The 57,671-nt window shown below is 67.7% G+C and carries 2 protein-coding genes (1 of these 2 running past the window's edge); both read right to left on the reverse strand.

Going from position 1 to position 57,671, the window contains the following annotated elements; genetic code table 11:
* Positions 1-4,317, reverse strand: a 4,317-nt coding sequence (locus tag F8D48_RS04675) for a hypothetical protein (RefSeq protein WP_151430137.1), incomplete at its 3' end; no start/stop codon positions are given.
* Between the two features lie 227 nt (positions 4,318-4,544).
* On the reverse strand, positions 4,545-57,671 hold the 3' portion of the coding sequence (locus tag F8D48_RS11595) for an SdrD B-like domain-containing protein (protein ID WP_170272725.1). 20,793 nt of this gene lie beyond the right edge of the window; only the last 53,127 of its 73,920 coding nucleotides appear in the window; its start codon lies beyond the right edge, outside the window — the gene reads right to left on this strand; the stop codon is at positions 4,545-4,547.

Raw genomic sequence — 57,671 nt, forward strand, 5'->3', positions numbered from 1 at the left:
GGGCTCCATGCCCTCGGGCAGGGTGGCCTTGATGACGGCGTCGGCGAGCTTGGAGTCCGGCGCGGCGTTGGTGGAGGTGACGGTCACCTGCAGGGTGTCGCCCACCATGAAGCGGTCGCCGTCGTGCTCCTCGGTGTGCTCCTTCAGCTCCACCTTCACGGTGGTCTGGATGTCGGCCGCGGGCGGGTCCTTGGGCAGCACGGGGGTGGGGCCCACGGTGCCCGGGTTCGCCGGCTGCGGGTTGTCCGGGTTGTCGGGGTCCGGCTCGGCGTCGTCGCCGACGATGACGATGTCCTCGGGCTCGAGCGGCTTCACGTCCGGGGTCTCGCCGGGCTTCACGTCGCCCTCGGGCTTGCCAAACTCGCCGCCGCCCGCGGGCTTGTTCACGATCTCGGGCAGCTTGCCGTCCTCGGGGCGGTCGCCCAGGCCCTCGTTCTCCCCCACCGTGGCCTGGAAGCGCACCGAGGTGGACTGGCCGCCGTAGACCGAGCCGATGCCCTTGGTGAGCGTGGAGGTGCCGTCGTCGAACTCGTAGCCGTCGGCGCCGCCGCGGTCCACAGCCTTCCAGCCCAGGCTAGGGTCGTCCCAGTCGAAGCCGTCGTAGAAGGCTGCCGTGCCGAGGGAGGTGCTCTTGTCGGTGCGCGTGGCGTAGTTCGGAGCTATCTCCACCGACTTCGCGTCGAAAGAGAGCTTCGCGTCGATCATGTCCTTCAGCTCGGCGGCCTGCCAGGCGGAACCAGGCGTCAGGTTCAGGCCCGTGACCGTGTACTCCAGCACGTCGCCGGGGCGCGGCGGGGTGCTCGCGCGACCGTCCGTCGCCCGGGCGGCGAAGGCGGCGGCGTCCCCGCTGGCCACAGCAGCCAGGCCGCGGGCCGCGAGGGCCATGGCCGGCTCTCCCTCGGCCTCCTTAAGGGCCGTGAGGTTGCGCCAGGTGAGGCGGATCTGGATCTGGGGCCGGATGGAGGGGTCGGGGGTCACGTTCACCGTGAGGATGTACTTGATGCCGGTATAGAGGGCGTTGGCCTTCTGCTCCACGGTGATGACCGAGGTGCCGCAGCTGTTAATCTGCACCTGGAGCTTACCGTCCTCGCCGATGAGCGGCGCGCCGTCCTCGCCGCGCACCAGATCGGCCACGGCGTTGTTGGACACGGCGTAGGTGGGCTTCACCGACGAGCTGGACTCAAGAGCCAGGGCGAAGAAGTCCTCCAGGTCGGGGTTGTCGGTGTCGTGAAAGTCGGCATAGCTGGCCGTGATGGTCTTGCGGATGACGGTCATCTTGCCCGTGGGGTCGTCCGGGTCGGTGCCGCCGGGACCCGGATCGGGCGTCTCCGATTCCTCGATATCCACCGGGCCGTCGGGCTTCACGTCGCCCGTGGGAGGCACCGGCACGATGAAGGCGTCGTCCTCGCCGGCGTTCTCCGGGTTCTTGTCCACGCCCTCGATATAGTTCTTGTCGGCGATGTACTCGAGGTTCACCTTGTGCTCCTCGCCGTTGCCGGCCGATTCCAGCAAATCGAGCAGGCCGTCGCGGTTGGCCGGATCCAGGTAGTAGGTCACCACCGTGGCATGGCGCGTCTCGGGCTTGCCGTCGGCCCCCTTCACCGATATGTCCTTCTCCTCAATGGTGGAGTGGGCCGACCTCCCGATCTCCTCGGCCGTGAGCTTGATGGGGTCGCCCACTTTCTTACCGTCGATGCGCACCTGGAAGCTGCCCGTGGGCGCCGCGCAGGTGAGCGCCGTGGTGTTGGCCGAGCGGATGTTGAAGGTGAGCTTCAGGCGGTTGCCCGCGATGCCGCTGGCAGTCTGGTCCTTGACGATGGGCTGCCAGGTTCCCGAGTCCACGTCGAGGTGGCCCCACTCCACGCCCTCAATCTCCAGCACTGCGGGCACCGGCGTAATCTTCGCCCAAGCAGTGATGCGGTGGCCCCAGTAGTTGCTCTCGAACGTGGCGTCGGTGGCGTATTCCTTTGACACCAGCTGCACGCGGAAGGTGCCGGTATCGGCCGGCATGGCGGTACCGGTCACGACCGAGCTTCCCGGCAGGGGGCTTCCGTCCACGGCGTCGTAGGGTTGATAGGAGGTGGTCACGTGCTTCATGTCGGTGAGCGTGTACTTGTTGCCCTGTTCGGACACGAACTCGATGGGCTTGTCGGGCGTAATGGTCAGGGGCTCGAAGGAGAGCCCGTCGTACTCCTTCACAAGGCCCGAGAAGTACTTCTGCTGCTCCGCGCTTAGTTTCTCGACCTGGATGTCGATGTAGCGCTTCAGGGTGGAGCCCTGGTCGCCGCCCACCTCCTCGACGTACATGGGCTCGATATCGTGCTCTTCGCCGTTCTTGTCGCGGTAGGACATGGTCACGGTCACCTTCTTGCCCGTGGCGCTCTCGGGCAGCCACAGGTACAGCTTGCCCTTGTCCAGGTACGACGGCGCGCCGTACTCCTGCTCGATGTTGTCGATCTCCAGCTTCCACTTGGTCACGGGCACCGTCTTGTCGGCATCGGTGGCGCCCTTGTCGAACTCGCTCGACAGGTCGATGGTGAGCATCTGCACCTTGTCGGTGTCGGGCAGGCCGTCAACGCCGTTGTCAGCCTTGTACTGCTCCACGTCATCCCAGTTCTCGATGCCCTGCGTGTTGAACGCCGTATCGCCGATGCCCTGGAAGGCGGGCTTGCCGTTCGACTTCTTCTGCACCATGACCGAGCCGCCGGTGACAATAGTGTAGCCGAACGAGGCGCCCAGGGCGGCGCGGGGCGGATCGGCGCTGTTGATGTCATAAGTATTGGTGAGCAGCGTGCCGCCGGTGACGCGCACGATATGGTTGCGGTTGGAAGAGGGCCCATGGGCGCAGCTCTGGCCGAAGGCATTGCCGTGCTGACCGCTGTTGGCGGAGATGAAACCGCCGTTCACGGTGATATCGCCCGCCACGGTAAAGTAGTTGGTGTCCTTGGCAGAGCCGAGGTAGTGCACTCCCTGGGGACATGTTATATGAGCGGCCTTGCAGCAGAACCACTCTACGCTGTCGGGCCGGGCATCGAAGCTGTAACCGCCCGAGGCCGCCTCGCCCGTGGGAATGTTGATGGCATCGGCCTTGGGAGTGCCACCGCGGTGATCGGCGGTATAGTAACCCAGGCCCGAGCCAATGCCGGCGCCGCAGGAGCCGGCCGTCGCCGTCACGTTGCCGCCGTTGAAGACCATCACGGTGCCCGATCCGGAAGAGCCGCCGCCGATACCGGCGCCGTTGGAGAGGGCCCAGCGATCCTTGTTCCAGGGCAGCACCTGGGACGTGATGATACCGCCGTTGAAGACGAGGGTGCCGGCGTTCTCGTTGGCCGCCGATCCGATACCGGCGGAATGGCCGCCGCCGGTCACGTTGAGCCTGCAATCGGGCGCCTCCATCTCCGCCAGCGAATCGCCGGCCTTCAAGCGGGTCACGCCATCGTAGAGAGTAACGTCCTCGGGCACCATGCCCCCCTTGGGCGTGACGATGTCGGCCAGATTGAACTTGGAACCGCCGGCGCGCACATTCGTGAGGGCGTCGTCGATGACGAGGATGGAGCCCCAGCCGCAGCGAATGCCGGGAGAGCCGGTGGCGGTGGCGTTGTTGCAGACCAGCGTGTTCGTCGTACCTGCGCCAATGGTCAGGTAGAGCATGGTCTTGTTCGTGATCTGGTTGGCGTTGGTGACCTTCTTGCCGTCCTTGTCCTCATCGGAGTTGGTGACGAGATTGATGGGGGCCAGAGACGAGTTGATGTTCACGCCGGCCAGGGTGAGGTCGGCCTTCACACCGGCATTGATCTCGATATTGTGGCCCGTGGCAGCCGCCGTGCTCACGGTGAGCGGCGTGGATGTGAGGATATGCAGCGTGGTGCCCTCGAAGAAGTAGTCGCCGTCGCCGGCCGTCTGGCTCGTGGCGGCCTTGCCGCCCACGACGGTGAAGCCGCCCGCAGTCTGCCCCTCCCGCGGAGCGGGAACCTCGGCGCCGAGGGCGCGGGGCACCAGATTGCCGAGGGCGGCGGCCACGGAGGTCGCAGCGGCCCCCTCTTCAGCCGTGGGCGCGGCCTCGGCGGCAGTCGGGTCGGCGGCTGCGGCGTTCTCGCCGCCCGTCTCGGCGGCCGTGGCCCCGGGCGCGGGGGCGCCCGCATCGACGAGGGGCCCATCGAATGCCCCCTCGCCGGAGCTGCTTTCAGAACTTAGGGGGGGGGTAGCGGTATTTTCCCCGTCGGCGTAGGCGGCGCCGGCCGGGACCATCAGGCCCCAGGCGAGCACAGCGGCCAATGCGCTGCGGAGGAACCGATGCTGCTGCTTCATGGCGGTCATCTCCTGGCTCTCTTATCGCGGGCGCCGGCACGGCCCCTTCGCCGTTCCGTTGCGCTTCCGTTACCAAGCTGTAGATAACAGCGCATTATATACCCTTCTTGTCCCCGATGCCAAGATGCGCCCCCCGCCAGTGGCGAGGGGCGCTTGTCATCCCTTCTGACCGGGGCCCTCCGGAGAGGGCCCCTCCTTCCATCAGAGCCCTTAGGGACGTCTCTCTCGGTCTCTTCTTACTCCTCCTCCCCTTCCTCTTCCTCGTCTTCCTCCTTGCGGCGGCTGATGAGGACGAGCAGCAGGGCCGCGGCGCCCAGCAGGGTGAGGCCGAACAGCCAGGGCATGAGCTCGTCGCCGGTCTGGGGCAGCTTCAGGTAGAACAGGTTCGTGCCCCACGGGGTGGTGACCACGACGGTGTTCCAGTCGTCATCGCTGCCGGTCATGCCAAGGTCCACGGAGCGATCCGTCTCGGGCGTCCAGTCGTAGGGCGCCAGCAGGTTGAACTTGTGGCCGTAGGCGTTGGGGGTGGTGCGCACCTCGGTGAAGGAGCCGAGCACCGCCATGGCCGGGGTGATGCCCACCTTGCCCGTGCCGAGCACCGAGCCGGCGGCCTCGCCCCAGTCGGAGTCGTTGTTATCGTCGCTGCCCACCTCGATGGGCACGAACTCCTTGCCGTCGGGCATGGTGGCACGCACCCGGTAGATATAGGGCGTGTTGGCGCCGTCGACCATGGGCAGCCCCTCGAAGCGGTAGGCGCCCTCGGCGTTGGTCTCCTGAGAGGCCACCTCGGTCCAGCCGTCGCCGCCCTCCACGGTCTGGCCCTTGATGGCAGCCAGGGCCGTGGGCTTGTAGGAGGCGCCGTTGAAGCCGACCGCCGCCGTATCTCCCAGGGTCTTGCGCTCCAGGTACACCGTCAGACCGGGCACCGGCTCGGCGGTCTCGTCCTGCAGACCGTCGGCCTCCGGATCGTCGAAGGCAATGCCGGCGATGGTGGCCAGGGCGTAGGGCACCAGGCCCGTGTCGTTGAAGTCGGAATCGACGCCCATGGAGATGACCCAGGTGGTGCCGTTCGGGCCGGCCAGGTAGGCTGCGCCGTTGCCGACCAGATCGGAGCGATCCGACGGGGAGGCCAGCACGATGAGGCCGCCGTGGGGATCGGCCGGATCGAGGAGCTTGGTGTCCTCGTTCAGGTCGGAGTCGGTCTCGTGGGAGCCCTTGTTCATATGGGTCACGCCGAAGCCGGCCGGCAGATCGTCCACGGTCACCTCGAAGCCGTAGAGCACGTAGGTTTCCTCGCCGTCCACCATGCGCTTGCCGGCCACGTCCAGGTCATCGAAGATCCAGCGGCCATCGGCGTCCGAGGTCACCGTCTGGCTGAAGGTCTCGTCCAGCTGCCAGCCGTCGGCGGAGTACCAGTAGCGCTTCAGGCTCACGGGCACGCCCGCGATCCGCCCGGTCTCACCGGCATCCTGGATGCCGTCGTAGTTGTCGTCGCGCCACACCACGCCGGCGATATGGGCCTGGGCGATGCGGAACAGGCCGTAGCCGTGGTGCAGCGAGCTGAACCAGTTGATGTCGGACCACATGTTGTCGCCCTCGAGCTCCATGCGGCGGGCCTGGTAGGCCTCGTACAGGTCGTGGTCGCCCGTGCCGTCGTAGACCGGCGCGTTGGCCGTGCCGTCGGCAGCGGTGGCGTCGGTGGTCTCCCGGCCGTCGGAGCCCAGGTACACCGGCTTGCCGCCGAGCATCTTCTGCTTGCCGAAGATGGCCTCGTGGTAGTCGGGGTGCGTCTCGTGCAGCTCGTCCAGGTCGGCCAGCAGGGCCTTCTCGATCCAGGCCAGCACCTCGTTCTTCAGGCTGTCGGTCACGGTAATGCGGGCCACCGGCCTATCGCCCTGGTAGAGCGTGGTGAGGAAGGCGGCCTCGGTGGCTGCGCGCACCGTGCAGTCGGCATGGGTGCAGCCGGCCTCGGTGCAGAAGCCGTCGCCGTCCTTCTCATGCAGGCACGCAGAGCAGGTGTCGCACAGGCCGTCGCCGTCGGTGTCGGCCACGGCGCGGTCGTCGTGGTTCGCCAGGCAGTCGCCGCACAGATCGCAGCGGTTGTCCAGATCGCCGTCCACGTGCTCGCACTCGGTGCCAGCCGGAGCCGGGCAGCAGTCGCTGGCATGGTCGCAGCCCGGCTCGGTGCACAGGCCGCCATCCTTGACGTGGACGCACTCCTTGCAGGCATCGCAGAAGCCGTCGCCGTTGCCGTCCTCGTGATCGCAGTTCTCCGGATCGCGGTTGACCTGAGAATCGAAGGTGGCGTAGGCGCCCTGGGTCTTGGAGGATTCGGACTCCGTCGCATCGGCCAGGGTGGTCAGCACGATGAGGCCCTCGCTGGCGGCGTCGGCCGGGTCGATGGGCAGGGTGTAGTCGCCCTTGTGGCCGGCGGCGTCGGGGATGTTCGGGCGCAGGGAGCCGAACTCCTCATCGAAGTCGGAGTTGATGGTGTCATCCAGCTCGTCATCGACGTGCTGCAGGGTGGGCGCGTAGGCCTCGGGCTCGGGATAGCTCACCACTTCGGCCCTGTAGGCGAACAGCACCTTGAACTCGGCGGTGTTCTCACCGGAGCGGTGGGTGCCGGTGCCGTAGGCCATGAACTCCCAGCGGCCGTTCTCGTCGGTGGTGGCGAAGCCGGAGCCGGGCACGTACTTGAAGTACTGGTCGTTGCCGTCCTTGTCCTCGCTCACCCACTGCTCGCGCACCTCGTCGGCCGGGGCCACGGCCAGGGCCTCCTCCTCGGTCAGCGGCAGATAGGTGTGCTCGCCCAGGCCGTCCTTGGACAGATCGTGGACGCCCGTGAGCTCGGCCAGGTCGGCCTGGGAGAAGCTGTAGTCGCGGCGCCAGACGCCCTTCTCCCCTTCCGGCGTGGCCTCGCCGATCTTATCGATGCAGGCGTCGAAGGCCTCGCGGATGACCCGCCTGTTGTCGGGCCCCTCGGTGTAGCTGTTGAGGGAAGTGCCCTGGGTGGCCTCGAACACGTTGAGCTTGTTCAGGGCCGCGCGGTACACCGCCTCGCGGTCGGCAGCCGTGGCGTTATCCAGGTCGGCGCCGATGGCGCCGAGCCAGTCGATCATGGCCTGGGCCGCGGCCGCGGGATCGGCCACCGCGTCGTCCTCGTCCTCCACGTAGGCCGGGGCCATGGCCTCGATGGCCTTGTACTCGTCCTTCGTGAGGCCGGAGTTCTTGTAGCTGCCGTCGCCAGCGGCGTTCTCCCAGTAGCCCATGCCGGCATCGTCGTACCAGTAGCGCACGAGGCGGATCACGGCGCCCTCGATGCCCGCCTCGCCCTCGGTCATGAGGCCGTCGGAGTTCTCGTCGTTCCACACGTCGCCGTCGATGAGCACCGGCAGGCGCTTGGTCAGGCCGGCGTCGAAGGCGCGCTTGTAGTACATGCGGTTCGCGAGGTCGTAGTCGTTCTCCATGTAGGTGATGGCATAGGCGCTGGCCAGCAGGCTGCCGTTCATATCGGCATCCTCGTCCACCTGCTCGGCCACCACGGCGTACACCTCGTTGGCCTTGTCGGCATCGTTCACGTTGTCGGTGAGCGACGACTCGAAGGAGGTGAGGTCGGAGTTGTTGCCCGTGCCGGCACCGTCCACGTGGAAGCGGCTGGCCACGTACTCGCCAGAGTCGTCCACCACCTTGATGGCGTAACCGGTCAGGTACGGGGTGGCCATGGTGAAGTTCGGGTCGGCATCGGCCAGGACCTGCATACGGTCGTCGTAGGCAGCCTTCAGCTCGGCGTCAGCCTGGATGAGCTTCATCTGCTCGCCGGACAGGGACTTGATGTCCTCGGCCGACAGCGACGCGATCATCTTCACCGACACCGGGCGGGCGTGCAGCACCTTCAGGTCGGAGGTGGACAGCGCCGTGCCGTTGGCGTTGGGCACACCGTAGGGCTGGTAAACCTTGGTCATGTCGGCCGGCTTGGAGGCGGTGACCACATCGCCGTCCACGAGCACGTAACCGGGCAGGTTGTTGAACTCGTAGATGCCCTCCGCGTTGGTGAGGGTCCACAGCTGGTGGGCCTCGATGACCACGCCGCCGCAGTCGTCGCACTTGCCGTCGCCCTTGCCGTCGGCGCCATCGGCATCGCGGTGGGCCGCCGCGGCGTCCACCACGGCCCCGCAGCCGGCGCAGGTGGCCGTATGGGTGTTATTCAGGTTGTCCTTGTAGGCGAGGCCCTTGCCCACATGGTCGCAGGCCGGGGTCGTGGCCAGGGAGGCCTTGCAGATATCGCAGACCTGGTCGGCGTCATCGTCCACGTGGGGCGCATCGTCGGCGAGCACCGTGTTGCAGCTGCCGCACGTCACATCATGGGTGCCGTCGCCGTTGTCGGTGGCCACCGCGCCGTTGTGCAGGCACGCACCGCAGGCGTCGCAGCAATCGTCGCCGTCGCCGTCGGAGCAAGCAACGTTGGCCTCGGTATAGGTGCAGGCCGGGTTATCGCAGGTCACCGTATGGGTGCCATCGTTGTTGGCGGTCACGGTGCGGTTGTCGTGGGTGCAGCTCGGGTCGCCGGGGTCGGTCACCTGGGTGTTGCCGTCACCCTCGCCGTCGGCCAGGGCCGCCGCACTCACGGGCACCGCCGCGGGCGCCACGCGCCGGGCCGCGGGCTCGCCGGCCTCTCCGCCGGCCTCGGGGTCGGTAGGCTCGCCCGGGTTCTCCGGGTCGGTAGGCTCGCCGCCCTCGCCCTCGTCGGGTTCGTCGGCGCCGTCCTGGTACTGGTAACCGCCGGCCAGGTTGGTGTTCTCCACCCACACGCCGGAGTCGCGCAGCACGCGGACATGGGCCTTGCGCAGGGCATCGTAGTCGTAGGTACGGCCGGAGCGCACCAGGTACACCTTGCCGTCGGCACCCACGACGATGTTGCCGCCCTTGCCGTCCACCAGGCGCAGGTCGCCGTCCTCGTTCTCGTAGAAGACGTTGCCGTCCTCGTCCTCCAGCAGCTGGTGGCCGCGGTCGTACTCGGGCACGAAGTAGTACTGGGTGAGGATGACGCGCAAGTTCTCCACGCCCTCCTCGGTTTTGTCGCTGTCCTCGGTGTCGAAGCGGTCGTCGGAGGTGTCGGAGTCGTTCACGCCGTCGTAGTCCTCGTCGTACCAGGCCTGGCCCACCAAGCTGGAGCGGTCCGGCGGCACGAAGCCGGCGTTCATGGAGGCCTGGTTCTGGCCCGCGGCGAAGTCGTAGCCGTTCTCGCCCGCGACCGTTTCCTTAACGGGGTTGCCGTCGGCGTCGTAGACCGGCTTGCCGTTCTCGTCGGTCTTCACGCGCTCCTCGGACCAGGGGAAGACGGCCTTCTGGGCCGCCAGGCTGGCATCGTCGGAGGCGCCGGCCAGCACGATGCGCCAGTCGGCGGCGTTCTTGGCGATCTCGCCCTCCACCGTGGTGCAGGTGCCCGCAGGCAGGGTGCAGGCGCCGTCGCTGTGGGCCCCATCGGCGGTCTGGATGTTCGGCTCGTCGAGGAACACCGGGTAGTTGTTGTTCTCGTAGTGCTTCCACACCTCGGCCAGGCCATCAGGGTTGCCGGCGTCCTTGTCCTCGGCGGTCACCATGGGCTGCACCCGGGAGTTCACGACATCGTGGGCCGTGGTCTGGGCCTCGAAGGTGGTCACGAGCAGCGAGCCCATGCCGTCGTCGGCCTTCACACCGTTCACCTCCACGGTGTAGGACGCGAGGGTGTACTCGTACTTCTTCGCCGCGGCGTTCCACTGGCGGTAGGCCGTGGGCAGCTTGTCGAAGAGGTAGTAGCCGGTCACGGCCTTGCCGCCGAGCTTGCCCTCGGAGACGAGGGTCGGATGGGTGCCGGTCAGCACGGCCACCTTGCCGCCGCCCAGGTTCTTCGAGCCCGGGATGGTCTGAGTGAGGTTGGCGGTCTCGCCGGGCTTCAGGGTGTTCTTGCCCGGGGTGGTCACGTCGGCGGCCTTCACGTTGGTGTCGTTGCCGAAGTCGGCGTTCTGCACCCAGGTGCCGTCGGCGGCCAGCAGCCACTGCTTCAGGATGACCTGCTTGCTGTTGTAGCCGTACTCGATGAAGTCCTCGGTGACCTCCTTGCCGTCCTTGGTGAGCGTCTTGCGCACCTCGGTGTTGTAGTTGTACAGGCCGTCGTAGTCGGCATCCTCCCAGACGAAGCCGTCGATGGCGTAGGTGGGCGGGATGATGATGCCGCCGTCGTTGTGGTCGCGGCTGGCGCCCATCATGAGGTCGTAGGCCACCAGGTCGCCCTTGCGCATCGGCTCGGCCACCACGGGGTTGCCCTCGCCGTCGGTCACCACGTCGCCGTTCTCGTCGCGCTCGTAGTTGGGCGTCTGGTCGGCGTTGTGGGAGGCCGGGGCGTACACGATGTTGGAGCCGTGGGAGGTCAGGCCGTCGGGGGTCTGGCCGTCGGCGTTCACGGTCTCCAGCAGCACGATCATCTCGCTGCCATCGGTGTCCACCAGGTAGTTGTCCTCGGACAGGTCGGAGTCGTGACGGTAGTCCACGGGCGCCTCGGCGGTGCCGCGCACCTGGTACTTGGCCTTGAAGTCGGCCGCATCCGCCACGGAATCCTCGGTGACGCGCACCTGGTAGCCGTAGACGACCCACTGGGTGGTGCCGCCCACGGTGCGCAGGCCCGCGGTCTCCAGGTTCTCGAAGCTGTAGGTGCCGTTGCGGTACAGGTCGTTGCCCACCAGCTCCTCGTTGAAATCGAGGGTGAGCGCGGTCTTGTCCGTATCCTCCTCCACGAGCACCTTGCCGGTCACGGCCTTGGCCTCGCTGGTGCCGTCGGGCGCCCAGGCCGTGGTGTCGAGCACCCAGTCGGTGCCGTTGAACCAGTAGCGCTCCAGGGCCACGGCGTAGCCGTTGATCGGAGCCTCGTCGGTGCGGGCGCCGGTCTCCTCGTCCACGAAGGTGTCCTGGATGCCGTTGTTGTTGGCGTCGTTCCACAGGATGCCGCGGATGGACTGGCGCGTGGGATGGGTGGCGCCCACGTAACCGCCGGCCAGCGGGATGCTGTAGCGATCCCACACCTCGTGCTCGAGACCGCCCTCATCGGTCCAGCTGTCCACGAGCACGCGCTCGGTGTCCACGGTCAGCCAGTCGTAGGCCGCCGTGCCGGCCGTGCCGGCCAGCAGCTGGGACAGGGGCACCCGCGCGTAGTCGGCCGGGTCGGCCAGCTTGGTCTTGCCCTCGCCGTCGCTCACGCCTTCGCTGGCCAGCACGATGCGGCCGCCGTTATCGTTGCCACCGAGGTTGCCCTGGGCGGTGCGGGTGCCGGCGATCACGGTGCCGTCCTCGGCCACAACCTCGGCCCGGTCGGTCACCACGCGGCCCGCGCCGCCGGTCAGGGGCGCTACGCCGGTGCGGTCGAGGTTCTCAGCATCGGAATCCACCGTGACGTCCTCGCCCACATGGTAGCGGGTGAGCAGCCAGTTCTCGCCGTCGGCCGCATCGGAGCCGCCGGCGCCGAGGCCGTCGAACTCCACCTGGTAGCCGGCGAGCGCGTAGGTGTCGCCTGCCAGGGCCACGGTGCGGTCGGCGGCGATCTTCAGGGCAGAGGCCTCGGCACCGACGCCCACGATGGCGCTCGGCAGCTTGTCGAAGCCGTAGGTGCCCGCGTCCAGATCGGTCTTCACCGTCTTGCCGTCGCGGTCGTAGCCCACCGGGCCGGTGGTCACGGTGCGGACGCCGCTGTTGTTGGGGGTCAGAGTCTGCTGCCAGGAGGTGGTGCCGGTGTCGGCATCGGTCACCGACTCCCACTTCACCTCGGCACCGAAGCCGGTCACCTGGGCCCAGGTCTGGGCATTGCGGTCGTAGGCCCACTGGGTCAGGGCCACGGTGCGCCCGGGCAGGCCGGCCTCGTAGACCGTCTTGCCGTTCTCGGCCCAATGGTCGCGAATGCCGTTGTAGGAGCGCTCGCGCTCGGCACGGTCGAGCAGCAGATCGCCGGACCAGGTGTCCTGATAGGAGTCGTCCCACATAATGCCGTTGATGGAGGCGGTCGGCACGGCGATGAGGCCGCCGTCGCCGCCCTGGGCCGACTGCACGTTCATATCGGTGTCGTAGGTGACGCCCTTGTAGGTCTTCTGGGTCTTGTCGTTGGTGGACGTGGAGTGCTTCTCGCGGGCGATGATGACCATGCCGTCGGCGCGGGTGGGGGTGCTGCCGTCGTCGGCCTTGTCGGCCACGCGGTTCACGAGCGTGAACTGGCCGCCGTCGATGTTGGTGCCGCCCATGTTGCGGAACAGGTCGGAGTCGGCCGTGTAGTCCTCGGCCGCTTCCACTCCGTCGTCGCCGTTGGCATGGGCGCGGGTCAGCGTGTAGCCGGCCGGCACCGATTCCACCTCCACGGTGTAGCCGCACAGGTAGTCGGTGTCGGTGCTCTCATCGGGCTTGCTGAAGCGCGTGGGCACCTCCTCGCTCTTGTAGGTGCCGAGCGGCAGATCCTGGATGATGGTGGTGCCGTCCACGTCGTAGACGGGCTTGCCGTTGGAGGTGGTGCAGGTGGTGGCCGGCACGTCCACGTGGGTCACGCCGTCGGCCGCCAGGGTATAGGTGCGCTTCCAGGTGCCGTCGGTCCCACCGCTCTTGTCGGCGGTGTCGAGGTACCACTGGATGATGCGGATGCGCACGCCGGCGATGCCTTTCTCTCCCTCGTCCTGGACGCCGTTGTAGTTGGCGTCGTCCCAGATGCGGCCGGTGATGGGCGCCGCGGGGGGCATGATGTAGCCGCCGTTGATGCGGGTCTCGTTCTTGCCGAAGGTCAGATCGAAGGACACGTCGGTGGCGCCGGCGTCTCCCTCGTGGTTCTTGCCCGAGGCCGCCAGGGGGTACTGGGTACCGCTCACGCGGGCGCCGGCGGCGTCGGCCGTCGTCGAGCCGGCCAGCACCAGCATGGAGTCCAGGGTATGGATGTCGCCGTCGGAGCTGTACGCGTCGCTGCGCACGAGCGGGAAGGTGTCCAGGCCGAAGCGGTACTCGCGGGGCAGCCCGGCGTTCACGTTGGACTGGCCCTTGGAGTTCCACAGGTCGTGGTCGGCGTCATCCACGCTGGTATCGTGCGTGGTAGACATCTCGTACTTGCCCGGGGTGAACGACAGGTTGCCGCGGATGGCCACGGTGTAGCCGGCCAGGTACTCCTTGCCGTCCACGAACACGCGCACCGGCAGGTCGTCGAACTCGTAGTAGCCGTCGTTGGCCTTGCCGAAGTCGGCAGCGGCCTTGGTCGTGGTGGTGGCGAAGTAGAAGCCGGTCTGGTCGCGGTCGGTGTCGTAGGCGCGCACCGGGAACCAGTGGTTGTCGCCGTTGAAGCTGTCGGCGGTGTTCACCCGGGTGGGATCGTAGTACCACTGGCGCAGGTACATGGTGGTGCCCACGCGACCCTCCTCGGCCGCCTCCAGAGTCAGGTCCTCGCTCGGGTCGTCGGGGTCGGGGTAGGTGCCAGGCGTGCGGGAGTACCAGCCGTCCTTGTAGGCGTTGTCGCGCCACACGTAGCCGCCGATGGCGCGGTAGGCCGGGGCCACCTCGCCCACATCGCCGGCCTCCTCGGTGGCCACGGGGCGGGTCCACTGGTAGGTAGCCGCGCCCGCAGTGTCCATGGCGCTTCCCGCCGGGATGGCGGCGAAGGCGGCCGGGATGCCCTGGGTGGTGTCGGCCTGGACGGTGCCCAGGATGACCTGGCCGTCGTTGGCGCGCAGGGTCTTGTCGGCGTAGCGCTCGATGACCGGGAAGCTGTGGTAGTAGGCCCGGGCCGGCTCGGCGGCGGCCAGGCCGATCTCGTCGGCATTAGCGGCCGGGCCGGTGGTGCCGTCGTCGGTGGCGTTGGAGTCCACCGTGAGGTCGGTGCCCTCGTTCACCGCGGTGATGTGCCACGGGTCGGCCAGCGTGCCGTCGGACTTCAGGTAGTTCTTCGCGGCGGCCAGCTCCACACGGTAGGCGGCCAGGAAGTACTCGTCGGTGCCGGTGGCGTCGTTGTAGACCACCACGGCCGTAGGCAGGTTGTCGAAGACGTACTCGCCGTCGGCCACGGGAACCTGCGTGCCGTCGGCGGCGGTCTTGGTCGCGGCGCCCTGGGCGTAGGTGCGCACGGCCACCACGGCGTCCTTGCCGCGGCCGTCGGCGCGATTCTCGCCGCCGGTCACCACGGGCACGCGCTCGAAGTGGCCCGGATCGGTGAGGTCGGCCGGATCCTTCACGAACTTCAGCTCGGTGGTCACCCAGTCGGAGCCGAACCCGATGTTCTGCACCCAGGCGCCCTGGGCCCCGGCGGGGGCGGCCTCGTCGGTGGAGGTGGTGCCGTCGGCGGCCACCCACTCCACGATGCCGGCGGCCTCGCCGGTGGCGATCTGATCGAAGATGGGGCTCGTCGCGGGCACGTAGTACCACTGGGTGGCCAGCACCACTTCGCCGGCCAGGCCCTTCTCGTCGGCATCGCGGACGCCATTGGGAGCCGTGTTGTCGTCGGCATCGGTGTCGTTCCACACGATACCGGTGATCTGGGAGGTGGGCACGCGGAACAGGCCGGTGTTCACCGACGCGCGGGCGGCCACCTGATGGGCCGTATCGTAGTCCACCCCGCCCATGGAGGCGCGGTAGGGCGTGTTCGCGGGCACGGAGCCGTCGGCGAGGGTGGAGGCGTCGGCCGTCAGGATGAAGCCGGTGTCCTTGGCAAAGCCGCCGTCGGGCTGCTCGCCGGCCGCCGCAAACTGCGGGTAGGCCGTGACGATGGGCGTGTCGTAGCCGTCCACCTCGGCCGAGCGTCGTACGTCGCGCTTGGCGTCGGAGTCGGTGTCGGAGGAGCCCACGCCGCTGTGGTACACGGTGAGCACGTGGCCGGCCGGCACCTCGGGCACCGTCACGCGGTAGGAGGCCAGGGCCAGCACGTCGTCGGTGGCGGCCGGGTCACCGGCGGCCAAGGGGTTGCCCTCGGCGTCGAACTGCACGTAGGGCAGCAGCCCCTCGGTGGAGCCGGCCGCGCCGTCCTCGTCGTGGAAGCGGTAGGCGCCGTTGGCGTCGGTGTCCATGGCATAGAAGCCGGTGCGGCCCGTGACCGTACCCGTGACCTCGTCGACGACCTCCTCGCCGAAGGCGGGGTTCTTGATCCAGGCGCCCACTACGGCGTCGGCGTCGTCGCGCACCAGCTCGATGCCGTGGATGTCGTTCACGTCCACGTCCTCGTAGGTCTTGGCGGCCCGCAGCACCTGGCCCTTGTTGTTGGTCACGGCGGCGGCCTGGAAGCGCGACACCACCTTGCCGTCCACGGTGACGTTCACGAGCGAGCCGTCCAGGTAGAACCACTGGGCCAGGCGCACCTCGGTGTCGGCCAGGGCGGCATCGCCATCGGTGCCGATCTCCTGCACGCCGTCGAAGTCGGCGTCGTACCACAGGGTGCCGGCCACCTCGGTGGTGCCGAAGTAACCGTAGCCGCCGGAGAGCTTCTCCTCGCTGCGGCCCGTGGCCATGTCGAAGGACACCTTCACGCCGTCACGCACCTGGTCGATCTTGTAGTTGTCGTCCTGGGTGTAGGTGGTGGTGTTGCCGGCCAGCACGATCATGCCGTCCAGGGTGGAGTTCGAGGTGTTGTTGTGCAGGGCCACGTCGTCGTTGTCGAACATCTGCGGCGCCTGGCCGGTGAGGTTCTGCCAGCCGAGCGGGTAGTTGGCGTTGCCGTAGGTGTCGATGGAGGCCGCGCCGTCGGTGTAGGTCACCGTGCCGCCCACGTTCTCCAGCAGCTGGGTGCCGATGACCTGGGCCGTGGACTCGTGCTCGTCTTCGGCCAGGGCATCACCCCGCTCCTCGATGCGGGTCACGGGCACATTCAGGGTCTCGCTGGTGGCCACGGCGTCGCCACCGGCCACCTCCACGGTGTAGCCGGCCAGGTACTCGGTACCGTTCACGGCCACGTACACGGGCAGGTTGTCGAAGGAGTAGAAGCCGTCGTAGTGGCCCTCGTCGGTGCCGGGGGCATCGGCGGCCACGGTGCGGGTGAAGCACTCCACCGTACCGGCGGCCGCAGCGGCCGCGGCGCGGAGACCGGCGGCCACGAAGGCGGCCAGGGCGCCATCGGCCCCGTCGCCGCCGGTCGGGGGCACCGGGGCGTCGACGTTGGTGAAGTCGGCCACCTGAACCCACTGGCCGCCCGTGCCGTTGCCGTCGGCGTCGACGGCGGTGCCGGGCACGAAGTACCACTGCTTCAGGATGACCTTCTTGCCCACCAGGCCGCGCTCGGTGTAGTCGGTGCCGCCCACGGTGAAGCGGTCGGACGCACCGGCGACGTCGTAGATGCCGTTGTAGTTGGCATCGTGGAACAGATAGCCGGAGATATGGTGCTTCGGCACGTCCATGACGCCGGCGTCGTTAAAGGCGCGGTCGGCGCCCTTGGCGCGGTCGTAGCGCAGGGTGGCGCCGTCGCCGGCTGCGGCGGGCGCACGGCCGTAGCGGTCGGCGGTGTTCTGGTTCGGGTTGCCGGAGGCGGTGGCCACGGCCACGTTGGCCCCCTGGGAGGCCACGGTCACGGCCGCAGCCCCGCCGTTGGTGGGGTTGCCCTCGATGTCGGCCAGGGTGCCGTGGACGTAGCCGTCGGTCTCCTCGGTGTTCAGGAGCACCGTGTACTCGTCGGCGCCCATGACGTAGCCGTCGGAGTAGATGAGGTCGGAGTCCACCGTATAGTCGCTGCCCTCGTGGATGTTGGCGGCCAAGAGGCGGCGGGCCCGGAACTCCTCGTCGGTGACGCGCACCTTGTAGCCGTAGATGACGACCTCGTCCACGCCATCGCCGTTCACGTCGCGCACGTCCGAGCTCTTCAAGTTCTTGAACTCGTAGGTGCCGTCCACACCGGCCACGGTGGCAGTGTCTCCGTTGGCGTAGGGGGCGGCGGTGTAGCTGTAGGTGCCGTCGGCCTCGCGCGTCCAGCCCAGGGCCACGGCCGGCTTCATGGGCGAGGTCTTCGCCTGCACGGTGTCGTTGTAGTCGGCCGGGTAGGCGGCGGCCCACTGGTCGTCCCAGACAAAGCCGTTGTCGGAGCCCACCACGGTGTAGTAGCGCTCCAGGGACACCTGGATGCCGTTCACGCCGGGCTCGGCGGCCACGGTGCCGTTCTCGTCGGTGTAGTCGCCCTGAAGGCCGTCGTTGTTCATGTCCTTCCACACGCGGCCCGTGATGGTCTGGTACGGGGGCAGCACCTCGCCCACGTCGCCGCCGTGGTGCAGGGCGGTGCCGTCGGGCAGCTCCAGCATCCAGTCGTACTGGACCTGGTTGTCCCACATGTTGTTGCCCTGGTCCACGTCCTCGGTGGTGTTGTCGTTGCCCTTCTCGCCGTCGCCCACGAGGGTGGCCAGGATGATCTGGCCGTGGTTCTGGCGCTCCTTGGGCTCGCCGGAGGCGGTGTCCAGCTCGTCGTTCTGCTGGGACACGATGAAGCCGCCGGCCACGCCGATGTTGCCGGCCGCGCCGTCGCGGGTCTCCTCTACCGGCCAGGCGTTCAAGTTGGCCACGTCGGAATCCAGCTTGGCCGAGGCCAGGTCGGCCTTGTCCAGCTGTTGGGTGGCGCGGTGGCGCGTGAGCAGCCAGATGTCGTCGGCGGTGCCGGTCACGGTGTCGCGGGCGGTCGTCACGTTCATAGACGGGATCTCCACGCGGTAGGCCGCCAGGTAGAACTCGTCGTAGGTGGCGTTCTGCACCACGGCCACGGTGGGCAGCTTGTCGAACAGGTACACGCCCCGCTCGATGGCGTCGCCGGCCGCGGTGGTCTTGGTGCCGTCGTGGGTGTTCACGGCCACGATGCCGTCGCCGCGGTACCAGGAATCGGTCATATAAGGTTTATGGACGGTGTTGCCGTTCTCGTCCTGCTCGGTGAGGGCCGTGTAGCGCTCCTCGCCGAACTGGGTGTTGCGGATCCACACGCCCTGGGCGATGGACGCCACGGGGTTGCCGTCGGCACCCTCGATGCCGTCGGTATGACCGAAGGAGGCGCGCACGAGGTCCTCGTGGTTGGCCACGAACTGCGCCCACTTGTCCTGGGGCACGTACATCCACTGGGACAGGCGCACTTCCTCGCCCTCGATGCCGGGCTCGGCGTCGGTGTCCACCACGGTGGTCTCCTTGCCGTCCACGGTCACGGTCTTGGTGGCCTGCAGGCCGTCGTAGTTGCGGTCGTCCCACACACGGCCGGAGATGTTGGCCTTCAGCAGTTCCACGAGGCCCGCATCGCCGCCGGCGAGCGGCTCGTCCACGCAGCGGGGCACGTCGTAGCGCTTGCCGTTGTAGAACACCTCGGCGCCGATGAAGGCGGCACCGGAAGCGGCATCCGCGTTGTTGGTCATCTGGTACTGGCCGGCGGCCGGCGTGTTGGCGGCCGCGTCATCGGTGATCTCGGCGGCCACGATGACGTAGCCGTCGGTACGGGCCGGGCCCACGTTGCCGGTGCCGTCGTCCACGGTGACAGCCAGGTTCTGACCGGCGTTGGTCTCGCCGGGCACCTGCTCGAACAGCTCCACGACGTTGCCGTCCTGGCGCAGGGCGTCGGAATCGTTGGTAATGTTCAGGCCGGCGGCCAGGTTGGCGGCCGTGGCGGCCGCATCGGGGTTCTGGGCCTGGCTCGGGAAGGTGAGCGCGTAGTCGGGCTCAGTCTCGTCCAGGGACACCCGGTAGGCCGTCATGTAGATATGGTCGCGGGTGACCTGGGCCGCGGCCAGGGCCACCGGGTCGGCGTCGGTGTCCACCACGTCCAGAGTCACGCCCTCGCCCACGGCGGGCTCGGTCGGCTCCTCGGGCTCGCCGCCCTCGGTGCCCTCACCATCGGTGCCGTTGCCGTCGGCCTCGTCGCCCTCGGCCGCGGCCAGGGTCACCTCGCCCACGGGCAGGTTCACGTGCTCGCGGTTCGGGAAGTAGGGCTGGATGTCGGAGAGGGCCGTGGTGGCCGCATCGCCCTCGCCCTGGGTGAGCATGTCCACATAGACGTAGCTCGTCAGCTCCTCGAACAGGTAGTCGCCCGCGCTCTGGGCAGGATCGGCGGCGTAGGGGTTGAAGCCCGATACCGTGCCCTCGAACCAGCCGCTGGCATCCACGGCCACGCGCGGATCCAGGGTGGCGGGCTGCTGGGTCACGGTGCCGTCGTCGCCCTTCACGTCCACCAGGGGCAGATCGGCCACGTTGGTGCGGTAGCTGAAGGTCTTGGACTTGAACCAGATGCCGTCGTCGGAAGCGGTGTCGTCGAACTCGAAGCCCGCGGCCTTGAGGGCTACGGCCGTGTCGGTGCCGTCGGCCAGCGTATCGCCAGCGGGCACGAAGAACCACTGGGATAGCTGGAGGGTCTCCCCCGCCACCGGCTTGTCGCCCGTCTCCTTGGCGTTCACGTCCTTCTCGCTGTAGAAGCCGTCCACGTTCTTGTCCTGGAACACGGTGCCGGTGATCTTGCCGGTCTCATAGGCGCCGAAGCCGCCGTCGAGGTTGCGCTCGTCACGGCCGAGGTTCCAGTCGAAGGCCACCGTGGCGCCGGGATTGACGGCGTCGTCGGAGGTGCGGGTCGTCACCGTGGAGGCGGCCGGGCTGTTGGCCTCGGCCACGCCGGCCAGAATGATCTTGCCGTCCATGGTGTGCTTGGTGAAGGCGTTGCCCGCCTCGTCGGTGCCGTAGGTGGACTGCTCGGTGGCCTCGTTCCAGGCCAGGCGATAGTTGCCGTTGAGATCGCCGTCGACGTTCCTGGTGGCGGAGACCGTCATGTTGGCGGCCTGGGAGTTCACCACGTCGTCGTCGCGGGTGCCGTCGGTGGGGCGCTGCTGCTTCAAGGTGGCCGGCAGGCCGGTCACGGCCTGGGCCTTCTGGCCGGGCTCCACCGAAGCGCCGTTGATGTTGCCGAGCACCTCCACGGTGTAGCCGGCCAGGTACTCGGTACCCAGCTCATGGCCCTTGTGGGCCTTCACGAAGCGGGTGGGCAGCTTCTCGAAGAGGTAGGAGCCCACGGCCGCGGCATCCACGGTCTCGGTGGTGGTGCCGTCGCCGTTGTCCACCACGGTCTTGCCGTCAGAGGTGAGCAGCCAGATACCGCCCTCGGTGCTGTCGTAGGTGGAGCCGGGGATGGTGGTGAGCGTGGCACCGGCGGCGGTCACCGTGGCGCCGAACTCGGCCTGGGTGTAGTTGTCGTTGCCGAAGTCGGTGTTCTGGATCCATTGGCCAGTCGCGCCATCCTCGCTGGGCACGTAGTACCACTGCTTCAGGATAACGCGCTTGCCGGCCAGGCCCGGCTCGCCCTCGTCGCGAATGCCGTCGTAGTCGGTCGCGGCAGCGGCGGTGAAGGCGTCATCGGCATCGCGCCACAGCACGCCGCCGATCTTCTGGAACAGCGGCACGCGCAGGCCGCCGTCGTTGTGAACGCGGGTGATGCCCCACGCCATGTCGTAGCGGCGAGTGGCGCTCGTCACGTCGGACACCTCGTTGGCCGGCTTGCCGGCCTCGGCCGCGGCCTCGTCCTCGCCGTTGTTCGGGTTCTTGGAGTTCGGCGCGAAGCGGCGGTTGGAAGCTGGCGAGTTGTCGTCGGCCACCTGGAGCAGCACGTCGTACTCGTCGGCGCCCATGAGGTAGCCGGTGTTGAACACCAGGTCGGAATCGTGGTCGTAGTCGTCGCCGGCAAATCCGGACACCTGCATCTTGGCCGTGCCGAAGAAGCGATCCCACCAGCGAGCGTCGGTGACGCGCACCTTGTAGGCGTAGATGACCTGCACATCCTCGGTGACGGTGGCGCCGTCCACCTCGTGGGTGAGGCGCGCCCACTCCTGGGTCTTCAGGCCGCCGAAGCGGTAGACGCCGTCGTCGCCGGTGGCCAGGGTGCGGGCGATGCCGTCGCCGTGATCGGCAGCGGCGCCCAGGCCGGCCGTCGGGTCGGCGTCGTAGGCCTTCCACTGGTCGGCAGAGGCCCAAGCGGACTTCGCCAGGGCATCGACGCCGGCGGGCAGGGCGTCGTCGCGCACCCAGTCGGTGGCGGCCACGGTGCCGTCGGCGGTCACGATGGCGTAGTAGCGCTCGAGGGTCACCTCGATGCCGGCGGCCAGGGTGTCCTTGCCGGTGCCGGGCTCGTCGTCCAGGTCGTCGGCGGTCAGCAGACCGTCGTTGTCGTCGTCGTACCAGATGCGACCCTCGATATCGTCGATGGGGGCCTGCACCTCGCCCACGTCGCCGCCGGCCACGCGGGTCACGCCGTTCTCGTCCACGGTCACCTTGCCGTCGGCCGTGGCCGGGGCCGTGCGGCTCCAGTCGTAGGCCACCAGGCGGTCGGTGTCCATGGCCTGGCCGGCGGGCACGGTGACCACGGACTTGGAACCCGAGGTGGCACCGCCGGTGATGAGGCTGCCGCCGTCGCGCGTGCCGGCCAGAATGACCTGGCCGTCGTTAGCGCGCGCCTGCACGCCGGCCTCATCGTAGCTGCCGATGACCTTGATGCCGGCAATGCCGGTGTTGGTGATGTCGTCGGCATCGGAGTCGGCCTGGCGGTCGTCGCCCTGGAAGTGGCGGGTGAGCAGCCACTGGTTGTCAGTGCCGTCCTCGTTCTCGGTGTGCTCCACATCGGCGAGCTCCACGCGATAGGCGGCCAGGTAGTACTGGTCGTCGTCGGTCACGTAGGCCGTCGGCAGGTTGGCGAAGTGATACAGACCGAGCTGCTCGGCATCCTTCACGACCTCGCCGTTCTCGCCGGTGACTTCACGCACGTCGCCGGTGGTGGTGGCCAGCACGCCCGGAACCAGATCGGCCTCGGTCACCACGGTGCCGTCGCCGTTGGTGCCCAGCTCGTACAGGGTACCCTTGGCATCCACGCTGTGGCCGTTCACACGGTACACGTACTTGAGCGGCGTCATGGCGTTGCCGTCCAGGAGGATGGGGGTGAGCACCTCCACGTCCCCCGTGGCGGGGTTCACGTCGCCCGCCTTCACGAGGGCGGTGTTCCCGGCCTGGTAGGCGCCGTCGATATTGGAGGTGTAGCGGTCGCGGCCGAATTCCTTGTTCTGCACCCAGGCGTAGCGGACGGCCTTGTCGGCATCCACGACGGCACCCGCGGCGTCCACCGGCGCCCAGTACCACTGGGTCACCAGCACCGTCTCGCCGGCGATGCCCACCTCGTCGGGATCCTGGATGCCGTTGTAGGTGTTGGGCGAGGCGGAGCCGTCGGTCGGGTCGATGTCGTTCCACACCCGGCCCGTGATGTCGGCCCGGGGCACGGCGTACAGGCCGGCGTCGCCGCCGCGCTGAGTACCCATGGGATCGGGCACGTCGTAGGCGACCGAACCGGTGGCCCCGCTGCCGTAGGCCTGCTCGTACTGATGGCCGTCGCCGCGCAGGGCATGATCGCTCACGAGCACGTAGCCGTCGGTGCGCCAGGCGGCCAGCACGCCGTCGAAGAACTCCTCGCGCAGCTCGATCTCGTCGGCGGGGTTGCGGATGGCGTCGGAGTCCGCGTCCTCGCGGCCGTCGGTACCGGTGCCGGTGCCGTCGGTGGCGCCGGGATGATCGGCCGGCTTGGAGGTGGTGGTCAGGTTGCCGGCACCGTCCACGGTATCGGTCTCGATGTTCATGCCCACGTGGGTCTTGGTGAGCGAGAAGGACGGGGCGATCTCGGAGAGCACGAGGCGGTAGCTCACCAGGTAGAGCTTGTCGGTGTCCACCTTCTCGCTATTCTCGTCGGGACGGCCCGCGGCCTGCTTCTCGCCAGGCTGGTAGATGCCGGCGTTGGCACCGTCCTGGGCGTAGACGAAGCTCGGCAGACCGGAGAAGGCGTAGTCGCCGGCCCCATCGGTGACGGCGGTCATGGCACCGCCGCCGTTGAAGCCGTCCACGCGCACCCAGGCGCCCACCACGGCATCGGCGTTCGTGCCGTCGCCGCGCACGGGGCGCACCGTGGCGTTCGCGGGCACCACTTCGCCGGTGTCGGCCACGAAGTGGGCGGCGTCGCCCTCCCCTTCCATGGTGCCTTCCACGTAGTACCACTGGGTCAGGGTCAGGCTCATGTCGGCCAGGCCGTGCTCGCCGTCGGCGGTCTCGAACAGGCCGTCGAAGTCGTCGTCCTGCCACACGGTGCCCTCCACGGTGGTGGTGCCGAACAGGCCGAAGCCAGCGTTCAGGCTCACCTCGTCGCGGCCCACGGAGAAGTCGAAGTCCACGGGCACGTCCGTGTCGTCGGCGGCCCCGTCGTTCTTCCACAGGCCCGTGGTGGTCACACGGTACTGGCCCGCAGTGGCGTTGGCGTTCACGGCGGGGGTCAGCTCACCCTCGGCCGGGGCGGCCAGGATGATGCGGCCGTCCAGAGTGGCCTTGGTGAAGGGGGCGCTCACGCCGTCGGCCGCAGGGGCCTCGGCCTGGCAGGTGTACTCGTTCCAGCGCACCGGGTAGTTGCCGGCAGCGCAGACGTCGGGCACCAGAGCGCCCTCGGCGGCGGTCTCGGCGGAGACCGCCTGGGAGTTCACTCGGTCGGCGTCCCCGTCGATGGTCCAGCTCTCCTGGCCGTTGGCATTCACCTGCAGGCGCGTGGCCGGCAGGCCGTTCATGGACTGGGCGGCGCCATCGTCGTTGCCGAGCACCTCCACGGTGTAGCCGGCCAGGTACTCGCGGGCCGGCTGCTTCACGCCGTCCACCGTAGCGCGAACCGCGGTGTAGCGGGCCGGCAGGTGGTCGAACAGGTAGTCGCCGGCCGTATCGGTGGTCACCCACACGCCCTTGCGGGCGGCATCGTAGGTGGCACCGGCAATGGTGAACAGGGCGGAAGCGGCCGCGGAGGTAGTGGCCGTGGCACCAAACTCGGCGCGGGTGTAGTAGTCGTTGCCGAAGTTCTCGTTAAGCTGCCAGGTGCCCTTGGCATTCCCCTCGCCGGGCACGTAGTACCACTGCTTGAGGATGACCTTCTTGCCCTCGAAGCCGGGCTCGCGCACCAGGGTGGTCTCCGGCTTGCCGTCGGTGCCGAGCACCGGGTTGCCATCGCCGTCGAGCACCGGCTCGGTGCGGTTCAGGGTGCCGTCGTAGTCGGTGTCGTTGAACACCACGCCGGCGATCTTGTTGGCCACGGGCGTGCGCAGGCCGCCGTCGGAAGAGGCGCGGTCGGCGCCCAGGCCCAAATCGTAGGTGAAGCGGGCGCCGTCGTCGGTGGACACGGCGTAGCCGGAGCCGTCCACCACACCGGCCAGGGCCCCGCCGTTGCGGTCGGTGACCGCCTCGGGCAGGGTGAGCGTGGCGGCGTCGCCGGCGGCCACGGCCTTCTCGTAGAGGGCCGCGGCGTTGCGGTCGGCGCTGTTCTGGTTGGCGTTGCCGGAGGCGGGCACGATGGCGTGGTTCGCCCGCGGCGACTCGGCGGTCACCACGTTCAGGAGCACGTCGTACTCGCCCGGGGCGTTCAGGTAGCCGTCGGTGTAGATAAGGTCGGAGTCCACGGTGCAGTCGTCGCCCATACGGTACTTCGCGGCGCCGATGGTGCGCTCCCAGAAGTCGGTGTCGATGAGGCGCACCCGGTAGCCGTAGATGGTCACCGAGGCGGGAATGACCGTGACCTGCACGCTCTCCTCGCCGGTATCGGGATCGGTGAAGGGAGTCTCCACCTTCTGGGCCGGGTTGTAGCGGTGGCTCGGCAGGTCGGAGAACTCGTAGCGGCCGTCGGCGTCAGTGGTGGTGCCGCGGGTGCCGAGGCCCGTGGTCGGGTCGGCGTCGTAGGCATCCCACGCGGCCTGGTCGGCCCAGGTGAGGTCGCGCTCCCACGCGGCGCCGTCGGCCACGGCGAAGGAGCCGTCGGCCTGTTGCACGGCGGTAATGGCCCAGCGCTCCAGAGCCAGGGCGCGATCGGCCTCGCCGGGCTCGCCGGCAGCGCTGCCGTCGGCGGCCGGGCCGTCGTAGATGCCGTCGTTGTCGGTGTCGTTCCAGATAAGGCCGCTGATGGTCTGGCGCGGGGCCTGGGTCTCGCCCACATCGCCGGCCTCCACGGGAACCACGGTCTCGGTGGTCACGTTCGTGTCGGGGTCGGTCACCGTGGCGGTCTCGGGATCCATGATCCAGTCGTACACCTCGGCGCCCGTGCCCATGCCGGCCCCGGCGGGCAGCGCCACGAAGGCGTTGGCATTGGCGTGGGTGTACTCGCCCGCCTCGTTGGTGGTCGTATCCTGGGCGGCCCAGGCCAGGATGGTCTGGCCCTTGAAGCCGCGGGTGGTGCGGGTGGCGGCCGTGCCGTCCACGGCGGTGCCCTCGGAGGCCAGGCCGCAGGTGGCGGCGTCCAGGCGGCCGGCGATGACCATGCCGCCGGCGATGCCGGTGCGCTCGGTCACCGACAGGTCGGCAGCCACGTCGGAGTCGTCGGTCACGGAAGCCGTGCCGTTCACGCGGGACAGCTCGGCCCCGTCGCCGTTGTGGTGGTAGCGGGTGAGCACCCACTGGTTGTCGGTGCCGTCGGCGGCGTTGCCGGCCGGCTCGCGGTACAGATCGGCCAGCTCGGTGCGGTAGGCGGCCAGGTAGTACTGGTCGTCGTCGCTCACGAACACCGTGGGCAGGTTCTCGGCCAGCCACTGGCCGTCCTCGTTGGTGGTGGCCGCCAGGGCGCCCTCCACCCCGTTCACCCTCGCCAGAGGCGTCTGGGCGGCGGCGTTGCCGTCGTAGATGATGGGCTCCACAGGCTCGCCGTCGGCGCGGGCGCCGTACTTGTTGGAGGTGTAGGTGTCGGCGCCGAAGAGGCTGTTGCGCACCCAGGCGCCCACGCAGTCGTCGCCGGGGACGAAGTCGGCGGCATCGGCGGCGGCCACGGAGGTGACGGTGCCGTCGGCGGCCACGAAGTCGGCCTCGGTGTCGGCGATGGCCTCGAAGGCGGTGCTTCCGGCCGGCGCCCAGTACCACTGGGTGAGGTAGACGGTCTGGTCGGCCAGGCCGCGCTCGCCGTCGTCCTGCACGCCGTTGTAGCCGCAGGACACGTCGTAGGTGCCGTCGGCGTTGTAGATGCCGGTGTCGTCCCACACGCGGCCCGTGAGGCTCGTGCGCGGGATCTTCACGAGGCCCGCGTGGCCGCCGCGCTGGGCGAACAGCGGGCGCGGCACGTCGTAGCGCACCCCGTTGTAGATCTGCTCGTACTGGTAGCTGGCCGCATCGCGCTCGGTGCCGGCGTCGTTGTAGCGGTTGCCGTCGGCGCCGCGGGCGGCCACGATCACATAGCCGTCGGTGCGCCAGAAGCTGGCGTTGTTCTTGTTCTCGTCGGCCTCGTCGCGGTCGTCCTTGTTGTAATTGTCCTCGGTGTTCTTGTCGTACTCGTCGAAGGTGCCCTCGCCCATCCAGGAGTTGTCGAAGTACTCGTCGACGATCTGGATGACGCGGTCGCCCGCCGGATCGGGGCGCAGGGCGTCGGAGTCGGAGCCCTCCAGGCCGGGCACGGTGATGGCGGACATATCGCCCAGGGTCTTGTCGCCCACGTTCACGCCCACGTGCGGCGTGGTCAGGCTGAAGTCGGGGGCCACCTCGGCCAGGGTGATGCGGTAGGAGGCCAGGTACAGCTTGTCCAGGGCCACCTCGTTGGCCTCCAGGGCGCCGGTCAGGTCGGTGTCGTTGGGCTGGAGCACGTACAGGTCGTTGGCGGCCGGCGTGCCCGGGGTGTTCTCGTCGCCCTCGGTGGCGGCGGTGAAGCTGCCGCCCAGGTACACGAAGCTCGGGAGCTGCTCGAAGGCATAGGCCCCGGCCGCGGCGTCGGTCACGGAGTCGGGACGGGAGAAGCTCGTGCGCACATCGGCCACGTCGATGGTCGAGGCGCCGGCCTCGGCAACCTCGGCGTCGTAGGCGGCCTGCTTCTCGGCGGCGGTCTTCACGTGGACCCACGCGGCCTTCACGGTCTCGTTCGGGGTCTTGTCGGGGTTGCGGGTGATGACGTTGTCGATGCGGTCCACGGTGAAGTTCTCGGGGTCGGCGGCCAGGGCCTCGATGAGGGCCGCATCGTCCACGTAGAACCACTGGGTGATGGACAGCTTCTGGCCGGGCACCGGCTCCTCGCCGACGTTCAGGATGCCGTCGAAGTTGTGGTCGCGCCACACCTTGCCGGTGATGGCGGTGTAGCCGTACTCGCCGAAGCCGGCGTGCATGCGGGTCTCGTCGCGGCCACAGGACCAGTCGTAGATGACGGTCTGGTCGGCCGGCTGGCCGTTCTCGTCGCGGGCGGCCACCTCGGCGCCGGCGGCAGAGCCGGCGGCCTCAGCCCCGCGGGTCTCGTTCACGTAGTACTGGGGCTGGGTGCCGCGGGACGTGGCGGCGGCCGCATCGGCGCGGGCGCCGGAGGCGGCGTCGCGGGTGGGCTCGCCGTCGCCGGCGGTCGGCTGGGCCTCGGCCTGGCGGGCCAGGACGATCTTGCCGTCGAGCGCGGCCTTCACCGTGGCTCCGGCGTCGTCGGTCACCTGAACGGTCAGCTCGTTCATGCGCACGGGATAGTTGCCGTCGGTGTAGTCGGCGAAGTTCTGCTCATGGGAGCCCTTGGCCGCCAGCGCGCTCACGGCCTTGGAGTTCATGGCGTCGTCGGCATCGTCGGTCTGCAGCAGCGTAGCGGGCAGGCCCGGGATGGCCTCGGCGTTAGTGGTATCCACCGCGCCTCCCAGCACCTCCACGGTGTAGCCGGCCAGGTACTCGCCGGCGGGCACGGCCAGGTTGCTCGGGTCCACGACCACGGGCTGTTCGTCCTCGTCCTCCGGCTCGCTCATGATGTCGCCGTGGCGGGCGGCCACGAAGCGGGTGGGCAGGCGATCGAACAGGTAGTCGCCGGCCACGGTGAGGGTGCTGCCGTCGTCGGCGGTGCTGTCGCCGTCGGTGAGCACGGTGACGCCCACGCCCTCCAGGTAGGTGGCGTTCGGGATGATGGTGGTGAGCCCCTCGGCGTAGGCCTCGTCGGTCGTGGTATCCACCACGGACACGTCCTCGGTGGAGCCGTCGGGACGGGTAACCGTCTCGGTGCGGTAGGTCACCGATCCCTCGGCCACGGTGTAGCCGTCGTTGCCGAAGTTCCCGTTCAGGATCCACTCGTTGGCGGTCACGGCCTCGGCGGTCACGCCGTCGGCCAGGGTGGTCTGGTCTTCGTCGACGAAGGCATCGGCCTCGTCGATGACCTCGCCGGCGGCGTTCTTGTACACCGTGCGGGTCACGGGGGCCCAGTACCACTGCTTCAGGATGACGCGCTTGCCGGCCAGGCCCAAATCGCCGGTCGGAGCGGTGCCGCCCTCGCCGTCGCCCTCGCCGTCGGCCTCGGCGTCCGCAAGGGGCGCCTCGGCAGCGGGCAGGGCGTTCATCTGGCGGGTGCGGGCCAGGGTGCCGTCGTAGTCGGCGTCGTGGAACACCCGGCCGCCGATCTTCTGCTGCACGGGCACGCGCAGGCCGGCGTCGTTGCCGGCGCGGTCGGCGCCGCGGGCCAGGTCGAAGGCGAGCACGGGACGGAACTTGCCCGCGCCATCGTCGGCCGCAGCGGCCTCAGCGGCCGTCGCGGCGCCGCCGGCTGCGGCCGCGGCGGCGTTGGTGGTGTACACCCACTCCACCGGGTCGCCGTCGTAGCGGTCGTTATCGCCGTAGCGGTCATGGCTGTTCTGGTTCGGGTTGTCGGGGTTCAGGGCGCGGCGCAGGTTCACCGACGGCGAATCGCCGGCCTTCACGTCCAGCAGCACGGTGTACTCGGACGAATCGCCCTCGGCGGCGGTGCCGCTCATGAGGTAGCCGTCGGCGTGGACCAGGTCGGAGTCGGCCTTCCAGTCCTCGGCATCGGCGGCGTAGGAGGAACCCTGGAGGTACTTGGCCGTGCCCCAGTAGCGGTTCCACCAGTCGGCCTCGGTCAGGCGCACCCGGTAGCCGAACACCACGAGCTTGGGCTCGGCGCCCTCGGTGCCGTCGGCCACGGCCACGCCGTCCTTGAACGGCAACCAGCCCTGGGTCTTCAAGTTGGTGAACTCGTAGGAGCCGTCGGCCAGGGTGATGGCGTTGTGGGTGCCGTCCACCTCGGACTTCACGGGCACGGGAATGCCGTACTCGTTCAGCACCAGGGTCACCGGCGCGTACTCGGCGGGCTTGGTCTCGTCGCCGTTCTCGTCCACCTCGGCATCGGCCACGCAGGCGAAGGCCTCAACCTCGGTCACCTTATCGGTGAACAGGGCGGCCAGCTCGGCCTCGTCGTAGGCCTCGTAGGTGCCGGCGGTCTCCTTGTAGTAGGTCTCCACCTCCATCTTCGGGCAGATGACGCCGTTGGCGTACTGCATGAGCAGCACCTTCTCGTAGACGCCCTTCACGCCCACGGCCGGGGCCACCACCTGGCGGTACACCTCGGCGGTGGTCATGGGGGCCGGGAAGAGGGCCGCCAGGTCGGCCTCGCTGTAGGCAGCGTAGCTCACGGTGCCGTCGGTGGGATCGGTCACCTCGCGGTACCAGGTCTCGTCCTCCCCTTCCTCGGGAGCCTCCCAGGCGCCGTAGTGGTTGTCGCCGGCCAGGCCCTGGGTGCGGTCGGCCTCGTAGGCGGCCTGCTCCGCAGCGGTGGACCAGGTGGGATCGGCGTGCCAGCCGTTACCGGCCACCGAGGCCTCGTCGGTGCCGAGGTCCTCGGCCAAGGTGTAGAAGCGCTCCAGGGTCAGCTGGGCGCCCTTCACCGGGGCGTCGGCGGCCTCATCGCCCTCGCCGGCGTTCACGGTGCCGTTGATACCGTCGTTGTCGGCGTCGTTGAATACCACGCCGGTGATCTTCTGCGTGGGCGGCTTGATCTCGCCGGCGTCGCCGCCGCGTACCATCTTCTTGGGCAGGCCCGTGGCCGGGTCGATGACATCGGTGCCGTCGTCGTTCTTCAGGGTGCGGTAGGTCAGCCAGTCGTAGGTGAGGTAGCGGTCGGTGGGAACGAGCACCTTCGTGCCGTCGGCCATGACGTAGGCGTCGTCACCCGGGGTGTCGTCGACGGTCTTGTTGACGACGTCGGCCAGGGGCACGGTCACCTTGGAGGCCTGCAGGTCGCGAGCGGCCGTATCCGGGTCGATGTTGGAGTGCTTCACGCTCTCGGCCTCGCCGGCCAGGATGATGTGGCCGGAATGGGACCGCACGCCGGCGTGGGCGCCGCCGTCCAGGGTCAGCACCTCGTCCTGGGCCGTGATGGCGATGCCGCCGTTCTTGCCCAGGGTGCCCTCGGCGTCGGAATCCACATCGTAGGCCGCGGTCGGGTCGGAGCCGTCGGCACCGGGCAGGGTCTTGTGGTAGCGGGTGAACAGCCACTGCTCGTCGTCGGCCGTGACGGTCTGGTCGCCGGTGGTGAACAGGCGCTTGCCCACCTCCACGCGGTAGCTGGCCAGGTAGTGGCCGCCGTCGGGGGCGGTGTAGGCCGCGGGCAGGTTGTCGAAGGTGTACACGCCGCGGGTGCTCTCGTCCACGCGGTCCACCTCCACGTCCACGGCATCGTCGCCGGTGCCCTCGGTGACGGCCTCGGTGTAGTGGCGCGCGTCGGCCGTCTTCACGGCGATGACGCCGCGGGCGCCCTCCACGTTCCACGCATCGGTGGAGCGGGGGTTCACCTGGTCCTCCTCGGCCGGCAGGCCGGTGACCGGATCGGTGGCCTGCTCGCCGGTGACCGGATCGATGACCGGCACCTTCACGGTGTGGCTCGTCATCTTGTCGGTGCCGAAGGCGAGGTTGCGCACCCAGAAGCCAGATCCGTCGGAGGCGGGCTCGAAGTCGCCAGCCTCGAGGGCCTCGGCGGGCACGCCGGCCTCCTCGGCCAGCTCCGCCACGCGGGCGGCGTCCTCCTCGGAGAGCGTATCCTTGGCGGCCAGCTCAGCCAGCTCGGCGTTCACCGTGAAGCGGAAGGCATCGGCGGCGCCGTCGGCGGCCTGGTTGCCGTTCAGATCGGCGTAGGGCAGGTAGTACCACTGGGTCAGGTACACGGCCTGGTCGGCCAGGCCCGGCTCCCCGTCGTCCTGGATGCCGTTGTAGGCACGTTCGCGGGCCGCGGCGTCGTGGGCGTTCTCGTCGGTCTCGTAGAACGAGTCGTCCCACACCTTGCCGGAGATGCTGGAGCGCGGCACCATGACCAGGCCGGCGTCCCAGTTGTACAGACGGGCCGCGTCGCCCAGGTCGTAGACGGTGTTCACGTCGCCGAAGAGCATCTTGCCGTTGCCGTAGTCCTCCTCGGACTCGTACTCCAGCTTCTCGGCCAGGTAGGTCTTGTACTTGCCCTTGTAGGTGGCGTACTCGTCGTTCAGGGTGTTGTAGATGGCCAGGGCCTCCTCGTAGCGGGCGGTCTTGGCGTCAAAGTCGGCCTTGAGGTGGTCGTAGATGGCCTTGTAGCCGGGGAACTCCTCCTTGGAAAGCGTGTCGGTGGTCACCGTGGTGCCCTTGTCGCACAGGCCGTAGAGGTAGGTGTCGTCGCCCTCGTAGGCGGCGCAGTACACGAGCCACTCGTCCTGCTCGGTCTCGCCCTGGATGACGATGCCGTGCTTGTTATAGGGCTGGGTGAACACGTTGGTGGCCTCGGTGTTCACCTTGTAGGTGATGAGCTCGCCGTTGGCGTCGGCATAGACGAAGCCGAGGGTCTTGCTCCACGTGGTGAGGAAGTTGTTCCAATCGGTGGACCAGGCCTTGTCGGCGGCCTCCCGGGCGCGCTTGCGCTCGTCGTCGGTCGGGTTGTTCGGGTCCACCACCTTGATGGCGTCGTAGAAGTTCTCCTCGTTGTACTTCTCGTTGGCGCGGGAGAGCTCCTCGGGCGTGGGCGGCGTCTTCGGGGCGACCGGGATCTCCTTCTTCAGATCCTGGGCGGCCTTCCACAGGTTGTTCAGGGCCTCCTCCACGGCCTCGGTGGACTCGTAGCGGTTCACGGCCTTGCCGCCCAGGGTGAGCAGGGGCAGGTACAGGCCCGTGGCGATGCCGTCCTCGTCGATCTTCTCCTGGCCGTAGACCTTGTTGTCGGAGCTCTCCAGGCCGTTGTCGGCCCAGGTGACGCCGAGCACGTTTATGGCCGCGTCGCGCGGGCCGGCCACGATGAGGTTCACCGGGGAGCCCTCGTGCTTCAGCAGGCCGGCGACGGGCACCTGGCCGATCACCGTGCCCGGCGGCGCGCTGCCCGTGAGCTCGGTCTTGAAGATGACGCGGCCCACGGAAAGACCGTCGGCCTCGATGGCCGCCGTGGCCTGGGCGAAGCTCTTGCCCGTCACGTAGTCGCCAGTGGCGATGGTGGGGGCCACGCGCTCGGTCTCCTGGCCGTTCTCGTCGTAGGTCACCTTGTCGCCGTCGCGCAGCATGGAGCTCTGGTACAGCGGCAGCACCGGACGCAGGGCCTCCAGATCGCGCTTGACCTTGTGGGCCACGGTGTTGGTCTCCACCTCGCCATCCTCGGTACCGCCGATGACGGCATGGTGCACCACGGTCTTCACAGTGCGGAAGCGGTAGGTGGCCGTCACGGTCACGGACTCGCCCGGGGCCAGCTTGATGCGGCCGGTGTAGGCGCCGGAGCCGTCCACGTCGTCAGTGCCGAAGCGCACCACGGGGTTGCCCTCGGCATCGGTGGCGTTCATGTTCACGGGCACGCCGGCCTTGTCGCAGGCAGCGTCCACGCAGACCACGTCGGTCGCGGCCGTGAGGCCCTTGCCCGTCGGGTAGGGATCGGTGATGGTAATCTGCTGGGTGGCGTCGGTCTCGTTGCGGTACACCGTGGTGTAGGTGACCTCCACCGGGGTGTTCTCGTTCAGCTCAGCAAACGGCGCCAGCTCCGGCGAGTCGGCCAGGGGCGCGCCGGTCACGCGGTCGATGAGCGTGCCGGTGGCGGAGTGCTGGCCGATGGAGGCGAGCACGATGTAGCCGTCGGCGAAGGAGCCGGGCTCCGGCGTCCAGCCCTCGTCCCGCTGCTCGTTCAGGTAGTAGGTCAGGGTCGTGGCGTCCTCGGAGTTGGTGCCATCGGCGCTCTGGGTGCCGTTGAAGCCCTCGCCGGGCTCCTCCGCCTCGCCGTCGCCCTCATCCACGGAGCCGGGGGCGAAGGGCGCGTCGGCCACGGCCACGTAGATGTCGTCGCCGGCGGCGTTGCCGTTGGCCACCTTCACGTAGCGGGTCACGGCCGGGTCGGTGCCGGCGGGCATGGGCTCGAAGACCGAGCCGTTCTTGATGTAGTAGGCGGTGCCGTCGGTGTAGCCGGAGGCCACGTCGTTGGCCTGACGCAGCACGCCAGTGGCCACGGGCTTGGTCATGAGGTCGGAGTCGGAGTCCACCGACTGGCCGAGGTTGCCCGTGTTGTCGGTCATGAAGGCGTTGCGCACGGTGATGGCGTAGTCCTCATCGAGCGCGTTCAGATCCTCCTGATCGATGCGCAGGCGGTAGCCGGCCAGACGCTTGGTCTTGTAGTCGTTGTCCAGGTTGCGGGTGTCGCGCGGGTCAACCACGTAGGAGGACACGTCGCGGAACAGGTAGGTGCCCGCCGCGGCCGCGTCGCCCGTGTAGGCCTCGCGCAGCTCATCGCCGGGGTACAGCTGCCAGCGGAACTCGCCCTCATCGGTCATGGTCCACTCCATGACCGGGGTCTTCTCGCCGGTGTCGGGGTCGATCACCGGCACGCCGGCGGCGTTGGTCTTCCACAGCGGGTTGCCGTTGGAATCCTTCTTCTGGACGTACTCCATGCGGGTCTCGGTCGGGCCGTAGTACCAGGTTTCCAGCTTCACCTTCACGCCGCCGTTATCGCGGCCCTGGCCCACGCCCTCCTCGTCGGCCTGCTGCACGCCGTCGTAGTTGGCATCGCTCCACACGTTGTTGCCCAAATAGCCCTTGGTGCCGTCCACGTAGCCCAAAGCCAGCTTGTCCTGGCGCTCGTAGCCGAGCCACTTGTTGGCGGGATCCTGGTAGATCACCTTGCCGTCCGCGTCCAGCGGCAGGGCGGCCGTGAGCGGGTAGGTGCGGGCGGAGCCGGACACGTAGCGCAGGTCGTTGTCGGCCACGAGCACGTCGGAGTCGTGGTAGTAGAAGCCGTCGCGCTGGTAGGCCGTCGCATCGTTGCTCCAGGTGTTCAGCGTGGGCTTGATGAGGCGGTTGGCCACGGTCTCGGAGGTCTTGATGATGTAGGTCTTGCCGGCCTTCAGGCGGAAGCGGAAGAAGCCGGTGTCGTCGGTCACGATGGTGGCGGCGTTGCCGTCGGCATCGGTGGCCAGAGTGGACGAGATGGACCCCTTCGCCTTGTCGTACTCGTAGACGTTCACGCGGATGCCCTCGAGGCGGCGCTCGGGCTTGGCATCGGCTCCGGCCATCTGCTCTTCAGTGGTGCCGGTGCCCACGCCCACGGAATCCAGCAGGGAGTTGATCTGGATGTCCTCCTCCGGCGTGCCGTCGGCCAGGATATCGTCGCGGTAGGTGACGCCCTCGAAGGTGATGCCCTGGGCGATGCCGAGCTTCATGGAGGTGGCCTTCTTGTCGTAGGCCTCGTGCACGGCCTTGTCGTAAGCGTCGGTGCCGGCGTTGGCCTGATCGTAGGCCACGGGCTCCACCTCGATGGTGGAGGTGGTCACCACAAGCGCCGCGTCCACGCCGTTGGCATGGTCGGCCTCGATGCGCTCCACGGTGAGGTCCTTGTCCTCGGCGTTGGCGTAGATGTCCGTCTCGCCGATGGACTTCTGGGTGGGTGAGAAGTTGTAGTACTCCTCGGGGAAGGTGTAGCGCAGGCGGTACTTGCCCGGCTCCAGGTTACTGAACACGTAGTAGCCCGGGTTGCCGTAGTAGTCGGTCTCGGTGTAGTAGACGCAGGGCGCGCCCGAGTCGGCGGAGATGTAGTTGCCCCAGGCGTCGAACTCCGGCTTGCCGGTGCGCTCGTCGCAGCGGACCCAGCGGTCCTGGCGGCCGGTCTTGTCGTTGTTCACGAGCACCGACACCTCGCCGTCGCGGTTGACAGGGTTGCCGTACTCGTTCAGGAGCTCCACCTTGACGTCGTTGATGCCCGGGTCTTCCTTCTCCAGGTCGTAGTCCAGATCCTTCAGGCGGCTCTGGTCGCGGTCGTTGGCATCCTTGTAGGTGGTGTTGTCGAAGCGCTTGAGCATCTGCTTCTCGTAGTACACCGGGTTGCCGTCCTTGTCGACCACCTGGTTGCCGTCGCGGTCGATGGCCGGCTCGCGCACGGTCTCGTACTCGGGCTTGCCGGTAACCGGGTCCACCACCACGCCGCGCAGCAGCTTGCGGCCGTTGAGCGAGGTCTGGTAGGCGGAATTCAGCACGTTGCCGTCGGCATCCTTCTCCGCCTCCTTGCCGTTCATATCCAGCACGTCGTCCTCGGGGGTGCCGGACCAGTCGGAGTCGAGCCACACGTAGTCGCCGATGTAGCCGCGGTTGTCCGGGGCGTCCACGAAGGTACCGGCGCGCACGTCCTCCACGTGGTAGGCGCCGGAGATGTCGCCGGAGTCGTTGATGTTCACGCGGCAGTAGAAGGTGTTCCACTGCACGGCGGAGCGCAGCTCGGCGGCGCGGGCACGACGCTTGTTGTAGAGGGCCTTCTCGGCCTCGGTGTACTTGTCGTACTCCTCCTGCTTCACCTCGGCCTGCATGTCAACGGCCGGGTCGCCCGTCTTGGTGCCCAGGAACTTGGGCAGGTTCAGCGGGGCCTTCAGGTCGTAGACGAGGCGCAGGTAGCCCTTGCGCGGGATGAAGGTGTCGATCTTCGGCTGGGCCCAGATGGCTACCAGGCCCCGGGTCAGCTCCTCCTTCTCCTCGGGGTACTCCTCCACGTACTCCTTCAGGTCGGCCAGCTTCACGAGCTTGTAGCGGCGCTTCATGGTGTCGGCGTCGGTGATGAGGTTGCCGGTCACTTCGTCGTACTCGCCGAGGCGCACCTTCTCGAACTCGTAGTAGGAGCTGTCAGTCCACTGCTCCAGGTCGTCGGGGTCCTTGCCGTCCTCGAAGGAGCCGTAGTTCGGCCCGTAGACGACCTTGTCGCCGTACATGTACATCCAGAACAGGTCGGAGGGATCGGCTAGGCTGATGCGGCCCGTGGCCGGATCCTCCTCGTAGGGGCCGACCCAGATGTCCATGTCCACGCCGTCGGTGAGGGTGATGCCGTCGGCGGGCATGGTGGAGTCGGCGGCGGAGAACCGCTTCACCTTGATGGAGTCCAGGTCCTTCAGCCAGCCGGACCACTGGGAGCCGCGGCTGATGGGCTCGGCGTTGTTGTTCGTCCAGATCTGGTAGTCGCCCTCGAACGGCAGGATGTCGTAGAGTGCGATGTTGTTGAAGTTGCGGGCCTTCGACTCGTCGGCCTCGGGGTTCACCGCACTGGTGTAGTAGCTGTAGGTGGTGCCCTCGGGCACAGCGGCCGCGCCGTTGGAGGCGTAGGTGGCCAAGTCCTCCATCTGGGTGGAGGCCGTCTTGGTGTTGGACAGGTTCTGCTCGCCGGTGAACTCCAGGGCCTTCAGCTGCATCATGACCATGGACTGCGAGGTCTGGCCGTCCAGGTTCACGTCGCGGGTATCGGACACCAGGCCGCGAGTGGAGCCGTCGTTATCGGAGGTGGCCGGCGTGTAGGGCATGAACGAGCCGGGCTTGTAGCCGTAGCCGGAGGTGGTCAGCAAGTCTTCCGACAGCAAGTCGGAGGACTCCTTCTGCACCGGCATGATGAGCTCGATGACGATGCCCTGGCCCGGGGACAGGATGCCGCGGTCGTACTCGGTGACCTGGGTCACGTTGCCGTTCTCGTCCTCCACGTCCTTGATGGACTTCTGGCCGCTGAAGCGCCAGTTGAACATCTTGCGGTTGAAGTTGGAGCCCGCGTCCACGCCGGCGGCCTTGTCGGCCACGAGGAAGGCCGAGCCCTTGCTGTTGATGGGGCCGGGGTCGTTCATGCGCGGCGCCGAGGAGGAGTTGGAGCGCACCACGTCGCCCACTTCGAGGTAGTCGGTCATGTCGGCCACGTAGTAGGTCCAGATGGGCTGCTTCGCGTCCAGGTTGGGATGGGGCTTGTTGCCCACCTTGGTGGACACGTAGTCCCAGTCGAAGTAGCTGTAGACCGGGTTGGGCACGGTCTCGGTGGTGGTAGTGTTGTCGGGGTTGGTCACCGTCTTGGTGGTGTACAGGTCGTCGTAGGCCACGTACTGCAGCTTGTCGTCGGTCATGTCCTGGGAGGCGCCGAAGCCCTCCACATAGGGCAGGATCTGGGAGATCTGCGGGTTGGCGCAGTAGTCCTGCTCGTAGCCCTTGTAGTTCAGGGCGGCCATCTGCTCGTCGGAGAGGTTGGACAGGATGATCTTGTAGCGCATCATGCGCGAGGAGCCCTTGTCGATGGTGGAGGCGCCGGTGACCCACTTGTAGCCGGTGGTGCCGGAGCCGGAGAAGTAGCCCTGGATGATCTCGAGGGCCAGCACCGGCGACTCGGGCGTGCGGATGAAGCCGGCGCGGCTGCGCTCGGTCTCCACGCTCTTGGTGTCGTCGTAGCGCGGCACCGCCGAGACGAAGTGGTTCACGTGCACCGACGGGTCGGCCTCGGCCGAGGGGGCCTCGTTGTCGGGCGGGTTCTGGGAGGCCTGGCCCACGGTGGGCGTGTTCAGAAGCGACGTGGCGAAGTCCACCATGGGGGCGTTGTCGGTGATGCCGGAGTGCAGGGCCACGGTGGTGTCCGGGTAGTAGTTGCCCGCCGCGTCCAGGATCTGCACCTGGCCGTGGTTGTTCTTCTTGTAGCCCCAGCCGGCGTTCAGGCGCAGCGGGTCGAACTCGTCGGCCTCCTGCTTGCCGGCGGTGACGACCTCCTTGCCGTTCTGGTCGTAGAGCTTCTCGTCGGAATCGGGCACGGCGTCCACGTCGAGGCGGAAGCCGTGGGGCACGGCCACCTCGTGGGACAGGCGGTCGTCGTCGACGCGCGGGGTGATGGCGCGGCCCCTCTCGTCGGTGGTGGGCACGGCCTTCACCACCCAGCGGATCTGACGCACCTGGCAGCCCTCGTACTTGTCGAGGAAGCTGTCGTCGATGGTGACGTTCTCCTTGTCGGAGATGGCGTAGCCGCCCGGCTCGCCGATCTGGATCCAGCGCTGCTCGTCGGCGGTGTTGTAGTCGGTGGAGTCGCCGAACACCTCGTCGATCTCGTCCTCGCCGTACCAGTAGTCGCGGTCGGCATCGCTGCCGGGCAGGGCGAAGTTCTCATGGTCGGTGTAGGTGGGGCCGTTCTGCTCGTTGTAGGCGTTCACGCACTCGGCACGGTCGGTGGACACGATGCGGGCGAACATGAACAGGCGCAGCTGGCTCTCGGTCTCAGCGGCCTCGTTGGCGGGCAGGGCGCCCGCCTCGTTGGCGGCCAAAGGCGTGCCCTTATTATCGCCGGTGTCGGTGTAGAGGGCCCCGGGGACCTCCCACACGCCCGTGGACACGCGCTCGAACACCGAGCTCAGGCGACCCACGGCGTAGGCAGTGGACTCGAAGGGCGCGTTGTTCACGGTCATGGCGTTGTCGTTGGCCGTGGCGCCGGCAGTGGCCCAGAAGGGCACCTGCCAATCCACCACGAAGCTGTTCACGGCGCCGCCGGTGTTCACGGCCTGGGTCAGGTAGAACCCGTTGGAGCCGCGCAGCTGCACGTCCTGGCCGGTGTAGACGTTCATGTCGGAGTTGTAGATGAGGCTGCGCAGCTTCTCGGTGTCGGAGCGCACCGACACGCTGGGCTTGCGCACGTGGAACCAACCGGAGGTGGCGGTCACGTACAGGTCGTCGAAGTCCTTGTCGCGGTCGTAGTTGATATTCTCGTACTGGTTGTCCTCGGCCTTCTTGCCGGCGCGGAAGAAGCGGTTCACCGACTGGCCGTGGAACGACGTGCCGATGAGGGTCTTGATCTGGTCGTCCTCAAGCTTGGGCTTGGTGGCCGCCGAGCCGCCGGCGCTGCCGGGATCGATGGGGTTGCCGTTCTCGTCCTTGCCCAGACCGGTGTTCTCGCTGCCACCGGTACCATCGAACTTGTCATCATAGATATGATCCCAGGCGCCGTCCTCCGGGTCGTCGGACAGCCAGTTCAGCTTGGTCTCGTGGGCCGTGGCGTAGAACTGGGAGTCGTCGCCGTCCCAGGAGGCCACGGTCTCCATCTGCTTCTTGAAGCTGACCAGGTTGCCGTCCTCGTAGAGGCTGTCGTCCATGGCCGACTCCACGTCGCCCAGGTTGTCCAGGCGGGTCTTCACCTTCACGGTGATGGCGTCGCCGTAGCCCAGGTAGCCGTCGGCGTGGGCGCCGGCGTAGAAGGCGTTCAGCAAGCTGTCGAACTCGGCGAACTCGCTGTCGGTGGCGTCGTCGGGGGCGGCCAGCTCGAACACGACCACCTCGCGATCGTGGGCGTGGGCCTTCGGCGTGGTCAGCGCGCCCACGCCCTGGTTCTCCTCGGACTCGCCGGCCAGGCGGTCGTGGACGAGGTTGCGGCTCGCCAGGGTGTCGGTCGGGTCGTCCAGGTCGGCCTTGCCGTAGTGGGCGTTGTCGGCGCCGCCGCGGCCGGCCGTGGGACCGGTCGTGGCGAAGGTGTCGTCACCGTAGTTGGGCTGGTAGGTCACCTTCACGGTCCAGCCCTCGGCCAAAAGCTGCTTGGGAGTCAGCCGCTCGATGCGCATGACGCCCTCGCCCAGGGCCTTGTCGGCCCAGGTCTTGGCCACGAGCTTCTCGCCCGCGGCGTTGGCCACGTACTCGCCGGCCTTGGTGTCGGCCTCGGTCTTGGGCACCAGGGTGCCGGTGCCGTCGTCGACCATGGCCGGAGTGCCGTCGGCGGCCCGCACGGTCTCGCCGGCCGCGGTGTCGGGCTTGGTCTTGGGGGCGTTGTCCTTGTCGTTGTTCTCGGCCACGGTCACCCAGCGCTCGATCTTGTGGGCGGCGGCGTCCACCACGTAGTCGCCGGCGGCCGGGTCGGCCACCTCGGCGTGGCGGTCGCGGTAGGTGCGCTCCACGTAGAAGGCGTACTCGTCGTCCTCGTAGTCGCCGATCCACTGGTAGTTGCTGTCGGTGGAGGTGGTGCCGTCCCAGCCGGCCAGCTCCTTGTCGTCGGTGAGCATGCGGTCGTCGTAGAAGGTCACCTGGCTCGGCAGGTGCAGGGCGTACACGAGCTTGGCGTGCTTCAGGTTGCCTTGGGCCTCCACGATGTCGGTGTAGTCCTCAGGCTCCAGCTTGTCCGCGGAGTTGGTGATGGTGGCTGCGAACCAGGGGTGCTCGTTGTACTGCCAGGCGTCGTTCTCGCCCGAGGGCAAGAACAGGGTGTCGTGCTCGATCCAGTTGTTGTCCATGCCGAAGGACTCCAGGAAGGCCGGATCGTACTGGATCTCGTTGTGGTGGAAGTACGGGTCGTTGTCGCCCGTGGCCACCCAGGCCAGGGTACGGCCGTCCACGCGGTAGTTGTTGAAGGTGTAGGGGATGATCTCCCACACCTCCGGGTCGTAGGTGCCCAGGTTCGGGGTGCCGTCGGCGTTGTAGTCCACGGGCGTGGACACATCGCTCGTCAGGATGTCGGTGCCCTTCTCGCGCAGCATCCACTCGCCCGCCTCGTTGGTCTTGTAGGGAATGCCCGGATCCTTCAGCGGGATGTGGAAGATCACGTTGCGCGTCTGGGTGGTGCGGATGTCGTCCACGGTCTCGTTGCGGCTGTACTCGAACTCGTCGTAGGCGTCGGGGGCCTTCGGCGGCTCCTCGTCCTTCACGCGGATGATCTCCACGGGCAGATAGATCGAGGGGCCCTCGTTGGAATCGGACGCCGGGGACTTCACCTCGATGTAGAGCTGGTTGGCCTCGGCCTCCATGTAGTCGCCGAGCTTGTCGGTGCCGGGCACCAGGTCGCGGCGGAACGACTTCTCGGTGACCACCACGCCGTCGCGCACGACGTTCCACGTGCCCTCGGTGCCCTCGGTGCCGTCGGTGCTGCTCGGATCGGGGTCGCTGAAGGTGTAGAAGGTCTCCCCCACGGCCGTGAAACGGCCCTCGTCGGCGGTGATGGTCGCCCCGTCGGGGGCCTTCACCTGGGCCACGTAGTGGGCGTAGCGCTCCTTCACGGGGTTCTTGTCCGCATCCACGAGCGGCTTGCCGGTGCTGTCCAGCTTGTTCTTCTCCACCTCGGTGTAGAGGTAGTAGTTCTCGCCGATCTTGACCAGGCGGCCGAGGCCGGCGGTGGTGTAGACGTACTTGGTACGCGGATCCACGTTCTTCTTGAAGATGGTGGCCTTTGTGTAGTCGGTCTCGGCGGTGCCGGAGCCCGTGTGCTTGTACAGCTGCGGGGCGCTCGGGCCGGTGTACTGGTCGAGGTTGGTGGAGTTCAAGGTCACGGCATCGTAGCTGACCCGGGTGATGAACTCGGGCACCTCGGGCTTCTCCGGGTCGGTCGGCTTGCCGTCGCCCGTGCCGCCGTCGCCAGAGCCGTCGCCAGAGCCGTCGCCAGAGCCGTCGCCCGTGCCGTCGCCCTTGTCGCCGTCGCCCTTGTCGCCGTCCTCGCCCTCGGTGGGCGGTGTGTAGTCGGGGTTGGGCACCTGGGTCTCGGTGCGCACGTAGAAGGTGAGGTCGTCCAGCGGGTGCTCCACGAGGGCGCCCGGGGAGTCCTTATCGCCTTCCAGGGTGTACACGTAGTCGTCGAAGAAGCCCACTTCCAGGGCACGCAGCTTGGCGTTCACGTAGGTGACCTGGCCGCGCACGATCTGCTTCACGAAGATGTCGGGAGCCGCGTCGCTCGCGTAGAAGGCCAGCTGGGTGGCCGAGGACAGGTCCTTCTTCTCGTAGGTGCCCTTGGCGTCGTTGTAGGTGTAGAAGGTGGCGCCCAGAGCACTCTGCTCCGGCACCGCTCCCAGGCTGTAGTCGAAGTAGCTGTAGGGGTCCACCACCTCGCCGGTCGCCGGGGCCTTGTGGGCCACGCGCACGGAGACGAAGGCGTCGCCCTCGCCCACGAACAGCGGGGTGCCCGCGTCGGCCAGGCTGCCCAGGACGTACTTGTCCCGCGGCACGGCGGTGTACACTTCCTCGCGCTTGTAGACCGTGTCGGCGGACGGGTCGTAGTCGGTGGCATCGGCCACGGCCACGTAGATGAACTGGCCCGGGTTGGCTGTATCGGGGCGCTTGATGTACTTCGTGCCGTCGTAGCCGGCCTCGGCCTCGCTGTAGACGTACTCGCGGGTGTAGAAGGTCGTGCCCGCGGCGTCGTCCCATTTGCGGTCGGCGTCGGGAATGGGGTTGGTGGTCACCTTCTTGGTGCGCTTGTAGTTCTCGGTCAGCACGAGCTTGCCGCCGCCGTCGCAGTCGCCGGCGTACAGGTCGGCCACGGTCTGGTCCAGCTCGCCGGTCAGAAGCGACAGGGTGAAGGTCTTCTTGAGGGACCACACCACGTTGCCGTTCTCGTCGTAGGACTTCAGCGTCAAGGTGACGACGTTTCCGTTCTTCACGCGCTTGGCGTAGTTCTTCATGGTGCCGTCTTCGTAGCGCTCGCTCATCTCGGTGGTGATGACGCCGTTGTTGTCGGTCTCGATCACCTTGATGCGCTCGTGGCCCTCGGTGTCGCGCAGCACGCGGTCGGTGAACTTGATGCCATTCTCCCACCAGGTGCGCGGCGCGGTGATGATGGAGCCGTCCACGGAGATGATGGAATCCTCGTCGGCGCCCATGCCCGTGGCCGAGGTGCCCGGGATGCCGTCGTTGGCATAGTCCGCGCCGGTATCGCTCGGACGGTCGCTCGGGTTGGCCTCCACCTCGTAGTCGGCGTTCAAGGTGGGCACCTTGGTGCGCAGCTTCATGGTGGAGTACACGCCGGAATCCCCGTGCTCGCGGGCCTCGCCGGCCAGACGGTTCACGAACTTCTCGCGATGGGTGGCCGCGGTGTCGGGCACCAGGGCGCCGTCGCCGTTCACGTCGCGATGGCCGTTCAGGGCCAGGGTGGTGGCCGCCGACAGGCCGTAGGCGTTGGCGGCGAACTCGTAGTCGCCCACCGTGAGGCCCTTGCCCTGGTTCAGCGGCGTGGCCAGCGGCTCGCCGGCGGGGTCCTTGGTCACGGTGTCGGTGCCCACGAGCGGCAGGCCCGCGGCGGGCAGGCCGCCCAGGGCGTTGGCGGAGCGGATGGTGCCGTAGCGCTCGGTGTAGGTGCCGTTGTAGCCGGCCAGGTAGTTGTAGGGCACCTTCTCGCCCAGGGAGGCGCCGGTCTTCGGATCGCCCGTCTTGATGTACTTGGCGGGGATGAAGCCCTCAGTGCGCGGCACAGCCGCATACTCGCTGCCCGAGGCGTTCTGGGCCTCGTACTCGTAGTAGGTGCTCTCGGTGGCATCGAGGCGCTTGTCGGCCAGATAGTAGCCGGTGGCCTTGGCGATGTTGTTGTAGGTGGTGGAGTTCACCGTGGTCCAGTTGGAATGCTCGGCGCGGTACTTCAGCCACGTGAGCTTCTTCTGGTGGCCCTTCAGGGGATGGCCGTCGCCGAACAGGCCGAGCTGGGCCTCGGCACCCGGGGTGAAGGGGTTGGCGTCGCTGGCGGCCACCAGGGTGACGTTGCCCGTGGTCATGCCCGTGGACTGGGTGACGCGGTCGGCCGCGGCGGCGTTGGCCACCTTGATGTCCTCGTCGACGAGGTGCTTGGCGCCGTCCACCTTGGAGGTGACGAAGGCGCGGATGTTCTCGTAGCTCTTGGTCATGGAGGCCGGGTCCAGGCCCATCTTCGGCTCGTCGTAGGTGAGCACGTTGAACTTGAAGGTGTCCAGGCCACCCGAGACGATCTGGGTCACCAGGTCGCGGGCGTCGTTGTAGCCCGTGGCCTTGGGCTCGAAGCGCAGGACGTAGCGCCATTCCACCGAGCCCGTGTCGGTGGTCACCGGCTCGAAGGCGTAGGTGGCATCCCAGTTGGCTTCCTTCCAGGCCGCCGCCATGTTGTCGTTCACGCTGGCCAGGGTCTGATACCCCGTGGCGTCGCCGGCCGGGGCGGGGGTAGCCGTCAGGTTGTCGTAGTTATCGGCATCGGCGCCCACCACGGCGGACACGTCCCAGTCCTCAGTGGCCAGGGTCCAGTTCGCCATGCCCTTGTTCTCGCCCTTGATGGAATAGGGCTGGCCGGTGGTCTTGGAGTACGGAGCCACGCCGTAGGGCAGCACCACAGTCAGCACGGGCAGCGTGAGCGAGCCCTTGGAGCCGCCGTCCACGGCGTAGTTGTTGTGGTACTTGGAGTTGTAGGTGGTGCCGTTGTGCACGTTGGCCGTGTTGTTGTACTGCCACTGGTAGGGCTGGTCGTTCAGCCAGTAGCGGTTCTCGATGTGCACGTTGATCTGGCGGCGGTCCGCCTCGGTGTCCACATAGTAGGTCTCGTTCACCGCTTCCACGGCGTTGGAGGTCTTGCCGGCCTCAGGGCTATACTCGCTCACGGTGCTCCACACGCGCACGAGCGGCTTGCGCATGACCGCATGGGTGCCAGTCTGGGCGTAGAGGGTCTGCGGCTCGCCGGCAGCGTTCTTCTTCAGGGCGTCGTTGTAGTTCACCTGGGCGGCGTTGGTCACCACGAGGCCCATGGCGGCCAGGGCCCGCTGGCCGTCGTTGGCGGCCAGGGCCTCGTCAGCCAGCACCGAGTTGGTCATGGTGGTGAACCCGTTCACGGCCGGGAAGTTCGGAGAGCCGTAGAACTCGCCGTAGAGCGGCGCGTGCACGCCGAGGCGGCCCTTGGCGATGAGGGTCCAGGAGTAGTCCATGCCGTAGGGCTGCACGTTCTGGCGGCGGCTGCGCAGGGCGGCGTTGCCCTCGTACACATCTACGTCGTAGATCTGGTAGTAGGCGCTCGCGTTGAAGGGACGGGTGCCCTCGGTGCCGGCGGTGGCCTCGGCGGTCTTCTTGTAGAAGGTCACGGTGCCGTCGGTGGGATCGGCGGCCGTGGCGGTGCGGTAGGTGCCGTCGGCCTCGCGCACGTACAGGGTGCCGGTCTCGGCGGTCGGGTCGGCCACGGCCTCGTAGACGGCCGCGGTGCCGGGGGTGCCGGGGGTGGCGGCGTCGGTCGGGTCGCTCGTCTGGGGCTCGTCGGTGTGCTCCGCATCGTCCCACGGGGCGGTGAGCAGGCGGTCGTACCAGGCCTCGTCCTCGTTGTTGCCGAAGACGTGGCTGGCCAGGTTCACGCGCAGCTTGTAGCCGCCCTCGGTGTAGCAGTCGGCCATGGACGCCGGGTCGGGGTCGGTGGCGTTGGCCACGCCGGCCACCGCCGCGCCGCCGTCGATGGCGCGGCCGAACCACTTGCCGAGGTCCTGCTTCACGGTGATCTTCAGCACCCAGGGCTGGGAGCTCTGGGTGTAGGCGGAGCCGGTCATCTTGGCGGTGTCCACCACGGGCGCCTCGCCGGCGCCGGGCACCGAGTCGGCGCCGGTGGCGGCGCTCACGCTGGAGTAGGTGGCCTGCTCCACAGCCCGGGACAGGTCGGTGGCGGCCGTGGTCACGTTGCCCTCGCGGTAGAAGGCCGGATCCTGGATGGCCGCCGGAGCGTCGTAGCCCGCATAGGCGCTATAGGGCGTCTGGAGCACCTCCACCTCGATGCGGTCCTCATCGATGGCCTCGTAGGTCTCGTCCACATAGGGGGCGCCGTCGTTGGCGGCCGCGCCGGTGGCACCGCGGCCGTTGGAGACGCTGCCGACCTTCTTCAGCAACTCGGCGCCCACCTCGATGGCTCCGTCCTCGCCGATCACCGGCTCCACGCCGCGGGGCATGATGTAGGTGAACTCCACGCCGTCCAGGTTGCGGTCGCCGTAGTTGTAGGCCGTGAGCTGGCTCGTGAAGGTCTGGCCGAATTCCAGAGCGTCCTCGTACTGGCCGAACTCCACCTCCGGGTCCTCGGTCAGCTGCCAGTGGGTCAGATTGTTCTGGCCGTTGTCGTAGATGTCCTTGTTCGGGTCGGTGTAGTTCACGTCGGCGGCCGTGGGGAAATCGGTGTTGATGGCGGCCGAGCCCGAGGCACCGGTGGTCACGCGGGTCACGCCGTTGTAGCGGCGGCCCGTCGGCAAATCTTGGGCCACGTTGCCGCTGTAGCGGCGAGCGGCCTGGTAGTCGTCGGCCGCATTGGCATCGCCCACGCGGCTGTCGAAGTCGCTCACCATCTCGGAGGTGGTGGTCAGCCACGCCTTCTGCATGTGCAGGCGGGTCTGGGACCACACCAGCGGGGTGGCCGACACCTGGCTGGCCAGGGCGCGGTCCACGTCCACCGTGCTCTGCTTCTTGGCGGTCAGTTTCTTCTCGCCGAAGGTGTTCAGGGCGTCGGCGATGCGGCTGGCGGTGACGAAGGCGAAGTAGTCGCGGGCCACAAGACCGGTGGTGGTGTCGCCCTTAATGTCCCAGGCGTCGCGGGTCACGAAGGAGAACTGGTTCGGCAGGCTGTCCTTGGCATCGGCCACGGTGTTGTCGCCGGTGGTGGGGGTGCCCGTCAGCAGGTAGCTCACCTTCTGGTTGTTGGCCTTGCCGCCGCGCAGGGTCATCACGTCGGCATCCATGAACTGGCCGTTGGACCCGGAGGAGCCGTAGTCGTTGGCGTTCACGTTGGGGGCCGTGACCACGTTCTCGCCGATGTAGCCGCCGCTCGGGCGCTTCACGTTGGAATCGGTGCCGGGAATGAAGGTGTAGGCGTGATTGAACATCTCGTAGGTGTCCACGTGCTTGGGCTTGTCGGCCGTGAAGGCGGCCTCGTGGAGCAGGGAGTCCATGTCCATGAGCACGTTCTGGGTCTCCACGCGGTTCACGCCGGTGACGGCATTGGACAGGCCGAAGGTGGCAGAGCCCACGCCGGGGTTGGTGAAGAAGCTGCCGGCGGCGCAGCCCACGTGCCCGCAGTGCAGGTGGTAGCCGGAGAAGTAGTACTCGCCCAAGCGGGGCAGGAAGGCCGGCTTCTTGCCCGTGGTGTTGCTCGTGCCGTCGGCGTTGGTGGCGGTGGTGGTGGAGGCGTCCAGGTCCTTGTACACCTGGGGCAGATTCTCCTCGGCGGCGCGCACCGGGAAGGCGATGGCCACGGTGTCGCCCACCTCCACCACGGCGGAGGTGTAGTCGGGGCGGTCCACCGGGCGCAGGGCCACCATGTCATCGGAGGCCACGGTGCCGTTCTCGGGCACGGAGCCGTCGGTCAGTTGAGAGCCCGTATTCAGTTCGTTCTCGTCCAGGAAACGGCTGTCGGCCGGGTCGGTGATGTAGGTGCGGCCCGTGGCATCCTTATACTCGGGGTCTACCACCCATTCGATCTTGAACAGGCCGAACGTAGTCGGGTTTGACACGTTCTTGTCCCGGGGGTCCAGATCGTTGTAGGTCTTGCCCCAGGTGTACTTGTTGGAACCGCCGTCCAGACAGGGGTTGTTCAGGCCGCCGTTGGTGCACAGGCCCAGCTCCTGGGAAGCGTAGTTCATGGAGCCGCCGTAGTCGGCAGCCTCGGTCTCGGTGCCCACCAGGGTGGCCTTCAGCTTCAGACCGCGGGTGCGCTCGGCGGTCACGTCGTTGCCGAAGCGATCGTACCAGGCGATGCCCAAAGCCGAGCCGTCGTCGGCCTTGGCGTTCAGCACGGACTCGAGGTACTCCTCGGTGATGCGGGCGCCCAGGTTGCCCGACACGGAGGCCGCGTCGTCGTAGGCGTACTGGGAGGCCTGGCGCAGGTAGTCCAGGGGAATGCGCTCGTAGAACACCGGGTTGTAGATCTCGCCCTCGCCGGCGCCCTCCTCGTGGGTCTTCAACACCTGGAGCTTGGTCTTCTCCTCGGCAGACCCCTCCCCCACGGACTGGTCGATGGCGTCGGCCACGTTGATGTTGCGGATGTAGGCGCGGTCGTCGCCGCTGTGGACGGAGCCGTCCTTGCGGTAGTAGAAGTACACCTCGTAGTTGCCCGCCGACACGTTGTAGCTCGGCCAGGTCTGCCAGCCGGTGTTGCCGCCGTAGTTGCCGCCGTTCATGGAGCTGACCAGGGCGCCGTTGCGGTACACACGCCAGTACAGGTAGTCGTAGCTCGCGCTCTCGGAGCTCACGCGGTACTGCCACGACACCTTGGTGTCGGAATAGGCAGTGAAGGAGAACGACATGGAGGACGTCGAGCTATTCACGTGGTAGTTGGAGTTGCTGTAGTACTCCGTGCCGTTGAAGGCCCAGCCGCCCATGCTCATCACCGGCTTGGTGGCCACGGCCGCCAGCTTGGCGTTCACGAGGGTATCGCGGTACCAGAAGGTCTCGCCGGCCACGTAGCCGCTCTTCTGATCGGCGTTCTCATCGTAGGCCGCAATGGCCTCCTCCTGGGTCTGGAAGACCTGGTTCTGGAACTGCACGTTGGGGCTCTTGCGGTACACGCGGATGGGCTCGTCGATGGCGTCCCACTGGTTCTGGTGGGTGCGCCACTCGCCGTGCTCCACGTTAGTGGAGGCCGCATCACCGAAGGTGGCGCCCTGGATGACGTCGTCGGTGTACAGCGGGTTCTGGAAGTCCAGGGTGGTGGTCTCGTTGTGGAGGTGGCTGTAGGCCACGTCCACAGCCACGGTGCCCTCGTAGTAGTTGGCGATGTCGGTCCACAGGTTCAGCGGGCTGCGGGTGTCGTTGAAGCGGGCCACGCCCTCAAGCTCCACGTCGTTCAGGGCGAAGGGCGCCAGACCGTCGGCCGTGAAAGTGCCGTCGGCGTTCTTCACCGACGCCGTGGCCGGCACGTCGAAGTAGGTCCAGCGCATGGCCTGGGCCTCGCGGAACAGGTTGATGTTGTACACGCCGCGCCTGTCGTAGGTGGTGCCCGTGGTGTCGGTCAGGCCCGAGAAGCGGTTCACGGTGCCGTCCACGTAGTGGGTCTGGCCGGCGAAGGTGCGGCCGGCAAACTCGCCGGTGGTGGCGGTAAATCCGCCCATGTAGTTGCGCAGGGCCTCGCGGTCCTGGTCCTCGGCCAGCCACGCGCCCACGATGGCCTCGGTGGCCGGGGCGGTCTCGTTGCCGTTCCCGTCAACCTGGGCCGGGGTCTTCTTCGTGACGATCTCCACGGCCTCCTCGCCGCCCAGGGCCGGGTCGGCCTTGATGGCCAGGGCCTTGTCGATCTCCTCCTGGGTGGTCAGGGCCACGTAGTACTCCACCATGATGTTCTTGCGGCCGTCGGGGCGCACGGCGGAGCCCGCGGCCACGGTGCGGTTGGCCTCGGTGGTGGCGAAGGACTGGGTGGGGTTGATGGCCTCGCCCATGACGTTGCCCGCCGCATCCATCATGGCCTCGTTGTCGGGCATGGTCTCCGGGTAGGCCAGGTTGTGACCCGTGAACTCGAAGATCTGGCGGCCCGTGGGCTGCTGGTTCTCGGCGTTGAAGCCCTCGGTGAAGCGCACCGTGGTGCGGATGTCGCTCGTATGGAAGGTGGGGTTCTTCAGGTTGGACACGGTCAGCTTCAGCGGGTTGCCGTCCTGGTTCGCCTCGGTGCGGCGCGTCGTGGACTTCTCCGTGTAGGCGGCCGTGATCTGCACGTCGTTCTGATGGTTGTCCGCAATGCGGGCCATGCGCTTGCTGGATGTGGCACCGGTGGCGCCGGCGGCGCTGTAGGCGGTGTTGGCCGTGGTGGTCACCTGGCCGTACTTATCGCGGTTCGCGCCCGTGGCGGTCAGCAGGTCGGCGGCCAGGGCGTTGCCCTGGGTGTCGGTGCCGCCCAGGGAGAGGCTGGCCACCTGGGCATGGGTGCCGGAACCGGCCCCGTCGGTGTTGCCGTTCTTGTAGAAGCGCACCTGCGACTCCACGGCCGAGCCGTACTGGTCGCGGCCCGTGAGGTTGGCGGCCACGTCGGTGGGATGGCGGTGGTCGATGGGGTCGAGGGCCTCGTCGTCCACGGACTTGTACACGTCCTCGCCCACGGCATCGGACTGCTCCACGCGGTACTGGCTGAAGCCGTGGCGCGGGGCGGCGGTCACGGTGTAGGCGGCGGTCACGGCACTGGCGGCGTAGGCCGGGCGCTCGGCGTCGTAGGGCTCCCGCCCGTCGCCGTTGCTGCTGTTGAAAGCTTTGTTCTCCGAGACGTTGTAGGCGTCGCGAGCCGCGGCGTCGCCCTGAAGCTCGTCGGTCATCTGGGTGATGACGCGGATGTAGACGCCCTCGCCGGGCATCATCTGCTGAGTGGGCGAGCCCACGGAGAACACGAGGGCGCGGTTCATGTCGTAGTGCTCCCCCACCGTGTCGGGCTGGGTGGCCCGGGCCACAGCGTCGGCAGCCACGGCCGGAGCCGCGGGAGCAACGGAAGTCGGGGCCGGGGCCTCGCCGCCGTCGGGGCTCTCGGTATCGGTGCCATCGGGGTTCTCCCCCTCGCCGCCGTCGGGGCTCTCCGGGTCCACGGGCTCGGGCTCCGGGTCGGGCAGCACGATATCGTCGTGGGCCAGCAGGGTCAGGTCCGTGGAGGCCGGGGCGAAGGCCATGGTCACCACGTCGGCGCCGGCGGCGTTGGGCTCGCCCAGCAGCTTCGCGGTCACGCGGGCGGCGTTCGCGTCGGCATCGTAGTAGGCCGCATCGGTGGTCAGCGGCGGGTTGGCGGTGTTGATGGCGGGGGCATCCGGGCCGAACTCGCCCGTGACGCCAAGCTTGTCGTTGGCGCCCACGAAGTTGAGCTGGGTTTTCCCGGAGGCGGCGCCGGTGGCGCCGGGCACTTCATCGGTCACCACCTCCCAACCGACGATGCGCTGTCCGCGGTTCACTTCAAAGCGGGCATCCACGTGCTGCAGGGGCAGCATCGACTTCAGGTTCGCGCCCACAAACAGGGTGTACTCCACGTAGTCGCCGGCGTACAGGGCGCCGTCGGGGATGTCGTTGGCCGTGGTGGTGGGCTCGTAGCTGAAGATGCTCGTGGAGGAGCGCTCGTCAGCATCGTAGGCGAACACGGTGTCCTTCTGGCGCAAGGTGGTGGCGTCGTCGCGACCGTAGCCCACGGTGGGCTCAATCTTGCGCCCGCGCACATAGGAGGTGTCCATGGTGCCCAGCTTGTGGGCCACGCGGTAGGAGGCGGTGTCGTCCACGAAGGCGGTGAGGCCCTCGGTGTTGGGATCCTTCGCCTTCAGCTCCACGGTCAGCTTGTGGCGCGAGTCGGTGCCCGTGAATGCGCTCGACTGCTTGCCGAACGACGGCGTGGAGTTGTAGTCCCACTGCCCCGCGTTCAGCTTGTCGCCGTCGCGATCGGCTGCCAGGACGTTGTCCTTGGTGAGGGCCTGGTTCGTAGCGGCCTTGGCCGTGCGGAACAGCTCCACCGGGCGATCGGCGTAGACGCCCTCGTACTTGAAGGCGTAGTTCACCATGAGGTTGCTGGCCTTGTAGGTGGCCTGGGTGGTGCCCACGTTGTACTGGCTCTTGCGGGTGAGCCACTGGCCGGCGTCCAGCATGGTGCTATCGAAACGGCGGTTGGCGTTGGCGGCCTCGAAGGTGATCTGGAGGGAGGTGAACAGCGGCTTGGCGTAGGTCTGGTCCACCTCGGCGCTGTCGTAGGGACCCACCGCGGCCCCGGTGTTGGCGAAGCCCTTGATGGTATCCGTCGCCTCTGTAGCCTTATAAACATTATATGTTATAACGTCATCGCGGAAGAAGCTCTCGAAGTCGATGACGTAGTCGCCGTCGGCGTCGAAGGTCGGCAGGCCATCGGCGTCGTAGACTACCTGCGCCGTGGCGTCGTCGATCTTCCAGGGACCGCTCACGCGACCGGCTTCCTTCAGCTCGCCCCACGTGACGGACTTCGTCTGCTCCACGCCGTCGCCGTCCACGTAGGTGAAGGTGAAGTCGGTGGCGTTGAACCAGCCGCCGTCGCACTCCAGGCAGGCGCAGGCAGCGCCGTCCTGGCCGCCGCAGGCCACGGCCTCGATGAAGGCCGCGTCGTCCTTGGTGTAGGTGTCGCCGACGATGGTCAGGTAGATCTGCTTGCCGTCGTGGGCGCCGCCGTCGGCCACCTGCTTGCCGCCCTCGAGTCTGCGGGGTCCGTCATAGGACACATAGTCGTCGCCCACCTTCACATAGGGAGCGTACTGGTAGCTGATGCAGGTGCCCTGGGCGTGGTCGTTGCACTTGTGATCGCCGTCGTTCACCAGGTAGGCGGGCACGTACACGTTCTGGAGGCGGAACACCTTGTCGCCGGCCGCGGCGATGTTCTCGTCGAAGGTGCTCTTCAGCTTCACGCGGGACATATGGGCCGCACGGGTATGGTCCTCGGTGGGCTTGCCGGCCGCCGGATCGTCGAACTGGTTCTGGAAGCGCACCTCGTAGGTGGCCTTCGTGGGCGTCAGGTTGTCGGCATCGGCGTTGGCCACCTCCTGGCCGCCCACCAGATCGTACACCCGCTCATCGCCGTAGTCGTAGACGCGCTTGGTGTCGGTCTTCCAGGTGATGGTGTTGGTGGTGTAGCCGCTGGACGTGGAGGACGTGTAATCGTTGGCGCCGTTTCTCAGCCACGCGCCCTGGGGCACCACCGAGGCGTTGGCGGCGTTGTAGCCGTAGCTGTCGGTGCGGGTGATCACCTGGGTGCGGTAGTTCTCGTTGAGCACGCCATGGCTGGTGGTATCTCCGCTATGATCGCCGTGGTTGTAGTTCTCGGTGTTGTCCGTCAGGGCGCCGTTGTTCTCGGTCTGGATGCCGGTGTTGTAGCCGTAGCGCACCTTGTAGCCCACCATCCAGGCAGTGTCGTAGGCCGAGTTGCGCGGCACCCAGGTGTAGGCCCAGCCGGTGTAGTTGTACTGGCGCTCGAAGGCGTTCACGATGCGCCACTGGTTGTTGGAGTACAGGGCCTTCTCCACGCTCGTCAGATAGGTGGCAGGGGCGGAGAAGCGGCTGTAGTCCACATGGGCCGTAGAGATGGCGTTGTCGATGTAGCTCTGGAAACGGGTCTCCTGGGCCGTGGTGCCATCGGCGTACAGCTTGTTCGCCTGCCCCTTGAAGATGTAGGGGCGCCCGAGCACCTGGTAGTCGGACACGGCCTGGCCCGAACCCCGATCGCCGTCGTAGGCGCGGGCGGTCTCGGCCGTGGCGTCGGCATCGCCGCCGTAGGGGCCCAGATCGATGGTGTAGCTCGTCACGAACTCGCCGTCGGGCAGGTTGATGGTCAAAGGCTGGTGGTCGCTCTCGTCGGCCACCTTGGTCAGGCGGTTGACCACCGGCTTGCCGTCGGTGCCCACCACCGGGTTGCCGTCGGCGTCCTTGCCCTTCTTCACGTACTCGTACTTGGGCGCGCTCGTCCAGTTCGCGGCGTCCATGAACTCGGGGGTGTAGTCGTAGGGGCGCTTGAAATAGATGATGGCGTCGCCGTCCTTGTTCAGGCCCTTGGAGAACAGGTAGGTCAGGCCCGGGGAGCCGGTGTCGTCGGCCGGGTCGGTCTTCTCGTGGTTCGACGGGCGCAACGACTCGTCCACCATGGTCTCCTTGCCGGAGGCGTCCACGAGGAACATGCCATGCTCGCGGATGCGGATGGTGCGGTTCACCGTGTGGGTGACCTCCTTGCCGTCGGAGGTGGTGAACTCGTAGGTGGAGGAGCCGGCCTTCTTCTTCCAGCCGTTGTCGGTGGCGGCGTCGGCCTCGGTCCAGGTGCTGTCCTTCTCCCAGGCAGTGGTGCGCAGGGTGATGAACACCTTGTCCATGTTGGCCGCGCGCTCCCAGCGGGCGTAGTTGGTCAGTGGGTTCAGGTGGGCCCACACGTTCGCGCCGTCCATGGCGCTGATGGAGCTCTCGGGGTTGCCCGTGTTCGCCCCGCTCGTGCGGAAGAACTTCAGGCCCGTGCCCAAATAGCCGTAGTACTCGGTGTCCTGATCGGGATAGATGGTGGGCAGCGAGTCGTTGATGCGGATGTTGTCGGCCGCCGAGATGTTGGTGCCCCAGGGCTTGTAGTCGTGGTCGCTGTAGCTGTTGTTGTTGCTGCCGGGCTCCCAGCGGTACAGGGACATGAAATAGCCCTCGTCGTCGGCGAAGATGCGCTGGTCGTCGTGGTTGTCCGACACATTGGTGTTGCCGGCCCAGCCGATGGAGCCCCGATCGCGCACCACGGACTTCTGCACGTAGTTGCGGCTCTCGTAGGTGATGACCGAGGAGGAGGTGCGCAGGTGGCGCATCTTGCCCTCGTCGAACTGGTAGTAGTGGTAGTGGTGGTGATAGGTGTTGTGGTAGGAGCACCAGCCCGACTTGCAGCAGGCGCCCACCCGGTGGAAGTTCTTGTAGCCCCAGGTGCCGCGGTTGTACTCGTCGTAGAAGATGTTCAGGCACTCAGCGGCCCCGCCGGTATCGTAGTCGCCGTAGATGGTGCGCGCCTGCTTGTTGGCCTTGTCCTGGGCGTTGGCACCGTCGGCGCGCTGGTCGGGCGAGTCGTAGCGGGTGGCGGCGGCATGGACGTACTTGTCGCCGGAGTACTGGCCGCCGATGGTCATGTTAACCGTGGTAGTGGAGGCCACGGTGTTGTTGGCCGTGGGCTCGGTGGCCTGGTCAGTTTTGATGAAGCGGCCGGTCACCTCGAAGGACATGGCCTTGGTCCACTCGGCGGAGGAGGCCGAGAGGCTCTCGGAGAACCACTGGCCCCAGTCGGGCATCTTCGGGTAGCCGTTGGCATCCAGGGTGCCCTGGTTGATGGTCACGTCGTAGGTGATCTTCTTCACCTTGAAGCGCGGCACCTGCTGGGTGTAGTCGTTGAAGGTGTCGCGGTAGGCGTAGGTGGGATCGGTGCCGAAGTCGGCCTCGTGGCGGTCGTAGGCCGCACTCGGGTTGGCCGCCAGATCCACGGGCTTGCCGCCCTTGTCCACCACCTTCATGAGGTTCAGGCGGAAGAAGTAGTTGCCCTGGTTGTCCAGCTGCACCGAGGTGGGGGTGGCCGCGCCCCCGGCCGTGGCCAGGGAGCTATAGTACTGCTGGCGGATGGTGTTGCCGTCCACCACCAGCTTCTTGCCGTCGCTGTACTCCACGGTCACCTTATCCAGGTAGGACAGGGCCTGCTGCTTGATCTTGATGTAGTAGGCATCGAAGCCGTCGCCGGTGATCTCCTGGACCATCTCCAGGTGGGCACCGGTGTTGTAGGTGTAGGAGCCCACGGAGTTGTAGCGGGGGCTGCCGTTGGCCCAGTTGTAGCAGTAGTCGTAGTTGTGGTAGTAGGTGGAGTGGTTGTGCACCTGGTCCACGATGGAGCCGGCCTTGTCGCGCAGGGAGCCGTCAACGAAGCCGGAGCCGTAGATCCAGCGGGTGTTCTTGTCGTAGTAGGCCCAGTTGGAATAGCAGCCCGGGCAGCGGGTGTTGTAGAAGTTGGAGTTGCCCTGCTCCATGAAGAAGGTGCCCTCGGGGGCCACGGCGGAGATGCCGCCACGGGCGTTGTTGTCATAGGGCGAGCCGTTGGTGGAGGTGCGGTTCGCCGGCTTGTAGGTGATGTTGCCGAGGTTCTCGTTGGGCGTGGTGTCCACCTGGCGGAAGTCCACGAGGAAGGAGCCCTGGGACTTGTAGCCAATGGCCAAGTTGCCCGAGGTCTCGTCGAGGGAGCTGCCCCAGCAGGCAGAATGGCCCGCCTGGCCGTGGGCGTCATTGGAGCCGGCGGAGTAATTCGTGAAGCGGGTGGCCTGGGCATCGCCGGTCAGGTAGTCGGCCCCCAGTTTCTGGGGCATGAGGTACCAGGACGGGTAGGTGCCGTCGGCCAGCTTCTCGTCATAGCCGCTGCTGGCGGGGTCCTTCGCGCTCCAACTGGGGGTGACGGTCAGCTTGCCCGGCTGCGCGCCGCTCGCGCTGCCGGAGGTATCGGGACCGGAGGACACCACGAGGCGGGCGCGGCGGATGTCAGTGGGCGTGTCGTCGCCGGTGAGCACGTCCTCGCTGCCGTCCTCGTTCACGCGCACCAGACCGACGCAGATGACGGCCCCCTCGTCGATGGAGGCGCTCGCCTGCTTGTCAGTCACCTCGTCCACGGTGTAGCCGCCGGCCACGAGCAGGGCCGTGGCCTCTTCCACGGTCTTGCCCACGCACTCGGCGAACAGCTGGGCGCGCAGGTACTCCTCGGTGGGGCCGTCGGAGACGTACACCTTCACGGCGCCGCGGTTCTCGCGGTCCTCGGAGTAGTCGCCGATGCGCTCCACCTTGAACACGAGGCCGGCGGCCACGACGTTGTTCTTCTCATGGACGACGTCATTGGCCTCGTCCACGGTGTAGTGGTTGTCGGTGAGCAGCTGGATGGCCTCGGCCAGGGTCTTGCCGGTGTAGGCGCTCGCCAGCTCCTCCTTCTCCAGGTCGCCGGGGTGCTTGCCCTCGGAGATGGTCAGCTGCACGGTGCCGAGGTAGTCCTTGGCCGGCTGCGGCTTCACGGCCCACAGCAGGTCCTCGTCCGTGGGCACCTCCACGCGCTCCTCGCCGTCGGCGTACACGTAATTCGGGTCGAAGCGCGGGTCGGCGTACACGCCGGCCACGGCCGGCTGGGTCCAGGGGCCGCGGGTCAGGGCCAGGTCGATGAGCTGGCCGGCGGGCACCGCGTTGCTGTACTCCTTCACCGTGTCGGTCTCGACGAAGTAGCCCAAATCCAGCAGCTTCGCCCGGGCCTCGCTCTCGGTGAGGTAGGTGGTGGTGACGTTGCCGTCCTCATCGGTGGAGGTGGTGGGACGCAGGTCCTTGAAGGCATCGGGGCCCTTGGAGATGACCACGGCCACCTGGCCGAGGGTGTCCACCTTGGTGGGATCGTCGGCGTTGTACACCGGCTCGGAGAGCTTCCGGGCCGAGATGATGAGCCCGGCGGCCACGGTATCGCTGTACTCGTAGGTCACCTGGGCATCGGGAATCTCGAAGTTCAGGGGCGCCAGGGCCGCCTTCGCATCGGCCAGGGTCTTGCCCACCTGGTCGGCGGCCTCGTCCACCTCCTCGGCCGGGCCGGCGGACACGTACACGGTCACGACGGCCTTGGCGGTGTTGGTGGCCTCGCTCTTCAGCTCGGCGCGGATGACGTTGCCCTCAGCGATGCCGGGGCTCAGCCAATAGAGCTGCTCGCCGGCGGCGATGGCGCCGGGCTTGTCGGTCACGCGCTCGTAGGAGGTGGTGCCGTCCTCGGCGGTCACGAGACGGTACAGGTCGATGGCGTTGATATCCTCGGACCCATCGAGGGGGTGATAGGTGTCGTTACTGTTCTCGAAGCGCAGCTCGATGGTGTAGTCCGAATCGCGCAGCAGCCACTTGGCGGTCTTCTTCTCCGCCTCGGGAGCCTTGTCGAAGTCGCCGCCGGAATGCCAGTAGGTGAGCACCTTCTTGGAGGCGTCGTCGCGGTCGGCGTTCTCCTCCACGACCACTTTGCCGTAGGTGCCGTCGTCGTTGCGCACGAACAGCTGCTCGCCGGGGGTGTCCCCCGCCCCGTTCTGGGTGGCCAGCTCGGAGCCGCCGGGCACGACGAAGTACCCATCGTGCACGAGGGCCCCGTCGTAGGTGAAGAAGGCCACGCCCTCGGCGGGAATGGGGGTCGCGTCGGCGGCCATGGCATCGGTGCGGTAGCCGAGGGTGTCCGCGGCACCGTCGGCGCC

The sequence above is a fragment of the Adlercreutzia muris genome, assembly GCF_008831045.1.
Lineage (GTDB): Bacteria > Actinomycetota > Coriobacteriia > Coriobacteriales > Eggerthellaceae > Adlercreutzia > Adlercreutzia muris.